Source organism: Chromobacterium sp. (assembly GCF_041912965.1).
Taxonomy (GTDB): domain Bacteria; phylum Pseudomonadota; class Gammaproteobacteria; order Burkholderiales; family Chromobacteriaceae; genus Chromobacterium; species Chromobacterium aquaticum.
The window spans coordinates 167,406-220,687 of the sequence record NZ_JAYSGF010000001.1; the positions used below are offsets into that span (position 1 = coordinate 167,406).

Annotated in this window: 46 protein-coding genes and 1 pseudogene (1 of these 47 only partly in view); 14 read left to right on the forward strand and 33 right to left on the reverse strand. The window is 63.5% G+C overall.

All coding sequences use genetic code 11. The features are described 5' to 3' along the window. Together ACE3QM_RS00830 and ACE3QM_RS00835 are read right to left on the reverse strand one after the other, a co-directional pair. Window positions 1–557 carry the start of a YbdK family carboxylate-amine ligase gene (locus tag ACE3QM_RS00830; protein WP_374419546.1) on the reverse strand. 577 nt of this gene lie to the left of the window's left edge, so the window shows 557 of its 1,134 coding nt (coding positions 1–557); its start codon is at window positions 555–557; its stop codon lies off the left edge, out of view. A 4-nt stretch (window positions 558–561) separates the two neighbouring features. Beyond that, window positions 562–1,758, reverse strand: coding sequence for a cation:proton antiporter (locus tag ACE3QM_RS00835; RefSeq protein WP_374419548.1), 1,197 nt, complete (start codon window positions 1,756–1,758; stop codon window positions 562–564). Window positions 1,759–1,894: 136 nt separating this feature from the next. Here ACE3QM_RS00835 and ACE3QM_RS00840 point away from each other — a divergent pair, with 136 nt between their 5' ends. After that, complete coding sequence (locus tag ACE3QM_RS00840) at window positions 1,895–2,719, forward strand: zinc-dependent peptidase (protein WP_374419550.1); 825 nt, start codon at window positions 1,895–1,897, stop codon at window positions 2,717–2,719. Here ACE3QM_RS00840 and hpaR read toward each other — a convergent pair whose 3' ends face one another. Beyond that, entirely contained in the window at window positions 2,720–3,169 is a 450-nt protein-coding gene (gene hpaR, locus ACE3QM_RS00845; RefSeq protein WP_048411708.1) for a homoprotocatechuate degradation operon regulator HpaR, read from the reverse strand. Window positions 3,170–3,586: 417 nt separating this feature from the next. Here hpaR and ACE3QM_RS00850 point away from each other — a divergent pair, with 417 nt between their 5' ends. Next, entirely contained in the window at window positions 3,587–3,898 is a 312-nt protein-coding gene (locus ACE3QM_RS00850) for a hypothetical protein (protein ID WP_156183981.1), read from the forward strand. Window positions 3,899–4,236: 338 nt separating this feature from the next. Here the strand turns inward: ACE3QM_RS00850 and ACE3QM_RS00855 are convergent. From ACE3QM_RS00855 to ACE3QM_RS00880, 6 genes and pseudogenes are all read right to left on the reverse strand, one after another. Further along, window positions 4,237–4,588: pseudogene (locus ACE3QM_RS00855) on the reverse strand (transposase); the annotation flags it as partial. 164 nt (window positions 4,589–4,752) lie between these two features. Next, window positions 4,753–5,664, reverse strand: coding sequence for an alpha/beta fold hydrolase (locus ACE3QM_RS00860; RefSeq protein WP_374419552.1), 912 nt, complete (start codon window positions 5,662–5,664; stop codon window positions 4,753–4,755). A 154-nt stretch (window positions 5,665–5,818) separates the two neighbouring features. Further along, complete coding sequence (locus tag ACE3QM_RS00865; RefSeq protein WP_374419554.1) at window positions 5,819–6,451, reverse strand: DUF2239 family protein; 633 nt, start codon at window positions 6,449–6,451, stop codon at window positions 5,819–5,821. A 188-nt stretch (window positions 6,452–6,639) separates the two neighbouring features. Further along, complete coding sequence (locus tag ACE3QM_RS00870; RefSeq protein ID WP_374419556.1) at window positions 6,640–8,406, reverse strand: putative bifunctional diguanylate cyclase/phosphodiesterase; 1,767 nt, start codon at window positions 8,404–8,406, stop codon at window positions 6,640–6,642. A 5-nt stretch (window positions 8,407–8,411) separates the two neighbouring features. After that, complete coding sequence (locus ACE3QM_RS00875; RefSeq protein WP_374419558.1) at window positions 8,412–8,855, reverse strand: response regulator; 444 nt, start codon at window positions 8,853–8,855, stop codon at window positions 8,412–8,414. Continuing rightward, entirely contained in the window at window positions 8,852–10,330 is a 1,479-nt protein-coding gene (locus ACE3QM_RS00880; protein WP_374419560.1) for a PAS domain S-box protein, read from the reverse strand. The genes ACE3QM_RS00875 and ACE3QM_RS00880 overlap by 4 nt, the downstream gene beginning before the upstream one ends. Before the next feature lie 371 nt (window positions 10,331–10,701). Between ACE3QM_RS00880 and ACE3QM_RS00885 the strand changes: the two genes are divergently transcribed. Further along, window positions 10,702–13,125 (forward strand): hypothetical protein, encoded by a 2,424-nt coding sequence (locus ACE3QM_RS00885; RefSeq protein WP_374419562.1) that lies wholly within the window; start codon window positions 10,702–10,704, stop codon window positions 13,123–13,125. A gap of 93 nt (window positions 13,126–13,218) precedes the next feature. Here ACE3QM_RS00885 and ACE3QM_RS00890 read toward each other — a convergent pair whose 3' ends face one another. Beyond that, window positions 13,219–14,028 carry an IclR family transcriptional regulator C-terminal domain-containing protein gene (locus ACE3QM_RS00890; protein ID WP_374419564.1) on the reverse strand — a complete coding sequence of 270 codons (810 nt, stop codon included), beginning with the start codon at window positions 14,026–14,028 and terminating at the stop codon, window positions 13,219–13,221. Between the two features lie 170 nt (window positions 14,029–14,198). Between ACE3QM_RS00890 and ACE3QM_RS00895 the strand changes: the two genes are divergently transcribed. The 4 genes from ACE3QM_RS00895 to pcaD all read left to right on the forward strand — a co-directional run bounded on the left by ACE3QM_RS00895 (window position 14,199) and on the right by pcaD (window position 17,772). Then, window positions 14,199–14,888 carry a 3-oxoacid CoA-transferase subunit A gene (locus ACE3QM_RS00895; protein ID WP_374419566.1) on the forward strand — a complete coding sequence of 230 codons (690 nt, stop codon included), beginning with the start codon at window positions 14,199–14,201 and terminating at the stop codon, window positions 14,886–14,888. Next, window positions 14,881–15,549 carry a 3-oxoacid CoA-transferase subunit B gene (locus tag ACE3QM_RS00900; protein ID WP_374419568.1) on the forward strand — a complete coding sequence of 223 codons (669 nt, stop codon included), beginning with the start codon at window positions 14,881–14,883 and terminating at the stop codon, window positions 15,547–15,549. The genes ACE3QM_RS00895 and ACE3QM_RS00900 overlap by 8 nt, the downstream gene beginning before the upstream one ends. Next, window positions 15,546–16,748: a 3-oxoadipyl-CoA thiolase gene (pcaF, locus tag ACE3QM_RS00905; protein ID WP_374419570.1), complete on the forward strand. Its 1,203-nt coding sequence runs from the start codon at window positions 15,546–15,548 to the stop codon at window positions 16,746–16,748. Before ACE3QM_RS00900 ends, pcaF begins: the two co-directional genes overlap by 4 nt. Window positions 16,749–16,992: 244 nt before the next feature. After that, window positions 16,993–17,772 (forward strand): 3-oxoadipate enol-lactonase, encoded by a 780-nt coding sequence (pcaD, locus tag ACE3QM_RS00910; protein ID WP_374419572.1) that lies wholly within the window; start codon window positions 16,993–16,995, stop codon window positions 17,770–17,772. 21 nt (window positions 17,773–17,793) lie between these two features. On the opposite strand, the gene ACE3QM_RS00915 is transcribed toward pcaD, so the two are convergent. Beyond that, the gene (locus ACE3QM_RS00915; protein WP_374419575.1) at window positions 17,794–18,399 is read right to left on the reverse strand and encodes a TetR/AcrR family transcriptional regulator; all 606 of its coding nucleotides are present in this window, start codon (window positions 18,397–18,399) and stop codon (window positions 17,794–17,796) included. A gap of 135 nt (window positions 18,400–18,534) precedes the next feature. Here ACE3QM_RS00915 and ACE3QM_RS00920 point away from each other — a divergent pair, with 135 nt between their 5' ends. Further along, a complete protein-coding gene (locus ACE3QM_RS00920) occupies window positions 18,535–19,731 on the forward strand; it encodes an MFS transporter (RefSeq protein ID WP_374419577.1) in 1,197 nt (398 codons plus the stop codon). A 29-nt stretch (window positions 19,732–19,760) separates the two neighbouring features. Here ACE3QM_RS00920 and ACE3QM_RS00925 read toward each other — a convergent pair whose 3' ends face one another. Both ACE3QM_RS00925 and ACE3QM_RS00930 read right to left on the reverse strand, forming a co-directional pair. After that, window positions 19,761–20,456, reverse strand: coding sequence for an NAD(P)-dependent oxidoreductase (locus tag ACE3QM_RS00925; protein WP_374419578.1), 696 nt, complete (start codon window positions 20,454–20,456; stop codon window positions 19,761–19,763). A 103-nt stretch (window positions 20,457–20,559) separates the two neighbouring features. Beyond that, window positions 20,560–21,462 (reverse strand): LysR family transcriptional regulator, encoded by a 903-nt coding sequence (locus tag ACE3QM_RS00930; RefSeq protein WP_374419580.1) that lies wholly within the window; start codon window positions 21,460–21,462, stop codon window positions 20,560–20,562. A gap of 95 nt (window positions 21,463–21,557) precedes the next feature. Between ACE3QM_RS00930 and ACE3QM_RS00935 the strand changes: the two genes are divergently transcribed. The 6 genes from ACE3QM_RS00935 to antC all read left to right on the forward strand — a co-directional run bounded on the left by ACE3QM_RS00935 (window position 21,558) and on the right by antC (window position 27,001). After that, a complete protein-coding gene (locus tag ACE3QM_RS00935; RefSeq protein WP_374419582.1) occupies window positions 21,558–22,709 on the forward strand; it encodes a muconate/chloromuconate family cycloisomerase in 1,152 nt (383 codons plus the stop codon). Between the two features lie 16 nt (window positions 22,710–22,725). Continuing rightward, a complete protein-coding gene (gene catC / locus ACE3QM_RS00940) occupies window positions 22,726–23,016 on the forward strand; it encodes a muconolactone Delta-isomerase (protein ID WP_048411609.1) in 291 nt (96 codons plus the stop codon). Window positions 23,017–23,081: 65 nt separating this feature from the next. Further along, window positions 23,082–23,993, forward strand: a complete 912-nt coding sequence (gene catA / locus ACE3QM_RS00945) for a catechol 1,2-dioxygenase (RefSeq protein ID WP_374419585.1) — start codon at window positions 23,082–23,084, stop codon at window positions 23,991–23,993. A gap of 84 nt (window positions 23,994–24,077) precedes the next feature. Beyond that, on the forward strand, window positions 24,078–25,475 hold the full coding sequence (gene antA, locus ACE3QM_RS00950) for an anthranilate 1,2-dioxygenase large subunit (protein WP_374419587.1): 1,398 nt from the start codon (window positions 24,078–24,080) through the stop codon (window positions 25,473–25,475). Beyond that, the gene (gene antB, locus ACE3QM_RS00955; RefSeq protein WP_374419589.1) at window positions 25,472–25,963 is read left to right on the forward strand and encodes an anthranilate 1,2-dioxygenase small subunit; all 492 of its coding nucleotides are present in this window, start codon (window positions 25,472–25,474) and stop codon (window positions 25,961–25,963) included. The genes antA and antB overlap by 4 nt, the downstream gene beginning before the upstream one ends. 15 nt (window positions 25,964–25,978) lie before the next feature. After that, entirely contained in the window at window positions 25,979–27,001 is a 1,023-nt protein-coding gene (gene antC, locus ACE3QM_RS00960) for an anthranilate 1,2-dioxygenase electron transfer component AntC (RefSeq protein WP_374419590.1), read from the forward strand. A 55-nt stretch (window positions 27,002–27,056) separates the two neighbouring features. Here antC and ACE3QM_RS00965 read toward each other — a convergent pair whose 3' ends face one another. The 20 genes from ACE3QM_RS00965 to ACE3QM_RS01060 all read right to left on the reverse strand — a co-directional run. Then, a complete protein-coding gene (locus ACE3QM_RS00965) occupies window positions 27,057–27,434 on the reverse strand; it encodes a DUF6277 family protein (protein ID WP_197081551.1) in 378 nt (125 codons plus the stop codon). Between the two features lie 63 nt (window positions 27,435–27,497). After that, on the reverse strand, window positions 27,498–30,941 hold the full coding sequence (gene tssM / locus ACE3QM_RS00970; protein WP_374419593.1) for a type VI secretion system membrane subunit TssM: 3,444 nt from the start codon (window positions 30,939–30,941) through the stop codon (window positions 27,498–27,500). Next, a complete protein-coding gene (gene icmH / locus ACE3QM_RS00975) occupies window positions 30,938–32,455 on the reverse strand; it encodes a type IVB secretion system protein IcmH/DotU (protein ID WP_374419595.1) in 1,518 nt (505 codons plus the stop codon). Before icmH ends, tssM begins: the two co-directional genes overlap by 4 nt. A gap of 108 nt (window positions 32,456–32,563) precedes the next feature. Next, on the reverse strand, window positions 32,564–33,925 hold the full coding sequence (tssK, locus tag ACE3QM_RS00980) for a type VI secretion system baseplate subunit TssK (protein WP_374419597.1): 1,362 nt from the start codon (window positions 33,923–33,925) through the stop codon (window positions 32,564–32,566). Beyond that, window positions 33,922–34,572, reverse strand: coding sequence for a type VI secretion lipoprotein TssJ (locus ACE3QM_RS00985; RefSeq protein ID WP_374419599.1), 651 nt, complete (start codon window positions 34,570–34,572; stop codon window positions 33,922–33,924). The genes tssK and ACE3QM_RS00985 overlap by 4 nt, the downstream gene beginning before the upstream one ends. Before the next feature lie 8 nt (window positions 34,573–34,580). Beyond that, window positions 34,581–34,970: a PAAR-like domain-containing protein gene (locus tag ACE3QM_RS00990; RefSeq protein WP_048411602.1), complete on the reverse strand. Its 390-nt coding sequence runs from the start codon at window positions 34,968–34,970 to the stop codon at window positions 34,581–34,583. A gap of 11 nt (window positions 34,971–34,981) precedes the next feature. After that, complete coding sequence (locus ACE3QM_RS00995) at window positions 34,982–35,581, reverse strand: DUF3540 domain-containing protein (RefSeq protein WP_374419601.1); 600 nt, start codon at window positions 35,579–35,581, stop codon at window positions 34,982–34,984. Then, window positions 35,581–36,636, reverse strand: a complete 1,056-nt coding sequence (locus tag ACE3QM_RS01000) for a pentapeptide repeat-containing protein (RefSeq protein ID WP_374419603.1) — start codon at window positions 36,634–36,636, stop codon at window positions 35,581–35,583. The genes ACE3QM_RS00995 and ACE3QM_RS01000 overlap by 1 nt, the downstream gene beginning before the upstream one ends. Next, window positions 36,633–38,858 carry a pentapeptide repeat-containing protein gene (locus ACE3QM_RS01005; protein WP_374419605.1) on the reverse strand — a complete coding sequence of 742 codons (2,226 nt, stop codon included), beginning with the start codon at window positions 38,856–38,858 and terminating at the stop codon, window positions 36,633–36,635. Before ACE3QM_RS01005 ends, ACE3QM_RS01000 begins: the two co-directional genes overlap by 4 nt. Window positions 38,859–38,907: 49 nt before the next feature. Next, entirely contained in the window at window positions 38,908–41,319 is a 2,412-nt protein-coding gene (locus ACE3QM_RS01010; protein ID WP_374419607.1) for a type VI secretion system Vgr family protein, read from the reverse strand. Beyond that, a complete protein-coding gene (gene tssH, locus ACE3QM_RS01015; RefSeq protein ID WP_374419609.1) occupies window positions 41,310–43,931 on the reverse strand; it encodes a type VI secretion system ATPase TssH in 2,622 nt (873 codons plus the stop codon). Before tssH ends, ACE3QM_RS01010 begins: the two co-directional genes overlap by 10 nt. Then, complete coding sequence (locus ACE3QM_RS01020; RefSeq protein ID WP_374419611.1) at window positions 43,928–44,911, reverse strand: type VI secretion system baseplate subunit TssG; 984 nt, start codon at window positions 44,909–44,911, stop codon at window positions 43,928–43,930. Before ACE3QM_RS01020 ends, tssH begins: the two co-directional genes overlap by 4 nt. After that, entirely contained in the window at window positions 44,908–46,773 is a 1,866-nt protein-coding gene (gene tssF, locus ACE3QM_RS01025) for a type VI secretion system baseplate subunit TssF (protein ID WP_374419613.1), read from the reverse strand. Before tssF ends, ACE3QM_RS01020 begins: the two co-directional genes overlap by 4 nt. Next, window positions 46,770–47,216, reverse strand: a complete 447-nt coding sequence (locus ACE3QM_RS01030; protein WP_374419615.1) for a GPW/gp25 family protein — start codon at window positions 47,214–47,216, stop codon at window positions 46,770–46,772. The genes tssF and ACE3QM_RS01030 overlap by 4 nt, the downstream gene beginning before the upstream one ends. Before the next feature lie 62 nt (window positions 47,217–47,278). Then, entirely contained in the window at window positions 47,279–47,806 is a 528-nt protein-coding gene (locus ACE3QM_RS01035; RefSeq protein WP_048411595.1) for a type VI secretion system tube protein Hcp, read from the reverse strand. 131 nt (window positions 47,807–47,937) lie between these two features. Then, window positions 47,938–49,458: a type VI secretion system contractile sheath large subunit gene (gene tssC / locus ACE3QM_RS01040; protein ID WP_048411594.1), complete on the reverse strand. Its 1,521-nt coding sequence runs from the start codon at window positions 49,456–49,458 to the stop codon at window positions 47,938–47,940. Next, entirely contained in the window at window positions 49,455–49,976 is a 522-nt protein-coding gene (gene tssB / locus ACE3QM_RS01045) for a type VI secretion system contractile sheath small subunit (RefSeq protein ID WP_374419618.1), read from the reverse strand. Before tssB ends, tssC begins: the two co-directional genes overlap by 4 nt. A 29-nt stretch (window positions 49,977–50,005) precedes the next feature. Beyond that, a complete protein-coding gene (locus ACE3QM_RS01050; RefSeq protein WP_374419620.1) occupies window positions 50,006–50,914 on the reverse strand; it encodes an ImpA family type VI secretion system protein in 909 nt (302 codons plus the stop codon). 875 nt (window positions 50,915–51,789) lie between these two features. Continuing rightward, a complete protein-coding gene (locus tag ACE3QM_RS01055) occupies window positions 51,790–52,932 on the reverse strand; it encodes a DUF4158 domain-containing protein (RefSeq protein ID WP_374419622.1) in 1,143 nt (380 codons plus the stop codon). Window positions 52,933–52,934: 2 nt separating this feature from the next. Then, on the reverse strand, window positions 52,935–53,282 hold a 348-nt coding region (locus ACE3QM_RS01060), incomplete at its 5' end, for a hypothetical protein (RefSeq protein WP_374419624.1).

Here is a 53,282-nt window from a genome sequence, read left to right on the forward strand (position 1 = left end):
GCGTTGACGCTGGTCAGGCGCGAGGTTTGGAACAAGGTGTCCACGCCCTGGTAAAACGGCGAGGAGGCGGACAGCGCGATGAAGTGCGGGATATAGCGTGCCAGATAATGAGTCAGCCGCACCGCGCTGTCACCGTCCGGGCAGCCGATGTGGATGTGCTGACCGTAGACGGTGAATTGCTTGGCCAGATAGCCATATAGCTCGGACACCAAGTGGTAGCGCTCCTTGGGATAGATGCGCTGTTCGTCCCAGTGCTGGAACGGATGCGAACCGCCACCGGCCAGGCCCAGGTTCAGTTTGCGCGCGCTACTGACCAGCAGCGCGCGGATGGCCAGGATTTCTTCCAGCATGGCGTTGACGTCACTATGCACCGCGGTGCCTATCTCTATCATGCCCTGGGTGATTTCCGGCTTGATGTCGAAGCCATGTTGTTGGCGGTTCACCTGCAGCAGCAGATCGTCCGAGCCGCGGGTCAGGTTGTAGTCGCGGCGGTTGAGGATCATCAGCTCCAGTTCCACCCCCAAGGTCAGCGGCTGGCTGTTCGTGAATTCCAGCATATTCTCACTCCTGCGGCCGGGTTTCGCCGGCCAGCTTCAGGGCCAGCCGGGTCAGTACCGGCGCGCACAATTCGTTGATCACTAGGATGGACATCATCGCGCCGCTGAAACTGGAAGCGGCCGCGCCCAGGGACACCGCGCCCAGGCTCATCAGCAGCGCGGTGCCGCCGGACCAGGAATTGAGCGCCAGGCCCAGGCAAGCACCATGGCGCTTGGGCAAGCCATTGGCGCCGGCGGCCAGCCACCAGATCAGCATCGCCAACGCGGTGCGCAGCGCCAGGCAGGCCAGTGCCAGCGGCCAGAACTCGGCCAACGATTGCGGCGCCAGCTGAGCGCCGGCGGCAACGAAGAAGGCCACGGTGAAAATCTGCGCCGACGACATCACGCCGCGCTCGGTCACGGTGTGGCCGTGCTTGAGATTGCGAGTGGCGAGGCCGGCCACCAGCAAGGCCAGCGAGGGCAACACCTGCAGCATGTCGGCCACGCCGACCACCAGCGCGATCAGGCCCAGCAGCATGACTTTCTGCGATTCACGCTGTCGCCCCCCCAGCCAACGGTTGAGCTGTATCGCCGCCAGGCCGGCCACCAAGCCCAGGCCACAGGATGCCAGCGTCAGCCAGCCGGGGAGCAGGATGCCGCTTTCCACTCCGCTATTGCCGGACAAATGCCCATATGACAGGGCCAGCGCGAAGCAGGGCAGGGCCACCAGATTGGACAGCGCGGTGGCCACCAACAGGCGCTCGCTGACCTGGCCGTCGGCATTGGACTCCCTGACGATTTCCAGCGTCATCACCGGCGATGTGGCCACGCCCAGCGCCGCCAGCATCAGGCTGGCGGCCAGGCCGAAACCAAACAGCTGCAGAACGGCGAACAGGCCCAGCAAGGTCAGCAGGCAATAGAGCAGGGTGGTCAGCAGCAGGGTGCGCTCCACTCGCAGCCAGCGCAAGTCCACGCGGCGGCCGGCCTCGAACAATGCGATGCCCAGGGCGAGATGCACGAAAATGGAGGCTTGCTGCAAAAGCTGCTCGTTCAGCAGCCTCAAGCTGTGCGGGCCTATCAGCAGACCAGTCAGCACATAGCCGACGATGGCGGGCAGGCGCGCCACCCGCACTGCGATCTGGCCGCCAATCACCCCTAGCGCCAGCAAGATGCCGAATGCCGCCAAAGGATTGAGCGCCAGCGTTGGCCAAGGCAGGCTCATGATTTGTTTCCCCCGTTTGTTTTATGAATTCTGACTGAGGCGCCAGCCCTTGGCGGCGCGGCGAAAGCGGAACGTTGACGTCTTGCGACGGAGCAGACGGGGCGCGCATTGAAATGCGTGGAATCGCCCTCAAAATATGAGAGACGACAAAACGGAACGAGAGTTCATGGTGATCGACTGGATTCGCCGCGTGCTGGCCGGCAAGACCGCACCGGAAACCGAGGCCGCGTTGCGCGAGCAACTGGCGCGGATGCCGCTGCTGGCGGGATTGGATCAGGAGGAAGGGCGGCGGCTGAGCGAGCTGGCCGGCTGGGTGTTGCGCGGCAAGAATTTCTCCGGCCAGGACGGGGCGCGGCTCAGTCCGCGCGCCTGCGCCAGCGTGGCGTTGCAGATGGCGCTGCCGGCGATGAACCTGGGCAAGGAGGCGTTGGAAGGCTGGAGCGATGTGGTGCTTTATCCATCGCCGTTTGTCGCGCGGGATATCTGGATGGACGGCATAGGCTTGCAGCACGAGAGCGAGAGCGTGTTGATAGGCCAGGCGCGCCAGGACGGTCCGGTGATTCTGTCCTTGCCGGACGCGCGCGCATCGGAGCAACTGGACGGCTGGAACGTGGTGATCCACGAAATCGCCCACAAGCTGGACATGCTCAACGGCATTGCCAATGGTTCGCCGCCGCTGCACAAGGGCATGAACCAGACGCAGTGGAGCCGCGTCTGGTCGCAAGGATATCGGCAGCTCTGCCGCATGCTGGACCGCGGCGTAGATCCCGGCTGGCTGGATCCGTATGCGGCGGAAAACCCCGCCGAATATTTCGCCGTGCTCAGCGAGGCCTTTTTCGAGTTGCCTCATCATCTGCGGCTGGATCTGCCCGAGATCTACGAGCAACTCAAGCTATTTTACCGCCAGGATCCCGCCGGGCGCTTGCCGGAGCCAGCATGGGAACCGGCTCCCGAGGCTTGATCAGCCCGCGCGCGGCGCCGGCAGTTTTTCCAGATCACCGAGCAGCGCCAGCAGCTGGTTCAGCTTGTCCTGACCGAGGTGGTTCTCAATCTGCTGATAACAGTCCTCCGCCAGCGGAGAAATCTGCTGAATCAACTCACGCCCGTCGCGGGAAATGGAAATGATCAGCCGCCGGCTGTCGACATGATCGCGCTGGCGGTGGATCAGGCTGGCTTTCTCCATGCGCACCAAGATACCAGTCAGACTGGGCGGCAGAATGCAGGCCCGCTCGGCGATGACGCCGGCTTCTTGGTCGCCAAAATCCTCTAGCACCCGCAGGATGCGCCACTGCTGCTCTGTCACCCCGTAACGGTTGAGAATCGGGCGGAAGTAGGCCATGACCGATTCTCTGGCCCGCAGCAGGTGCTGGGGCAGCCGTTGATTGTGTAGTTTTATGTTTTTGTTGGTCATTTAGATCGTTGCTTCCGGCTGTGGACAGCCAGTGTTGCTAAGGTTATCGCCCAGCAGGGCGAGCTCGACAAATAATGCCATGCAAATACCTGTCACATGTTTACTTTATTCTAAATTTTAATCCAAAAACAAAAAATTTAGCATCCCTTTGCCATATTAATTCCATGGCGCGCACGCCAGTTGGGTTGGTTCGCATGCGGGAATTTATTGTCACGGTGACAAAAATTTGAATTTCCGTCACCGTGACGCATAATGGGAGAACGTGACCGACACAAGCTTAAGAGCCTGTTTACGGTTTCGCGAACTAAGGCGGGACAAGGCGGAAACGAGAGAAAAAGCGGAATGTACTCGTGGTCCATGAGCATTTTGAGCTCGGTTTCAACGCCGTCCCGCGATTTCATATAGGGAAGGATAGATATGGATGGCAAGACAGAACCGGTGCCAAGCGCCACCAGCAGAAAACGCGGACGTCCGCCAAGCCCCCACGCAATGAGCGGCGCCGAGCGCCAGCGCAAGTACCGCGCAAATACCGTCACCGTAACGTTAAATGACAAGGAGTGGGCTTGCTTGACCAGCATGCTGGAGCAAGCGCTGAAAGCGGACCCGGAGCGTTATGGCGAACCCGACTTTGAGCTGGCGAGAAAAATCTACAGTGCGGCGATCAAGGGCAATCCGCCGCCGGAATGCTTTTTCATGCCAGGTGGCTCTGGCTTGGACGAAAGGCAGTAACTTGATTCGCCAAATTTTCGTTACGGTGACAATAAATTATCTCAGAGTATGGCAGAAGCAGCTTGAGTCGTTCTCTGAACATGCCTGCGTGCGTGTCCGGAGCAGGATGTTTCTACGGCACAAGCAGCGGGATGGTTGAAGAGGTAGAGGGCTGTCTTAGGTTCATTCTTGATTTGACATAATATACATTATGCGAAGTTATGGTTGGTCTTTGGGTATCGCACAATTCTTGGGTTTCCTGTGATTTGTACTGCAACACTTAACTCAGCATTTGGTAGTTTTTCTTGGTAGTTTTTCTTCGTGCCTGCGCGGGATCACTCTGCCGGGCCATCGCCCTAGGTCGTGATTGCCTCCGTGTGCGGCAGACCTTGCGTGTCCACAACTAACTATATGGTGCTTGATGCCTGATATCTTTTTACCCACGTCGTAGCCTTTTAACCCTGCTGTATCAGCGTTCTTCACGCTCTGCGCGTCCACGATCAAGAACCTGCTGCAGCGGCTAACTCCACATGGTGAAGTACGATACGAATGGACGGTACGCCATTTGGGAAATGCTTCAGAAAGCATGCGCCAAAACACCTCATGCAAGTCCACTCGCCGGCGACTTGTTCTCTTACGCTCGCTTTCCAGAAGTGGTCTGATCACTTCAAATTGTTCGCGACTGATATCGCTTGGGTGGCTTTTTCTCACCCCTGGAGTTTCTCACTCCCGCTCCTTCCGGAGACTTTGAACAGGTTTTTAAGCCATGCCCTTCCCTTTGTTGGCAGAGGAAGATCGGCATGCTAGTGAGGTTAGGTCTTTGACGGATTTGTGCAACAACACCTTCTCAACCATACGCCTGGCTCTTTTAATCTTCAGGCCCGCTCAATAATCGTTGTGGCTTGTCTAGCCTTTTGGTCTATCGCCTCAACAATCACCTGGTAGAGCGCGGGCGGCAAGTCGTGCCCCATCCCGTCGAGCAGCATGAGGTCTGCATTCGGGATCGCAGTGGCGGTGTCCTCGCCGCAAGCCGGAAGAAAAAGTGGGTCTTCTGCTCCATGCACGATGAGCACAGGAATCCTAATAGTAGCCAGTCGTGAACGTCGATCTCCAGTGACGGCGATTGCCGCGATCTGTCGCAAGGTTCCACTAGGGTTGTATGCGCGCTGGGTTTCTTCCAAAGCAAGAAGACAGTAAGCTTGTTTATCCAACGGGTATCTGGAACCGGCGATGCGTTGAGCAAAGGCGAAGGTGTGCGCCAGAAATTCCGATTCGTCGGAGAAAGGATTGGGCGTGGGGCGCGTCAACATTGCCATAATGTCAGGCTCGGCTTGCGGAAGCGCAGGATTGCCCGAGCTCGACATAATCGAGGTCATGGATAGCACTCGGCCAGAATAGTCGCTTGCCATAATCTGCGCGATCATGCCGCCCATGGACCGACCAACGACATGTGCCCGATCAATGGAGAGAGCATCAAGCAGACTGATTGCATCCGCGGCCATGTCCTCGAGAGTATAAGGAATGTCCGGTCGCTGCCCTGCCATTAGCGCAGCCGCCAACACGCCGAAATCCAGTGGAGGATATTGGCTGAAATGGGTCGAACAACCGGTGTCGCGGTTATCGAAACGAATCACGCGGTAGCCGCGGCCGGCTAGTTCTTCGCAGAATGGGCCCGTCCATCGAATCATCTGCGTTCCCAACCCGGCAATCAGCAGGATCGTGGGGTTGGCTTCGTCGCCAAAGCTTTCGTAAGCCAGCTTAATGCCGTTTGCTTGTATGGTTTTCATAGTCATGATTCAGATCAAGTTGGGAGCTGGAGCTAACTCAAGGGAAGAAAACGCCTCTGCGAGGTGTTCGAGGCCTGCAAGATAGGGGCCCGTAAAAATGGGAGCTTCGGTTGCCGGGGAGGCTTCCAGCCACTACGAATCCAATCTTCCTCCCTCAAAGCGCCGAGGTAATAGATGGTGTGCTAGGCCAGCCAAGTGCTACTGCGTGGTCGCGCACATCTTCAGGCCAATTCGCGGTAATTTCGTTAAATCGCATGTGGTCATCGGCAAATAGCGCACGTGCCGATTCTTCAAACCCAGGGAGATCACCAGCGATCGCAGATATGAAGTGATACGCTCGTTCGTGCGCAGCGCGGCGATTGTCCTGCTGCTTATTCACACGTCTGGCGTCCTCGACGAGCTTCCGCAATGCCACAGAAGCCCCTCCTGGCTGCGCTGAGAGCCAATCCCAATGCCGTGGCAACAGCGTGATCTCACGCGCAACGACTCCCAGTTTTGGACGCCCCCTGCTGCGAGGCACACCATGTTCTGACTCTCTGCTAGATCCATTAATGCAGTTGGAGTCTGTCGCTGTCTGTGTGACACGTGAAATAATTTCATCGTCTGTACCACGGAGATCGACATCGGTTGTGCGGCCCGTCGCGTTGTCGAAGATCAAAATTGGTTCCGTAGAGCCATTCTCCATAGCGCGCTTTACAACAAGTGCGACTGATGCGAGCGGACCGGATGCGATATGTCGGTGCCCATTAAACGCGGCATAGGACGACAATGTGGTAGCTGAGTCCATGTGGCTGTCACCAGAGTTAAGATGCAGCCAATTTACACCCGGGTAAAATTTTCGTCTATATTACCCGGGTAAATATCGCTCACGACTAGCCAAGAAAAGGGATGGACTCGTTTTGAATCAAACGGTTAGGCAGAATTGAATGGAGGCATCGCTCATGTCAAGTTTGCGAAGTAATGGTTGCGGGGCTTTTAGGCCTGCGGCCCGTTTGGTTCCCATGCCTCCAACCAAGGCAGTACTTTGGTTGCCGGCATCGGTTTGGCAATGCTGTAGCCCTGGCCCAAATAGCAGCCAAGCTGCATCAAAAGCGGCCAATGCTTTTTGCGCTCAACGCCTTCCACGATAAAGTCGATGGCGCGGGTCTGGCAAAACACCGCCATGCATTGTATCAGCGCGGCATTGAAGGAACCGGGCTCCAGCTCCTGCGCAAACGCCTTGTCCAGCTTGATCTCGGTGATTGGACAGCTTTTCAGGTAGGTAAAGGATGTGAAACCCGCACCAAAATCGTCGATGGACAAGGACACCCCATGAGCGTGCAATTGTTCGATCACCTTCTTGGCTTTGACCGGGTTGATGACCAGAGCGGTTTCCGTCAACTCCAGCACCAACAGGCTTGATGGCACCTGGTAGTCCGCCAATCTCACCACCACCTGTTCGACAAACCCCTCGTCTTCCAGCATCCGCGCGGAGATGTTCACTGCCACCTTGAATGGTTTTCGCAGCTGGCCTATCCAGCGCTGTTGCTGCGACAGCACCAGTTCCAGAGTCAGATAAGTGAAGCGGCTCAGCAGATTGCAAGACTCCAAGGTGGGCATGAATTCATCCGGATTCACCTGCCCTTGCAGCGGCTTGTTCCATCTGACCAAGGCTTCGAAGCCAAGCACCTCCTTGCTGTCCAGCCTGACCTTGGGCTGATAATGCATCTCCAGCTCCTCGTACTGGATGGCGCGGGTTAACTGAGTGATCAGCGCTTGGGTGGTTTGCCCTGCCTTGGGCCATGGCTTGTCGTTCTCTCCCGCGTACAGGGCAACGGCGCCAAGACGGCTCTTGGCCTGGTACATCGCGATATCGGCGCAGGACAATAGCTGGGCCGGGTCGCGGCCATGTTGTGGACACATCGCCACCCCGAAAGAGGCGCCTATCGACAAGGCGTGCTCGCCCACCAAAATCGGCGTGTCCAACGTGTGACCCACCTTCTCCGCCAGCGACAACGCGCATTCCGCGCTATCCACTTCCAGCAGCAAGGCGGCGAATTCATCCCCACCCAAGCGCGCGATGGTATCTGAACCGCGCAGCAAGCTGGAGAAACGCACGCCAACTTCCCGCAATACCAGATCGCCGGCCTGGTGGCCCAGTTTGTCGTTTACCTCTTTGAAGCGGTCCAGATCTATCATCAACACGGCAAACGGCAGCTGGTTGCGAGCATGCAATGCGCACAGCTGATCCAGGCGATCGAGAAACAGATTGCGGTTGGGCAAGTCGGTCAGGGAGTCGTACAGGCTGCGGTGCTGCAACAACTGTTCGGTTTCGCGCAACTTGGCCTGTATCGCCGCTACCCTGACCCCATCGCTGATGGTTTGACGCAGGCGGTCCTCGGTCAACTCGAACTTGGGCAGGTATTCGTAAACGCCCAATTTGATCGCCTCGGCGGCGATGCGCTCATTGCCGGTGCCGGTGACCGCCACGATCAGACAGGACTGATTTCGCTGCTGGATCGAGGGCACCAGCTCACGGCCATCACCGTCGTCCAGCTTGAAGTCCAGAAACACGAAATCGAACAATTCCCGCCCCAACAGCCTCAGCGCGCTGGCCTTGGAGTCGGCTTCGAGAATCTGCGAACACTGGGCATTGCGATGCAACAGGCGGATGATGCGCTCGCGATCGACATCATCGTCGTCGACCACCAGCACACTCACCTGGGGCAGCGTTTCCAGCAGGCATTCGACATCATCGATCATTGCACTTACCGGGTGGGCAAGACCACGGATTGGGCATAGGAATGCAGTAACGCCATCAGTTTCACGAACTGTGGACCCACCGCGGATTTCATCATATAGCCAGCCACATTTTCCTCATAAGCGCGCATGCGGTCGGCATCACGCGCCGAGGTGGTCAGCACGAAGATCACCGAGTTGCGCAATTGATTGTCGGCGCGGACGGCTTCAAGGAATTGAAAGCCATCCATGCGCGGCATATTGAGATCCAGCAGGATCAGGAATGGGCTGGTAATGCTCTTGTTTTCATGCGTGCCGCGCAGGATTTGCAAGGCCTCCAGGCCATCGCAAGCGGTTTCCATCTTGCACTCCAGGCCCTGGCGCCGCACGCCACGCAATACACCTTCGATGGCCACATCATCATCATCCACCAGCAAAACCGTGATATCACTCGACAAAATTGCACTTGTCATGATTCCACCTCCTTGAGCGGAAACCGTGGCCAGCGGATACGGAAACAGGCGCCGCCCAAGCTGCCGTTTCGATCCAGAACCACCGTGCCGCCGTTACTGTTGACCATGCGCCGGGTCACTGCCAGCCCGACGCCATGCCCTGCCGCCTGACTGCTGGCGCGATGGAACAGTTTGAAAATGCGCTCTTCCGAACCTGGCGGCACGCCAACGCCGTCGTCTTCCACCGTGAACAGATTGAAGCGCCCTTCTTCCTCCACCGAGATGCGGATCACGCCCTTGCTGCCGCCGTGATGTTTACAGGCATTGGACAGTAGGTTGCGGATCGCCAGCGATAATGGTGTGCGCGTGGCGGGAAACGGACGGGCCGTGATCTCGACTTCCACGCGGAAGTCAGCGGGAATATTGATAAGGTCCAGAGTCTCGCGCACCAGTTGCTTGGGGTCGACCTCTTCCACGCGCTCCTCCTGACGCCCTGCCCGCGCGTATTCCAGCAGATCGTCTATCATGCGCTCGGCGCGGGCGATGCGCTCCTCGGCGCGGACAAAGTTCCTTTCTATGTCGGGACTAAGCTGGGACGCATCCAGATCTTCGCGTATCCACGAGATCAAGTCGGCAATGCCGCGCAAAGGCGAGCGCAAATCATGCGAGGCCACATAAGTGAACTCCTCCAGCTGCGCGTTGGCCTGCTGTAGCGTTTCCTCGAATTTCTTGCGTTGGGAAATGTCGGTGATGGCGGCCAGCACTTGCCGCCCTGCTTCGGTTTCCAGCGGGGTCAGGCCCACTTCCACCGGAAACTCGCTGCCATCTCTATGCTGAGCCAGCAAATCGCGGCCGGACCCCATCGCCCTCACCTCCGGAGTCTTGGCGAAGGCGGCCCGCAACGCCGGATGCCCCTCGCGTATGCGCTGCGGCAGCAAAACCTCCACTGCTTGCCCGGCCAGCGTGCCTTGCGGGTAACCGAACATCGCGTCCAGCGCCGGGTTGGTCATGGAAATCTTGCCATCCGCTCCCGCCATCAGCAGGCCGATGGGCAACGAAGACACCATCTTGGAGAAACGATGCTCCAGCCGGCGCCGCTGAGTGATATCACTGACAAAGGCCACGGCGCAGACTTCGTTGTTGTGCGGCATGGAGCCCAGGCCGATCTCAATCGGAAACTGGCGTCCATCCGCATGCTGGGCGAACAACTCGCGGCCGCTGCCCATGGTTCTTGGCGTGGGCTGGGCAAAAAACAATTGGCGGAAGTCGAGATGGCGTTCGCGAATCTCCGCCGGCAATAGCATCTCCACCTTCTGCCCCAGCAGTTGGGCCTTGCTGTAGCCAAACATGCTTTCCAGCGCGCTGTTGACATAAAGCATGCGGCCATCGGCCGCCACCACCAGCACCCCCACCGGGGCGGCCTCGACCACGGCGGCCAGGCCAGCGTCGTCGGAGGCGCCTGCGGTCGGCATTCTTTCCGGGAATTTGAATGACATGACTCTCCTGCTTTCGCCTATGCCTTGCTGCTTAGGTTTAGCATAGGGTTTTCCCTCTCGCTGCTAATTCTGCCCCCCATCCAGCTGACCTTAACCGGACAACAAGGCCAGTTCCTCCTCTTCGTGGAAAGTGTGTGCTGTAGCCTGCAAACCAGAAGGGATAGCTTGCTGCAATAGCTTGATTTTGGCGAATGAGAGACTCGTTTCGATCCACGAGGTTTTGACACTCTATTTAGCATTGTCGATGAGCCGACACAGACCCCCTAAGATCGTCACCGAGCCATCGCGAACAACACTCGTCGGCTTCGCACAAGCCGGCTGTGCCCTCGTGCTTTGCTCCGCCATTATTTTCAACCTTCTTGGCAATCTATATGAGACATCCCGCCGATATCACGCGTTCCGCATTTAAATTAAAGCTTCTAGTCTGCATTCTGCTGTCTGCCGCGGTACTGCCCCAGGTGAATGCTAGACCAGTCCTCCCTGAGCAAACGAAAGAAGGCGATGCTGTACAGCACGGAGCCCGACAATCCTTGCTGCAAGCTGGTCGTGGTGCCCGGTCTGGGCCTTATGCTGCCGAAACCACGATAGGCACCCCGGGGGTGACATCGCTCACACCATACTTTTCCACCATAAAGCTACCACCACAGGCTTATATCGAGGTGTCCGATCCTGCACGAGAAGAGGTGTACTTGTATGGACAGAAAGATTTTGGCCATATGGCAGCGGGTGAGTTATTCGCCCCATTATCCATTAGCGGGGACTCTGCTCGCATTCGTGTGGTGTATCCGGAGGGCACGGCATTAAGACAACAGGATGCCGTGGTACTGGAGTATTGGGAGAGCCCTCCTGTTGCCGCCAAGAAAAGCCTTTCCTCCTTTTCCCTAGTTGGAGACAAGGACGACCGTGAACTTTCAGCTTGCGCCACTGCAAAAAAACCTGCCTGGCATCATGGAAGTTTAGCCTCCGCTCAATTTACGGCCCCTGGGTGTGCGGGAACTGCCTGGTCACTGGGTAATGAAAATTTTATCGTGACTAATTTCAGCAAAAGCCAAACTCAACAGAGTCTGGCCAATGGTGAAGTTAATTTCAACTATATTACTTCCACCTGTCAGGCTGTTCCCCCAAAACAAGTGCTTAAAATAAAGCCAAGTAAACTTCTAATAACTGGAGGGGCGGATACAGTAAATAGGTATAGTATGTTTTCCCTCGATGATTTTGACTATCAGCATGCCAAGGTAAAATACCTATTTGGAGGTCTGGAGCTGGCAAATAATCGACCGGCTGTCGATACGCCGCTGTACATTCCTCAGCATGGTCGAGTTGAGGGCTCTGAGGGGCGGCGGCACTACTATCAAACCATTGCCTCCTCCAAGGGAAATGAAAATTGCAAGGTTGTTCGCAACGACGGTTTCATTAGATATAACTGCGACACATCTATTAGATCGATCGGTGCGCCGATTTTGTCACAAGATGGCAGTCAAGTTTTTGGCATGCACTATGGCGGTGATTCAAGCGTGAATACCGGCATGACTTCGGAGAATTTGTGGAAAGCTCTGAATGGCCAGGTCAGCGCGCAGCAAAACCAGGCCGTTGTCGGTCAGGGAAAACTGGAACTGGCACAGCTTAATATTAGTCAGCAGCAGGCGTTCGCAACGGGTCAGCGTTTCTCTGACACTCTGTCTTTTACTGCCCTGTCAGGCCGCTGGTTGGCGCATGAAAAAACCTATTCAACCATAGCCGCCGCATCACAAGACATCCAGACAGGAAAAACCTATGAAATTGTTTACCGCGTCAGCCAAAATATTAATGGTCAGCCTTATAATCTGCAGCAGGCGGTAGCCGGCAGCAAAACGCTGAACGTGGAGTATGTTGCCAGTGATAACCCCAATTTATCCTCCAAAGGACCACATAAGTCCTGGATCGGTCTAACGGCCAATACGGTTGATGGTCAACTGGCGAACAACTACCTAATTAAAATCAACAATACCATTCCGGGTGACAGCAATGGCGGCAGCGAGTCCTTGACCTCACCCAAAGCCAGCATATCCGGCCCGGCGGAAGTTGAGCGCGGCCCACAAGGCGGACTATTAAGCGCGGAAAAGTCTACCGGTGATAAACTGGCTTATTCTTGGCAGAGCAACAGCAAGTTAATGCTCAAACCAAGGGGAGACAAAGTGATTGTTACTGCCGGCATGGAGGTTCCGTTAGGTGCTCACCAGGTCGATCTCACAGTTACCGATAGCCAGGGGCGTTCCGCAACGGCTAGCCATACGCTACAGATTAAAGCGCCTCCCTCCACTACCAATCCCACCGCGCCGGTTGCCCGAATTAGCGGTGGCCAAGCCAGCTATGTCGATGGGCAAACGATTCGTTTGGACGGCAGTGGATCAAGTCAATACAATGGTTCACTGAATTATCAGTGGGCAGCATCTCCAGCGCTGAATATGGGGCAAACCAACTCCAGCATCATCAGTTTTACCGCACCATCTGTGCAAAAAGATACACGCTATCAGGTGACATTAACGGTAAAAGATCCGGCAAACGGCAAAGACCATCGTACCAGCCACACACTGATGGTGAAGCCCAAAGAAAGCGATGGAAGCAGCACCGCGTCGGCTTTTCAGCGTGATGTTGCATACAAGGCGAAAGATCGCGTCAGTCATGCTGGAGGAGTATTTGAATGCAAACCTGCCCCGTATGCTGGTTGGTGCACGGTGAGAACGGATATCCAGATGCGACATTATGAACCCGGCAAAGGCATCAACTGGTCGCAAGCTTGGATTAAGGTGAAGTAAAAACGAGCCGCGTCATCCATTCGACGGCGATATTCCCCAGCGCCGTCGAATGGATAGATAAGCGATCACCATAGAGGTGATCGCGCGCACCCTTCACCCCGCCAGCAAGGCTAGTTCCTCCGCAGCTTCGCGCAACACCGGCAGCACGCGCAGCAGTAGGTCCTCGCGGCTGACGCGCGCGGCCTGTACGCCGACATTGATCGCGGCCGCGGCACGGCCATCGGCGGCGATGATGGGCACGGCAATGGAGCGCAGGCCGATTTCCAGTTCCTGGTCGATGATGGCATAGCCCTGCTCCGCCACCCGCGCCAATTCCGCTTCCAATGCGGTCCGCTCCACGATGGTGTGCGGCGTATGCTGGACCAGCCGCGCCCGATCCAGCAACTGGCTCTGTTCCGCCGCCGGCAACCGGCTTAGCATCGCCCGTCCCATCGAGGTGCATACCGCGGGCAAGCGGCTGCCGATGTCCAGATCCACCGTCATGATGCGCGAGGTGAAGGCGCGCGCGATATAGAGAATCTCGTCCCCGTCCAGGATGGCGATGGAGCTGGATTCATTGACGCTGCTGCTGACGTGGCGCAGCACCGGCTGTCCGGCGCGCGCCAGCGGCGTGGAACCCAGATACGCGTGCCCCAATGCCAGGATGCGCGGGCGCAAGGCGAAATTGCGGCCATCCTCGCTATCGACAAAGCCCAGCTTGTTCAATGTGTAAAGGCAGCGCCGCACCGCCGCGCGCGGAATGCCGGTGCGCTGGCTGATCTGAGAGGTGGACAATAAACGCCGCTGCGCAGAAAACGCCTGAATCACCGCCAGCCCACGCGCCAGCGAGGCCATATAGTTGGGGTCGCCGCTGAAGCTGTCCTCGACGTCTTGCTCTGTCTCGCCATCCCGCAGTTGTTGCATATCTCCTCCCGCCATCCATTTTGAGCGATTACCGCACACTATTGCGATCATCGTATTGACCCCCGCTGGCCATGGCAAGCATGCTCAGTTGCGCGATTAAAGAATTATGGTTCGATAATCGCACAACTTTATCCATGCTCCGGCTAGGCACAGCCGGCAAAGGACAGTCGATGATAGATAAAACGGTAAGCACAGCCAGCACCGCCATTGCCGACATCCACGACGATGCCACGGTGATGATCGGCGGTTTCGGTGTCGCCGGGCAGCCGGCGGAACTGATAGACGCGCTGATAGATCACGGCGCGCGCAACCTCACCATCGTCAACAACAACGCCGGCAACGGCGAAACCGGCCTGGCCGCCTTGCTGCGCGCGCGACGGGTGCGCAAGATCATCTGCTCGTTTCCGCGGCAGGCTGATTCCCAGGTTTTCGACGCGCTCTATCACGCTGGCGACATTGAGTTGGAACTGGTGCCGCAGGGGAATCTGGCCGCGCGCATCCAGGCCGCAGGCGCCGGCTTGGGCGCCATCTTCACTCCCACCGGCTACGGCACACAGCTGGCCGCGGGCAAGGAAACCCGCCGCATCGACGGCCGCGACTATGTACTGGAATACCCCATCCACGCGGATTTCGCGCTGATCAAGGCCTGGCGAGGTGATCGCTGGGGCAATCTGCAATACCGCAAGACCGCGCGCAACTTCGGTCCCATCATGGCCACCGCCGCGCGCCAGACCATAGCCCAGATCGGCCAGCTGCTGCCCCTTGGGGAAATGGATCCGGAAAGCGTGGTGACGCCGGGCATCTTCGTCCACAAACTGGTTTGTCTGGCCGGTTCGAGCGCGGGAGGCCGCCATGAATAATCGTTTGAATCGCGAACAGATGGCGGCGCGGGTGGCGCGCGACATCCCGGAAGGCGCTTACGTCAATCTAGGCATAGGGCTGCCCACCCGGGTAGCCGACTACCTGCCGGCGGAACTGGATATCTTTCTGCACAGCGAAAACGGTCTATTGGGCATGGGGCCGGCTCCCGCGCCCGGCCAGGCCGATCCCGACCTGATCAATGCCGGCAAGGAGCCGGTCACGCTTCTGCCCGGCGGCTGTTTCTTCCACCACGGCGATTCCTTCGCGATGATGCGCGGAGGCCACCTGGACATTTGCGTGCTTGGCGCCTTCCAGGTGTCGCGGCATGGCGATCTGGCCAATTGGCACACCGGCGCGCCCGACGCCATCCCGGCGGTGGGCGGCGCGATGGACCTGGCCATAGGCGCCAAGCAGGTATTCGTGATGATGGAGCACCTGAACAAGCAAGGCCTGTGCAAGTTGGTGGAAAGCTGCAGCTATCCGCTGACTGGCATGGCCTGCGTGAACCGGGTGTACACCGATCTGGCGGTGATAGACCTCAGCGACGGCGAACTGCTGGTGCGCGAATGCGTGACCGATCTCAGCTTCGACGAACTACAGCGGCTGACGCCGGTGCCGCTACGGGATGCCCGTGATCAACATCAGGGAGAGACGCGATGAACTCCGCTTATATTTGCGATGCGATCCGCACCCCCTTCGGCCGCTACGGCGGCGGTCTGTCCACGCTGCGCGCCGACGACCTGGCCGCCCTGCCGCTGGCCGCGCTGCAGCGGCGCAATCCTGGCGTGGATTGGACGCAGCTGGACGATGTGCTCTACGGCTGCGCCAACCAGGCCGGGGAGGACAACCGCAACGTCGCGCGCATGGCCGCGCTGCTGGCTGGCCTGCCGCCGTCCACGCCGGCCAGCACCATTAACCGCCTGTGCGGCTCCAGCCTGGACGCCATCGGTCTGGCCGCGCGCGCGATCAAGAGCGGCGAGGCCGAGCTCTTGATCGCCGGCGGCGTGGAAAGCATGAGCCGCGCGCCTTATGTGATGGGCAAGGCCGGCAGCGCCTTCGCCCGCGATCTGCGCATGGAAGACAGCACCATGGGCTGGCGCTTCGTCAACCCGCTGCTGCGCGAGCGTTACGGCGTGGACTCGATGCCGGAAACCGCGGAAAACGTGGCCGAGCAATTCCGCATCTCGCGCGCCGATCAGGACGCCTTCGCGCTGCGCAGCCAGCTGCGCGCCGCCGCCGCGCAGGAAGCCGGCCGGCTGGACAATGAGTTGATGGAAGTGATGCTTCCACAACCCAAGGGCGAGCCGCTGCGCTTTGCCCGCGACGAGCACCCACGCGCCACCTCGCTGGAGGCCTTGGCCCGGCTCAAGGGCGTGGTGCGGCCGGACGGCAGCGTCACCGCCGGCAACGCCTCCGGCATCAACGACGGCGCAGCCGCACTGCTGCTGGCCGGCGAGACGGCGCTGAAACGCCATGGACTGACGCCGCACGCGCGGGTGCTGGCGATGGCTTGCGCCGGCGTGGAACCGCGCATCATGGGCATCGGTCCGGCGCCTGCGATACGCAAGGTCTTGGCGCTGGCCGGGCTGCGCCTGGAACAGATGGACGTGATCGAGCTGAACGAGGCCTTCGCCGCCCAGGCGCTGGCGGTGCTGCGCGAGCTGGGCTTGCCGGATGATGTCGAACACGTCAACCCCAACGGCGGCGCCATCGCGCTTGGCCATCCGCTCGGCGCCAGCGGCGCGCGGCTGGTGGCCACCGCGCTCTACCAGTTGCAACGTGGCGGCGGCCGCTACGCGCTATGCAGCATGTGCATAGGCGTCGGCCAAGGCATCGCGCTGATCATGGAGCGCGTCTGAGAACCTGTTTACGAGCCGAAGTTGCCGAATCGGTGCAAACCTTTTTCGTCTGGGTGGCGATGCCGGTACTGGTCGGCGCCGTGGCCTTGTTTGCGATGACGCGGCCGGCGCCTCGGCCTGCCGTTGCCGGCCCTTGAGCCTGACAACCGATTTGTCCGTGTAAAGTCTCGACAATCAAGCACTCAGCGATTCTTAAAAACCGCGCGATAGCGGACATTCAGTCCAGCGCGCCAAAGGAGGAAGCATGCCGTTGTTGAAACTGGCCAAACATCAGCTGCATTATCAAGTGGACGGTCCTTCGTCCGCTCCGGTGCTGGTGCTTTCCAACTCGCTGGGCACCACGCTGCAGATGTGGCAGCCGCAGCTGGCGGCGCTAAGCCGGCGCTACCGCGTGGTGCGTTACGATAGCCGCGGCCATGGCGCCAGCACGGCCACTGCTCGTTGCCGGCTGGCGGACCTGGGCGGCGATGTGCTGACGCTGCTGGATGCGCTGGATAGTGAGCGCGCCCACTTTTGCGGCCTCTCCATGGGCGGCCTCACCGGGCTGTGGCTGGGCGCTCATGCGCCGGAACGCTTGCTACGACTGGCAGTCTGCAATAGCGCCGCCAAGATAGGCGACAGCGAGGCCTGGCGGCAGCGCGCCGCGCAAGTGCGCAGCGACGGCATGGCCGCGTTGGCGGCCAGCGCGCACCAGCGTTGGTTCAGCGCCGATTTTTGCGCCCAGGCGCCGGATACCGTGGCGCAAGCGCGAGCCTGGCTGGCGCACTCCCCGCCGGACGGCTACGCCGCTTGCTGCGAGGCGCTGGCCGAGGCCGATCTGCGCGCGGACTTGCCGCGCATCGCCACGCCCACGCTGCTGATCGCCGGCGAGTACGATCCGGTCACCACCGTGGCGGAAGCGCAAACCATGGCCGCGGCGATGCCGAACGCCCAATGGCTTGCGCTGCCGGCGTCCCATCTGTCCAATCTGGAAGCGCCGCGCGCTTTCGAACAAAGCTTGCTGGCGTTTCTGGACGCGGACTGACAACGGACGCCGACGTCGCATTCACTTCGTCGAGGCGCTCTTCTGTCTCAAGCCTTCCAGCAGCGGCTCCAGCGCATCCAGCGCTTGAGCCAAGGCCTGCTCCGGCCGCTCGGCGCTGGCGGCCCAGGCCGCGGCCTCCACCAGTGCGCCATTGAGCAAACGCGCCAGCGCCTGCGGTTCCGCCGTCCTGATTTCCCCCGTCGTCATCAAGCCGCGCAGTCGCTCGGCGATGGCGGCCACGCATTGGCGCTGACCAGCCTGCACATAGTCGACGCCCAATACCGCCGGCGCATCGCGCAGCAGGATGCGCTGCGCCTCGGGTTCGGTAACCGCTTGCAGATAGGCGCGGCAGCGGCGCTTGAAGCCCTGCCATGGATCCGGCTCCGCGCTCTCCGCCGCCGCGAGACCGGCCTCGATCTCGGCGTCCAGTTGCCGCGCCACCGCCAACAGCAGCCCCTTCTTGTCGCCGAAGTGATGGTAGAGCGCGCCGCGCGTCACACCGGCCGCGGCGGTCAGCTCGTCCATCACCGTCGCCGCATAGCCGTCGGCGCCGAAGCTGCGCCGCGCTGACAGCAGCAGCCGGCACCGCGTTTCCTCCATGGTTTCGCTGCGTGTCTTGCTTTTCATTTCGCTCCCCTGTTTTCGCCCTGCCGTAGCGCCACAGTTGACATACGTGGCGTATGTCAATTAGTTTAACATACGTCGCGTATATTAAAATAGCGGATCAGGCGGGACTCGCGCTGTCCGCCACAAGGAAACCCGATGGCCAACCCTTATCTAAAGCTATTCTCCCACCCCGGCAGCCTGGCGTTCTCCGCCGCCGCCTGGGTGGCGCGGATGCCGATCTCCATGACCGGCATCGGCATCATCACCATGCTGTCGCAAACTTCCGGCTCCTACTGGTTGGCCGGCGCCGTCGCCGCCACTTTCACCTTCTCGATGGCGCTGCTGGCGCCGCAGGTGTCGCGGGCGGTGGACCGCTACGGCCAGCGCCGGGTATTACCTGCGGCCACCACGCTCAGCGTGACGGCGATGCTGGCGCTGTTGTTCTGCAGCTGGGCGCAATGGCCGGTCTGGACCTTGTTCGTCAGCGCCGCTCTGGCAGGCTGCATGCCCAGCATGTCGGCGATGTCCCGCGCGCGCTGGACCGAGATTTATCGCGGCACGCCGCAATTGCACACCGCGTTTTCACTGGAGTCGGTATTGGATGAAGTCTGCTTCATCGTCGGCCCGCCCATCGCCGTGGGCCTGAGCGTGGCGGCGTTTCCGCAGGCCGGCCCCCTGCTGGCCGCCGTCTTGCTGGCCGTCGGCGTCGCCGCCTTCTGCGCGCAAACCGGCACCGAACCGCCGGTGCACCCCGGAACCCAAGAACGGCGAGGCTCCGTCGCCGCCCTGGCCGGCATGCGGGTGCTGATCCTGGCGCTGGTGGCGCTGGGCGCCATCGCCGGCGCCGTGGACGTGATCAGCGTTGCCTTCGCCCAGCAGCAGGGACAGCCGGCGGCGGCCAGCATTGTGTTGTCGGTGTACGCGATAGGCTCTTGCCTGGCCGGCTTGCTGTTCGGCGCGCGCAAGGCCAGCATGCCGCTGGCGCGGCTCTTTGTCTGGGCGGCCGCCGCCACGGCGCTGGCCACCCTGCCCTTGCTGCTGGTCTCCAATCTATGGATGTTGAGCGTCGGCGTCTTGCTGGCCGGCGTGTTCTTCGCGCCCACCATGATCGTGGCCATGGGCTTGGTGGAGGAGATGGCGCCGCCGGCGCAACTGACCGAGGGCCTGACCTGGCTGATCACCGGCCTCGCCAGCGGCGTGGCGCTGGGCGCGGCGGCGACGGGATGGGTGGTGGACCATGTTGGCGTGCGCGCCGGTTTCGGCGTGACCCTGGCCGCCGGCGCGTTGATGGCCGTGATAGCGCTGGCCGGGCGGCGCCGGATAGCCCGCTCTTTGCAACAGAAAACGGCCTAGGCCGCCGGCATTGAACGGCAACGGCCGCCTCAACCCGCTCTTGCGGCGATGGCGGCCTGCGCCGACGGCGTTTGGCGGCCGACGATGGCCGGCGCCAGGCGAAGCAGGGTCTCATCTTCCAGCGCGGCCACCATGAAAAGGGCGAAGTCTGTGCGGCGGGTGAGATTGCTCTTCAACACGGCATCGCCTACATGCTCGCTCCACACAGGCAGACCCTGGCTAGCGCCCTCTTCCAGATTGCTGCCGCGCACCACGGTCCAGCGGGCGTCGCTGGCGAAGATCAGCCGGCAAGCCCGCACCTGATCCTCGATTTCACCGACGCGGAACAAGCGCAGCAGCCAGCCACCTATCGACACCGTCAGCCTGATGGATAGCGGGTAGACATCCAGGCCATCGCGGCTGATATGCCAACCACAGGAAAATATCAAGCGCGCGCTTGCCGGAGCGAAATCCAGCACCGCCTGGGCGGTAGCGGACGAATATTGCCTCATGCCCCAGGGCACCAGCACGGTCAGCACGCCGTCGCAGCCGGCCACCGCCCGCTGTATCAGTCGACGATCGTCGCTGGCGCCGGGCATGATGGCGATGCGGTCCTTGAAACGCTCCAGCTTGGGCACGCTGACAGCGCGGCAAACTGCGACAACCTGATAACCTCGATCCAGCGCATGTTGAACCATGTATTGGCCCAGCTTGCCCGACGCGCCGATGATGCAGATTTTCTTCATGGTCACCCCTTGTTGAACTGGAAAACCGGCCAGCTAAATGGCGCGCACTCCCGCCGCAGATACCGTTCAGATAAACCCATGGCAGCGTGAGCGGCGTCCTGCCCTACTCCGCCATCGCCTCCTCGCGCGGCAGCAGCTCGCGCAATAAGCGCCGGATCAGGGCCAGCTCCTCGGAGCGGTCCTCGCGCCGCACGCTCATGATCAGCGGCGAGACCAGCCCTTCATCCGCCAGCGGCCGGTACACCACATCGTCGCGACGCAGCCGCAGCACGCTGGCCGGCACCACGCACACGCCCATGCCGGCGGCCACCAGGCCCAGCGCCGCCTGCAATTCGCGCACCTCCAGCAAATAGGCCGGTTCCAGCGCGCGCTGGCGGAAGGCGGCCAGCACTTGGTCGGCGTAGCTGGGCCGCGGCTGGCGCGGGTAGATCAGCACGGTTTCTTCGGCCGCGTCACGCAATAGCAGCGGCTCGGCGCGCTGCGCCAGCGGGTGTTCCAAGGGCAGCGCCAGCCACATCGCCTCCTCGGCCAGGATTTCGCGCTCGACATTGGGGTCGTCGAACAACAAGCGCCCGAAGCCGACGTCGATGCGGCCGGCCTTCAAGGCCTCCACCTGCTCCAAAGACGTCATTTCCAGCAGGGACAGCTGGGTGTCGGCGTGAATGGCGCGAAAACGGCGTATCACCTCCGGCAGCGGCCGGTACAGCGTGGAGCCGACATAGCCGATCACCAGTTGGCGGCGCGCCAGCGCGATCCGGCGCGTCATCGCGCGTATGCCCTGGGCCTGGGTCAGCAGATTGCGCGCCTGGTCGTAGAAAAACCGGCCGGCCTCGGTCAGTTGCAGCGGCCGCTCGCCGCGGTCCAGCAGCCGCAGCCCCAATTCCTCCTCCAATTGCTGAATCTGCCGGCTCAATGGCGGCTGCGCGATATGCAGCCGTTCCGCCGCGCGGGTGAAGTTGCGCTCCTCGGCGACGGCAACGAAATAGCGCAGGTGGCGCAGTTCCATCCTTGATACCTCACAGGTATGAAAACAGACAAAAACGGTGTTGGACCGTCGCTAGCACAGGCTTGCATGATATCCGAAACCACGGGAGCGCAGCCTTGATACCTGAAACCACGATAGAAGCGGTGGAGACCATCCTGGTCGACCTGCCCACCATCCGCCCGCACCAGCTGTCGGTGGCCACCATGCGCAGCCAGACGCTGGCCCTGGTGCGCATTCGTTGCCGCGACGGGCAAGAGGGCTGGGGCGAGGCCACCACCATAGGCGGGCTGCAGTACGGCGAGGAAAGCCCGGAAAGCGTCAAGACCAATATCGATCACCACCTCGCCCCGCTGCTGCGCGGCGAGGACGCCGATGCCTTCGCCAGGCTGTTGCGCACGCTGCGCCGCAGCGCCCGCGGCAACCGCTTCGCCAAGTGCGCGCTGGAAACTGCCCTGCTGGACCTGCGCGCGCGGCGATTGGGCGTGCCCTTGAGCGAACTGCTGGGCGGCCGCGTGCGCGACAGCCTGCCGGTGGCCTGGACCCTGGCCAGCGGCGACACCGGCCGCGATATCGCCGAGGCCGAAGCCATGCTGGAGCTGCGACGCCACCGCGCGTTCAAGCTGAAGATAGGGCTGCGCGCGCCGGAGGACGACGTCGCCCACGTGCTGGCGATCCGCCGCGCGCTGGACGGCCGCGCCGGCGTGCGCGTCGACGTCAACCAGGCCTGGAGCGAGATGCAGGCGGAACGCGCCATCGCCCAATTGCAGGATGGCGGCGTGGAGTTGATCGAACAACCGGTGCCGCGCGAGCACCCGGCCGCGCTGGCGCGGCTGGCGCGGCGTTTCGTCGTTCCCATCATGGCGGACGAAGCCCTGCACGGCCCGGTGGACGCCAACCTATTGGCGCGCCTGGACGCCGCCGATGTGTTCGCCGTCAAGATCGCCCAATCCGGCGGCCTGTTCGCCGCGCGCCAGGTGGCGGACATCGCCGCGGTCAACGGTCTGGGCCTGTACGGCGGCACCATGCTGGAAGGCGGCGTCGGCACCATGGCCTCGGCCCAGTTGTTCTCCACCTTCGACCGGCTGGACTGGGGCTGCGAGCTGTTCGGCCCGCTGCTGCTGACCGAGGAATTGCTGACCGAGCCGCTGCGCTACCTCGATTTCGAACTGCAGCTACCCTCCGGCCCCGGCCTGGGCGTGCGGCCGGACCCGGACAAGCTGGCCGCCTTGCGCCGCGACCGCAGCGCGCCGCGGCTGCACGCGGTCTGAACCCAAGGAGAAAACCATGCTGTTTCATGTGGAAATGCAAGTAAACCTGCCGCACGACCTGGACCCGGAACGGGCGGCGGCCTTGAAACTGGACGAGCGCGAACGCGCGCAGGCGCTGCAGCGCAGCGGCCAGTGGCGGCACCTGTGGCGGCTCAGCGGTCAGTACGCCAACATCAGCGTGTTCGACGTCGCCGACGCCGAAGAACTGCACCAACTGCTGTCCAGCCTGCCGCTCTTTCCCTTCATGCGCATCGCGGTCCGTCCGCTGAACCGGCATCCGTCCAGCATCCACGCGGACGATCGCTGAACCGCTGGCGGCGGCCCACAACCATAACATCCCGCCCCAGCCCCACCACCAAAGGAGAAACGCCAATGGAACGCGCCGACATCGACGCCCTGCTGCAACGCTTTGACCAGGCCGCCATCGCCGATGGCAATCCGCGCACTCGCGCCATCGTCAACCGCCTGCTGCGCGAGTTGTTCTACACGATAGAAGACTTCGACATCCAGCCGTCGGAGTTCTGGAGCGCGGTGGAACTACTGGCCGAAGCCGGCCGCAGCGGCGAACTGGGACTGATCGTGCCCGGCCTGGGGCTGGAACACTATCTGGATTTGCGCGCCGACGAGGCCGAGCGCCGGGCCGGCCTCAGCGGCGGCACCCCGCGCACCATAGAAGGCCCGCTCTACGTGGCCGGCGCGCCGCTGTGCGAATGCGAGGCGCGGCTGGACGACGGCAAGGACGACGGCGAGCCCTTGTTCATGCGCGGCCAGGTGCTGGACAGCGCCGGCCAGCCGGTGCCGCACGCGCTGGTTGAGGTGTGGCACGCCAACAGCCTGGGCAATTACTCCTACTTCGACAAGACCCAGAGCGACTTCAACCTGCGGCGCAGCATCCGCACCGACGCGCAGGGCCGCTACCGCTTCCGCAGCATCATGCCCTGTGGTTACAGCGTGCCGCCGCAGGGCGCCACCGACCGGCTGCTGGAACAGTTGGGCCGCCACGGCCACCGCCCGGCCCATGTGCACTTCTTCGTTTCCGCGCCGGGCTTTCGCAAGCTGACCACCCAGATCAACATCCAGGACGACCCCTATCTGTGGGACGACTTCGCCTTCGGCTCGCGCGAAGGGCTGGTGCCCGATATCGAGCGCGTCAGCGCGCCGGAGGAATTGCGCCACAGCGGCGTGAGCAAGCCCTTCGCCCGCATCGAGTTCAACTTCACCCTGCACCGCGCAGCGGCGCCGGCGCCCTCCTCCGAGGTCAGCCGCGCCCGCGCCCAGGCCTGATGGACTGACTGTAACCGCGGCCCGCCGCCCGGCGCGGCGGGCCCGCCGGTACGCAGAATCTGTTCAAAGTCTAAGGACATTACGATGAGCACAACCTTCCGCAGCACGGAACAATGGCGCAGCTTCGTCGGCGGCTGCCTGGACTTCCGCCCGGCCGACGGCGTTTACCGCATCGCCCGCGAGATGTTCACCGACACCCAGCTGTTTGAGCTGGAGATGGAGCTGATCTTTGAAAAAGTCTGGATCTACGCCTGTCACGAAAGCGAGATCGCCGAACCCAACGACTTCATCACCCTGCAGGCTGGCCGCCAGCCGCTGATCGTCAGCCGCGACGGCAACGGCGTCCTGCACGCGCTGGTCAACGCCTGCCAGCACCGCGGCGCCACCCTCACCCGCTTGTGCAAGGGCAAGCAATCCACCTTCACCTGCCCGTTCCACGCCTGGTGTTACAAGAACGATGGCCGTCTACTCAAGGTCAAGGCGCCGGACGAATATCCGGCGGATTTCGACAAGGCCGGCCGTTCGCTGAAACGGGCGCGCATCGCCAGCTACAAGGGCTTCGTCTTCGTCAGCCTGGATCTGGACGGCGCCGACTCGCTGGAAGACTACCTGGGCGACGCCAAGCTGTTCTTCGACATGATGGTGGCGCAAGCGCCAGACGGCGAGCTGGAAGTGCTTCCGGGCAAGTCCAGCTATACCTATGACGGCAACTGGAAGCTGCAGAACGAAAACGGCCTGGACGGTTATCACGTCAGCACCGTGCATTACAACTACGTGGCCACGGTGCAGCATCGTCAGGAAGTCAACCGCCAGCAAGGCGCGGCCAACGCCGCCACGCTGGACTACAGCAAGCTGGGCGCCGGCGACGCCGCCACCGACGACGGCTGGTTCTCCTTCCCCAACGGCCACAGCGTGCTGTTCAGCGACATGCCCAATCCGGCGGTGCGCCCCGGCTACGCCAGCATCATGCCGCGGCTGGTGGCCGAGCACGGCCAGGCCAAGGCGGAATGGATGATGCACCGGCTGCGCAACCTCAATATCTACCCCAGCCTGTTCTTCATGGATCAGATCAGCTCCCAGCTGCGCATCATCCGTCCGCTGGCCTGGAACAAGACCCTGGTGCAGAGCCAGTGCCTGGGCGTCAAGGGCGAATCCGCCACCGATCGCGAAAACCGCATTCGTCAATTCGAGGACTTCTTCAATGTTTCCGGCATGGGCACGCCGGACGACCTGACCGAATTCCGCGAGGCTCAGCGCGGCTTTCAGGCCAGGCTGGAGCGCTGGAGCGATATCTCGCGCGGCCACCCGCGCTGGCGCGAAGGCGCCACGCCCAATAGCGAGACACTGGGCATCAAGCCCTGCCTGACCGGCACCGAGATCACTCACGAAGGACTGTACGTCAACCAGCACAGCGCCTGGCGGCAATTCCTGCTGCAAGGGCTGGAGCGGCGCGGCGCCGACGGGCAAGGAGTCGAGCGATGAATAGCGAACTGCAATACCGGGTGGAACAGTTTCTCTACCGCCACGCCGAGCTGTGCGACACCCAGGACTGGGACGGCTACCTGGCGCATTACGCGCCGGACTGCGAATACCATGTGCCGCAATGGGACTCCGAGCATGTGCACACCACCGATCCCAAGCGCGAAATGTCGCTGATCTACTACGCCAGCCGCGCCGGCCTGGAGGACAGGGTATTCCGCATCCGCACCGGCAAGTCCGCCGCCTGCACCCCGCTGCCGCGCACCCTGCATCAGGTGAGCAATATCCGCGTGCAGGCGCGCGACGACGGCTTGCTGGAGGCGCGCGTCAACTGGGCCACTTTCTACACCCGCTTCGGCGAGACCAGCTATTTCTACGGCCGCGCCAGCTACCGGCTGGCGGAGCATGGCGACAGCTGGCTGATCCGGCGCCAGCACGTGCTGTTGCTGAACGATACCGTCAACGCGGTGTTGGACTTCTACCACCTCTGAGAGCGGAAAACCGAAATGCATCAAGTGGCTTTGAATTTTCTCGATGGCCATACCCTGTTCCTGGAGGCCAAGCCAGGCGAACTGCTGCTGGATGCCGCGCTGCGCCAGGGCATCAAGATTCCGATGGATTGCCGCGAAGGCGTGTGCGCCACCTGCCGCGGCCGCTGCGACCGCGGCGACTACAGCCAGGACTATGTCGATTCCGAGGCCTTGTCCGCGGCGGAACTGGCGGAACGTCGGATACTCTCCTGCCAGACCCGGGTGTTGTCCGACGCCGCCTTTTCCTTCGACTTCGATTCCAGCCTGTGCCGCAGCGCGCCGCCCTCCCGCATCGCCGCCGTGGTCAGCCGGGTGGAGCCGGTATCGGACAGCAGCGCCATCCTGTGCCTGGACGCGTCCGCCGCCGATGGCGCGCTCTCCTTCCTGCCCGGCCAGTACGCGCGGCTGCGCGTGCCTGGCGGCGAGCAATGGCGCGCCTACTCCTTCGCCCACGCGCCCGGCGCGGACAAGCAGCTGCGCTTTCTGGTGCGGCTGCTGCCGAATGGCGCGATGAGCAATTATCTGCGCGACGGCTGGCGGACCGGCGACCGCATTGAGCTGGAGGCGCCGCTGGGCAGCTTCTATCTGCGCCACATCGACAAGCCGGTGCTGATGCTGGCCGGAGGCACCGGCTTGTCCGCCTTTCTGGGCATGCTGGATCAGTTGGCCGAACAAGGCGGTTGCGGCCAGCCGGTGACTTTGTTCTACGGTGTCAACCGCGAAGGCGATCTGTGCGAACTGCCGCGCTTGCGCGGCCTGGCAGAACGGCTGCCCGGCTTTGTCTGGCATCCGGTGGTGATGAAGCCGGGAGAACACTGGAGCGGCAAGCGCGGGCTGATCCCCGAGCAGCTGGACGCGGACGCGCTGCGCGCTCAGGCCGCCGATATTTATCTATGCGGCCCGCCGCCGATGGTGGACGCGATGCGTGACTGGCTGCGCCAGCACGGCTGCGAACATCTCACACTCTACCTGGAGAAGTTCGCCGACAGCGGCGGCTGAATGGCCGCCAAGGCCTGGACCGTGCATGCGCCCAGGCCTTGCCCGCCCGCCACGCTTACTTCTTCATGAACGGCGCGAAGAAGGCCTCGGGCATTTCGGTGGGAAAACCCTTGGCGTCGCTGGGGCGCAGGTCGGACATATCCGGCTGGAAGTCATAAGTCTTCTGCCGGCGCTGTTGGTCCTGGTGTACCGCCACCTGCTTATCCACCGCGGACTTGATCGCGCTCATCTGGTCCAGCATCTGGCGGCCTACATCCTGCACATTGCCGATCAGGTTGCTGGCATTGCTGCCTGAGGCGATGGACATATCCGGCACCGCGTTCAGAAACGGTTCCGCCATCTTGCTGCCGGCGTTCTGGCCATATTGTTGAGCGGCATTGCACGCCTTGAGGATCTCCGCTGGGTCGATCATGTTTTCTGCGGCCTTGGTCATGGTGTTTCCTTTCAGTGGGTGATGACACGAAACAAACAGCGGCAGAGAGGCTCTGGCCCCTCGTCAGCCGCCTTGCGGACAACGGAAAGACTGGATCAGCCCGGACCATAGCGGCGACGGCGAGGACAGCGACTGCCATTCGATGCGCACCGAGCCCAGGCTGCCCTGGTACAGGCGCTCGCGCCGGTCCGCCGCGCCCCCCACGCCGCGGCCGGCGTCGAAGAAGCGGAATAATGCCCACGGGCCGTCGTATTGCAAGGTATTGACGCGGCCGTCCACCGACTTCATCTGCAACCGTATCGCCAGTTTCTGGCTCTGCCCGTTCCAGTCCACCCGCTGCGGCGTGGTGGCGCCATGGGCGAAGCGCAGCGTCTGGCCGGCCAGGTCCAGCTGCGCCTCGGCCAGCTGCGAGTCCATGTCGAGGAAGCGCAACACCGTGGACACGCGCAGCCGGCCGCTGTCATCCAGCATCGTGTCGCGGATGCGGCTGGCGCTTTCATAGGCGCCGATCAGCGCCGGGCTGAGCAGTGCTTGTTTGCCGCCGTCCACGCTGCGGGCCTTCCACGGCACCGAGGCCGTGTCGACATAGGTGGCCAAGTGGTCGCGGAAATACACCGCCATCGCGCCTTGCAGCGCGAACAGCCGCTCGAAGCCTTCGACGCTGGCGTCCGCGCCGGCGCCGCGGCGGAAGGGATAACGACTGCTCAGACCCTGGTCGCAAACACCGCGGGTGGCGCCGGCCGCGCCCCGGTTCAGCACCGCCTGGGTCTGACTGGAGGTGGCGGCGCTGCCATTGTTGATCAGGTCCAGCATGATGCCGCGCACCGGTTCCGGCTGCAGGCCGGCGTCGCCGCGCAGCTTGGTGAACACGTCGTATTGCGCGGGCAACACCTGGCCGGTCTGCAGGGCGCCGTTGACCAGGCCCAGCTGGCGATACAAGGAATCGAACAAGCGCGCCAGCGGGTTGTTGCCGGCGTTGTCGTTGTTTTCCAATTGCCGGGCTATCTGGCGCAAGGCCTGGAAGTGTTCCTCCACCACCTGTTCCGGCAGCATCGTGGTGCGATAGCGCTCGCCGCTGATTTCGCCTATCAGTGTGCGCCGGCTTTTTTCCAGCCGCGATTTCTGCCTGTCTATCCAGCTATCCATGCCGCCATCGTAGTTGCCGGTCAACATGGTTTCGCGGCCGGCGAAGCGCAGCAGATTGGCCAGTGGCGATTGTGAGTTCATCAGCGCGGCCGCCAATTGCGCGGCATCGCCCAGACCCGTGACGGCGCGCACGCTGACATTGCCCAGAAAGCTTTGCCAGGCGGTGATGTAGTCCTGCAGGTATTGGCTGCGCGCGCTGTCGGCCAGTTTCTGCACCAGGCTGTCTATTTCAAAACCGTTTCCGCGCAGCGGCTCGTTGTGCAGCACCCAGCTCTGCTCTTCCAGCATCGCGCGCGCGCCGGTTTCCAGCCGCGGCAGAAAAGCGTTGCTATAGCCGGCGCGGGTATACCAGCCGGAGATCGCGGCGTCGGTGTCCGGCGTATTGTTGCGCAGCCGCAGGCTGATCGCCGAGCCGAAGCCGGCGGCGCGCGCCAGCGAGATGTCCTGAATCTGCGCCGGCAGGCCTTGCTCGCGGATATGATTGAGCACCCGGGTCACCACCGGGATCTGCGCGGCGCGCGCGCGCGCGGTCTGCACCAGGCTGGCGTCTTCCGGCGTCGCGGGCAGCTCCGGCAGCGTGATCAGCGCGCGCGCGTCGGCGATCAGCAGGCGTTTGTCCTCTTCGTTGTATTGTCCTTCGGACAAGGCTTCCCAACGATTGGCTATCCAGCGCTCCACCGCGTCGGCGGAACGATATTGCGGCCGGCACAGCATCAAATAGACCTTGAGCGTCAGGAAGATATCGCCGGGGCTGCCTTGGTTCTGCGCCTGCAAGGTGCGCTTCAGTTCGTTGTGCAGTTCCGGCATCAGCGTTTTCTGCAGATGGCGCCGATAAGTCGCGGCGGCGGTGTCCGCCACGCGGCGGTGCTCGAAAAACGGCGTGCCCAAGCCGCGCTCGGCGCTTTCCGCCTGCGCCTGGGCGTAGCGCATCTGCGCGGCCACCGCCAGCAGCGGAGAGCCGGCGCCCTGCACGCTGCCAGCCTGCTCGCGCGCCAGCGTCTTGCTCTCGTTGAACTGCGCCCAGAGATAGTCCAGATAATGGCGTTCAGCGGAATAGCCCCAGGCCATCCAGCCCAACAGGATCATGGCCAGCGTCGGCACCGGCGCCCAGCGCAGCGCGTTCAGCGCCCTCCGCTTCCATGACCGCGCCGCCGGCTGCGGCGGCTGCTCCCGAGCCAGCCGCTCGGCGGCGCTGAGGTTTTGCTCCATCAACTGCCGCTCCAAGCCAAGTTGCCGCAGCAATGGCGTCCACAGTTCGCCCAAGGGCCGGGTCGCCGGGTCGGGACCGTCGATCTCGATGTCCGCCACCTCCGCCACCGAGCCCAGCCACAGACCGCGCAAACGGGCGGCATCCTCCTCGCCGTCGCGGGCGAACAAGGGCGGCAGCAAGGCCGACAATGCCAGCCGCAATCGTCCCAGCGTTTCCACGAAACGCAACTGGGCATGATTGACCGCCGCCTCGCCGGCCAGCGGCGCGGCGAACAGCACCTGGCGCTGCACCCGCTGCTCCAGGCGATGCAGGTCGTCGTCCCAGCCGCCTTCCGCCTCCAGCGGCAAGGAAAACCCGATGCCGCGGCTCCAGGATTCCGGCTTCATCAAGCCCAGCAACGCCATCGCGCCATCCAGACGATCCAGCCTGGTCAGCGCCAAGTAGACATTGGGGCAGCGCCCCAGGCCGTCGCGCAGCTTGAGCAGATGCTGCCGCAAAATCGTCGCCACTTGTTGCCGACGCTTGGCCGCCATCGTCAATAGCTCATCGCCGCCAATGCACAGCACCACGCCGCTGACGCAGAGCCGGCCACGCAATGCCAACAAGCCTGCCAGCAGTTTGTTCCAGGCGGCGGAGGCGGCGGCATCGTAGCCGTCGCTCACATTCCACTGGCCCTGGGTGTCGAGCCAGACCGCGTCCGCGCCCAGCCGGAAATCCAGCCCCAAGCCCTGACCTATCGTCATGGCCTGCGGCGCGCCGTCGCGCAGCGACCAGTCCAGCAAGCTGCTTTTGCCGCTGCCGCTCACACCCAGCAAGAGGTAGCATGGCAGTGGCGCGCCGTCGCGACGGCTCAATTGCTGCTGCAACTGCCGCAAGGTATCGTCGATGTAATCGGGTGGAGCGGGCTCCGGCTCGGGCTCCGGCGGTGGCTTGGGCGCGCGCCTGAGCGAGCGCGGCGCGGCCAGCAAGCGGGCCCAGAGCCGGCACAGCAACGGCCAGAAACCCCAGAGCAAGACTGCCGCCACCAGAATCTGCCGCAGCAGCAGCCAACCCAGCGGCCGATAAACCCCGATGGAAATCAAGGGCCCCACCCACCAGATCGTCAGCGCGATCAATACCGCGATCAGAATACGCAGGCTATGCCGGATCATGGCTGTTGCTCCTTGGCGCCGAGACCGAACGGCTCCGGCCCGCCGGCGGTATCGGGCGGCGGAGCGGCGGCGTGGCCGGAACTTGCCGCCGACGAAGCTTGGCCGCCCCCCAGGGAAATGCCGGCCACCTTCCACAGCACATCGACGCGCCGATTACGCGCATAGGCCTCCGGCGTGCGCGCCGCATCCAGCGGCGCGCTTTCGCCAAGGCCTGAGGAATCGATACGGCGCGCCTTGGCGTTGTCGGGCGCTTGCGCGCCGCCGGCGACGGCGGTCTGGCGCAGCATGTCGGCCACCGAGCGGGCGCGCGCTTCCGACAGCCGTTGATTATTGGGAAACGCGCTGGTCTGGATAGGCACGCGGTCGGTATGGCCTATCACTTCCAAATCCCCCGGCCATGGCGCGAAGGCCTGGCCCAACCGCACGATGTTCTTCTGAAACGACGCGCGCACTTCGGCCTTGCCGACATCGAAAGCGCCGTCGCTGCGGAAGATCAGCAGCCAGCCCTGCGGATGTTTATAGGCCACCAGCCAGCCTTCGGACAGCAGTTGCGGCAACGGTGGCGGCAAGGCGGTGGCCAGGTTGATGGCCCGCGCAGGCGGGGTCCAGGCCGCCAGCGCCTCGCGCAGACGCCGGCCCTGCTGGTCCAGGCTGGCCGTGGCCAGGCCATAGGTCAGCGCGGTGGCCGCCAGCGCGATGACCGCCACGCGCCAAGGCGTCAGCCAACGCTGTTTCGGCGGCGGCGGCTCGGGGGCCGGCGTCACCGCCGGCGGCGTGATCAGTCCGGTGCCCAGCGGGGCCGGCTCTTGCTGGCGCCATATCGTCGCGTGCAGTTGTGAACGCAAATCCTGCAGCAGCACCTCGCCGCGCTCCAGCACCCGATAACGCCCCTGCCAGCCCAGCGCCAGCACCAGCTCGTACCAGGCCAGCAGCTGCAAGGGAGGCGGCTCGTGACGCAAGCAGCGCTGCAGATCGGCGAATGCGTCCTCGCCGCCCCAGGCATCGTCGTGGAATTCCACCAGCAAGCTGCGTTCGCCGTCATAAGGCTGCTGGCCGGCGCCGCGCGCCGCGTCGTTGCAGATTTCATCCAGATAAGTGCACAGCAGATAGCTGGCGTCCTGTGCCTGCTGCCATTCGCAGCCGGCGCTGCCCAGGCGTTCGCGAAACAGCTTGAGCTCCAGGCCCAGCTGCGCGCGAATCTGCAGCTGGCTTTCCGCGGCCTCCAGCATGCGCCGCAGTTGCAGCACAGCCGGCATGGCGTGGGAGATAAAGGGATTGTCCCAGTGCGCCAGTTGCTGGCCGGCCTTGAACAGCGCGGCCCGCGCGCCCGCTCGCTGATAGACCAGCATCGCGCCGTCCGCTTCGCTTTCCGCGCCGCTAGTGTCCGCCAGCGATGGCGCGGCGGAAGCCGGCTCCAGCGCGGGCTCCGGAACAGCCGGCTCCTGCTCCGCGTCCTGAATGTCCGCTTGCGATCCGGGCATCAGCAAGGGCAGGTTTTCCAGCTGGCGGCGCATGGCGCTCTCCATCATGGAGCTGTTCAGATGCGCGGAGGAGGCTCGCCGGAAAATCGAAGAAAAATTATGCAGCAGGTTCATCGCGGCTCACTCTTTTGTATTCTTGGATCAGGCGACCTTGCCTTCGCGCAGCCCCCAGGCTTCGAAACGCAGATCCTGGAAGTCGCCGACAATGCGCAAAGCCAGCGCCGAACCCGCGAAGGCCTGCGCCCAGAACGGGTCGCTGGATTCCACTTCGAAATACACGCTTTGCGCGTAATACGGCACCTGGCGCGGCGGATTGGGCACCGGGATCAGCCGCGCGCCCGGCAATTGCAGATCCACCAGCTTCTGGATCTGTTCCACCGCGCCCAGCTTGGCCTGCTGCGGCAACAACTGGCGCAGCTTGTCCGCCGGCATCGCCGCGGAGAAGGCGAACACCATTTTCTGCAGCTGCCACTGGCGGTCCACCACGCAGACATGGACCTGATCGCCACGATCTTCGAATCTAAGCGGCAGCACCGGAGTTTCAATCACACGGGCCAAGGCATAGCGCAGAGTGGCGGCCAAGGGTTCGAAACTGGCCTGCAAATCGTCGTGGCGGTAGGCGAACTGGCGCTCAGCCAGCGTCTCGTCGACGCCGGGCAGCACGCTGAGCCGGCCCAACAGGCCGATCAGCTCTTGGAACAGCAGCGCCGGCGGCAATGGGTCGAAGGCATCCAAGTGCGCCAGCCGCATCCGGTATTCAGCGATCCCTTGGCGCAACATCAGCTCGATCAGGTCGGCCAGGCCGCCGCCGGCGGACAAGACCCGCAGCCCGGCGCTGCCCGCCAGCCGTACTTGCAGCGTGCTTTGCAACTCCTCGATCAGCGCGCGCAGCGTCTGGTGGGCGCGGCTGTCCAGCAAGGGCGGCACAAATCGCGCATCCAACTGCGGCGCCAGCGCGCTGCTGCGGCCATCCACCCTGGCGAAGGGCAAGGCGGTTTCATCGGCGCGCAATTGTGATTGCCAGCACAGGCGCGTCATCATGCGACCGGTTTCCAGCGTCAGCCGGCGCGGCGAACCCGGCGCGTCCAGCCCTATGCTGAGGTCGGACACCTCGGTGGCCACCGCGCGGTAGCGGGCCGGCGCGGCGATGTCGCCGAAGGCCATGTCCGGGCCGCCGCTGCCGGCGGCCGGCAAGGCCAGGCAGGCGATATCGCCCGCCTGGGCTTCCGCGGTGCCCAGCGGCGCCGGCAGCGGATCATGCGCCGGCAGCGCGAACGGGGTGCCGTCCGGCAGCACGCCGGTGGCGGCGCGCAGGCCCAGCCGGCCCAGTCCCAGCCCGTCGCTGTCCACGTCCAGCAATGAAAAGCCCCAGCCATGGCTGGACACTTGGCTCAGTCGCAGCTTGAACAGATGGGCCAGATGGCGCTCCTGCTGCTGAAAATGCTGGGTTTCGATCAACATGCCATCGCTCCAGGCGACTGGCCCTACCGGTAAAACGCTCATAGATTCCTCTCCTCACGGACAGCTGCCGCCTTGCGCGGCCTGCGCGCCGGCTTGCGCTCAGGCAGGGCGGCCGGGGTCTCGGCGATCGGCGGCGCCTTGTCCGCAACCGGCGGTGCGCCATCGGCGAGCGGTGGCGTGACCGGAGGCGTCAACGCATCGACAATGCGGTTGCGTTCCAGCTGCACCGCCAGATGGATCAGCTTGCGGCCGTCGACGCGGATGCGCAGCGGCGCATAGCCGGGCGGTTTCGCCGCGAAGTCGGCATCCACCAACAGCCATACCGGATCCGAGCCAGCGGCCGGCAACAATACTTGCTGCACCTGTCCTGGCGCGATCACTTGGCGCGCTTCGGCCGTGATCTCCTGGCCGCGCTGGACGCATAGGCTGTCATCCAGCCCAGTCGACGGCGTCCAGCTGGCCTCGCGCGCCACATATAGGCAGACTTGAACCGGCCGCGGGCCGCCGCCGCTGTTGTTGAGCTGCGCGCCGCCCACCAGGGTGACGTGCAACTGGCGCGGCCCCTCCTCGCTCCGAACCGGGCTCAGCGGCGGCAGCAAGGAAGGCAGCAGCGCTGGCAGCAGGGAGGAGCAGCCGGCCAGCAGGCCCGGCAGCACCCAGAGCGCCATCAGGCAAGCGCTCTTGCGCATGGCATTCACTAAGAAATCCTTACCTTGGTTTGCGATGGGCTGACCACCAAGCCCGTGGTATTGCGGGTATTCTGGCTGGTCGTGTCATCGGCATGGGTCGGCGTGGGAGCCGCGCAGGTCATGACCTTCGGCTTGGCGGTGAGATATTCCATGGTTCCCTTGATCGCGCCACTTCCGCACCCACCCCAACTGCCTTCGTTTCCGGAGGAGGTCGCCACCTGTGTTGCCTGGTTATGCTCCGGCGCCCCTTCGATTAAAAGCTTGTGGCAGGGATTAACCGCATCGCTCAGTTTGGCCGTGTTGACATAGCAGCCCGGCACGCACACCACAGGTATCTTGCACATATCACAAGGCGCCACGGCCTGGCCGCTTGCGCCAGAGGTGTTTTCAAACCCCATGCCCGTTCTCCTTAGCCCAGGTGGATTTGGCCGGCATCCAGCTTCAGCAGCGAGGACGAGGTCAGCGTGGCGCTGGCGGCATGCAGGCCGAGATGCCGCTCCACATGCAGCAACTGGCTGCCGCATTGCGTCAGGTCCGAACCGCCGATATGGGTCTGCCGCTCCTGAGCGCGGGTGCCGATCTGCTCGGCACGGCTGTTCAACTGGCGGCCATGGAGGCTTAATTCGCCATCGGCGTGCAAGCGCAGTTCGCCGGCCTGCACTTGCACGCTGGCGACGCCGAAGTCCAGCACGCAATGCGCCATCGCATCGTCGCGCTCCAGGATCGCCAACACCCAGCACGCCTCGTCGGAGAGCGCCAGCTGGACCAGATCGCCGCGTTGCGGCCTGGGCTGGCAGCCAAACGCGACCCTCGCATCCAACGCCGCGCCCGAGGCCAGCCGCACCCGGCAGGCGCCGGACTCCGCCGCGTCCACCCTGCCCTGGCGCAAGCCGTTGGCCTTGTCCTCGATCTTGGCGCGGGGCGCCGACACCCGCAGCCATTGCAATACCGCATCGCTTTCGCTCTCGGTTTGCGGCGGCGCCACGCTAGGCTCTGCTAGTGGTTTCATCACGTTTCTCCTCTGGGGCCGGGCTGAACGCGCGCGCGCCAAGCCTGGGTTTGCTCAAACTTTTGATCGCTGAAAACGGCGCTGGCGGTATCGGCGGCCTGCCACGCGTCGCGGGGCTGGCCTATCAGCCGGCCATGGCGGCAACTGCCGCCGGACAGCCTGACTTGCCGCAATTCCGCGCCGCAGGCATCCAGTCCGTCCAGCTCGGCGCCGCTGAGGTCCACCCGCTCCAGCCGCGCCCGCCGCAGCCAGATGCGCGGCGCGTGCAGGTGGCTGAGCTGGCAATCCTCCAGACGGGCGCCATCGAAAAGCGCCTGCTCCAAGTCGCAGCCGGTGAACTCCAGCTGGCAGAGCCGGCTCTGCTCGAAATTGGCGCCAGCCAACCGGCTGTCCTGCAGCCGTCCACCGCGCCATGCGCTGCCGGACCAGGCGGCCTGGCGCAAGCGGCAGGACTCCAAGCTCATGTCTTCCAGCTCGCAGTAGAGCCAGCGGGTATTGATGCCCTGACAATCCAGCAAGGCCATCCGCTGTGCTTGGCTCAAGCCGACGATGAAGTTGTCAAGTTCCGCGCGTTGAATGCGCACATCGGCGAGCCGGTTCTTGATCCAGGCGCTGGCCTGCCAGGTGCCGCCGGATAGCAGGCAGCGCCGCAGCAGGCTATTGACGAAGGAAACATGGGCGCCGCGCAGTTCCAGCATCCGCCATTCCTCCGCCTCCAGCGCCACGCAGATGAAGTTTTTCCACGCGCATTGCCGCCAGTCGCTGTCGCGCGCGCTCACGTTTTGCCAGAACACTTTTTCGAACACGCAGTCTTGCCATGCGCAGCGCTGGAAGCGGCATTGCTCGCAATGGACTTGGCGCCAGACATTGCCTTCAAAGCGGTTGTCGTCGAAACGGCAATCGCGGAAGCGGACATCGCTCAAATGATGTTCCCGCCAATGCGCGCGCTCGAAATGGCAGTCGATGTACAGCATGCCGCTGAGCGCCTGCCCCGGGGCCTGCTCGCTGAAGTGCTGGCCGCGCACTTCCCGCGGCAGCGCCGAGGGCGCGCTCACGCGCTTCTCCGTGGCAAATCCTGCAAGCCGGCATCCAGATTGCCCTGCCAGCCGCCGGCCGCTGCAGGCAAAATCCAGGCGGTATTGGCGTCGATCAGATTGCAGTCCTCGAGCCGGCTCTCGCTCAGATCGGCGCCTTGCAGCGCGACGTCGCGCAGCGAGCAAGCCTGAAAAACCGCGCCGGCCAGATTGGCGTTCACCGCCTTGGCGCCATCCAGCACGCAGCCGTTCCAGCGCGAGCCGGGCGCTTGCAGCTTGCCGATGCAGAAATGGAGGCAGGTGCAATATTCGAGGTGCACGCCATCGGCCTGCAGCGCCTGCCAGCAACACTTGGTCAACTCGCAGTCCTCCAGCAGCGCCTGCTTGAGGCTGCTGTGATAGGAGATCACCGCCAGGGTCAGGCCACAGCGTTGCCAAAGACTGGCGGACAAATCGCTTTCCAGCGCGCTGAACTTCAATAGTTGGCAGTGGCGCCAATGCGCGCCGCGCAACGCGCTGCGCACCAGGTCCAAGCCATCGGCCCGTACCTCCTCGACGCGCCAGTTCTCGCCGGTGACTTGGTAGAAACTGACCCGATCCCAACGCATCTGCGCTACCCGGCCCTGGTCTCCGCCCTGCCCTTGCACGGTCACCGCCTGCCAGCTGCCGCCGATGAAAACCACCCCGTCCAGCCGGCAGTCTTCCAGATTGACGCGCTGTAAGACGGCCTCATGCCAAGCGCTCCGCTCCAGCTTGCAACGTTGGGCGCCCCCATCGGTCCAGCTCACTTGCTCCAGCCGCGCGCCGGTAAAGGAGCAGTCAACGAAGCTGACTTGCTCGAAACGGCACTGGCGCCAGCTACAAAGATCAAAACGGCATTGTTCGAAGCGCATCTGCCGCCAATGACGCTGTTCGAAGTCCAGTCCGCTCAGGTCTACGCCACTCAGCGTTTGCTCGCACAGCTCGCCGGCTTCGTCCTGCTCCAGGCGCTGACGCCAGTCAATACGGGAGGAAGCCGCCGTGGGTGTTGTTGCCAAGCACTTTTCGCTGTCGCGCGCAAAGGCTCGCAACTTGATCTGGTCTCGCTGCGCCTGTTCAAACGCTTGCCATTGCTGCCGCATGCGGTCACCGATTTGCTCGTGGCTGAGTGGCGCGGGCGCCTGGCCGGGATGGTCTTCCACCGCCAGAATCTGCTCCCATACCCAGCCGCGCCCCGGATCCGGCATCAGCGGGTGATCTGACAACAGCATCGGGTCTTGATCGGCCACATCGGCCCGGCGCCACGCAAAAGCCTTCAGCCCAGCCAGGTCCAGCGGTTCGGCGCAGTCCTTCAAGGCCACCAGCAACTGGCTGATGTCTTCCTGCAAGGGGTAGTCCAAGGGCAGGAAACCGTTCCACCACATTACGCCCAGGTCCCAATCCGGCAAGAACCAGACCGTCTGCAGCGCCAGCTCCGCTTGCTCGGACAAGGCGCCCGCGTGCCGGCCGGCCAGCGCCACGGCGGTCAGCGCCGGCAGCTTGCCGGCAAAGCCTTGCCCGGCCGGTCCCATGCCCCGCAATGCAAAACACTCGCCGCTGCGCCAAACCCGCTCCCGCGACCACTGATCCGGCGCGGCCTGCTGGAATATCCGCAAGTCGGTTGCCGCCGGCCAGCCCAGATGAGTGCCATCTTCCGCCATCGCCGCGATCGAGCGCGGCCTGGCCGGTTGCCACTGCCGCCGTTCCGGCCAGTCCAAGCCCAGCGGCCCCAAGGCCGCCAGCGCCGCCGGCTTGGCGCCCAGGCCGCACAGCAATTGCAATGGCGGGGTATGCGACGGCAGGCCGCAAGGATTGGCGCCGTCATGGCCGGCGGCGGCTTGGCGATGGTCTAGTTCCAGGCTGGCGCGCAAGCAGCCGTCGGCGCCGAGCTGGCCCGCCGCGTGGCAAGACAATCTCTTGCCAACCTTGCCCAGTTCCGCGCTCGCGCTCCAATTCACCGAGCCTTCCGGCTCGCGTCCGCCGCGATAATGCGCGTGGCCCAGCAGCAGCCACTCCGCATGCTGCTTGGGCATGCCGGGCTCGAACAAGGGCACCGACGGCGCCGCCGCCTTGATCGCCTCCCAAACCGACGCCTCATGCGCCAGCACCCGGGGATCGCTGAGCCGGAACCCTATGCCGACGCCGAGCCGCAGTTGCGCCTGGCTGCCGATCTGGGTGCGCGATGTGGAAATCAACGCGGCCTGCGGCTTGATGTGTGTGGTCATGCGCTTTCCCTTCTCTCTGTGTGGACAAATCCACCCGTGGCGTGATGCCTCAGTTTTTTATCTGCATGCCCAGCTGCTTCAGATCCACTCCGGTATCCGAGTAAGAGGCACCGACATAGGAGAAGCTGGCTCCGGTAGTCGTCATCGAGGTGCCGGTACTGGCGACATGGGAACCGACGCAACTGACCGAGGAACCTGTGGTCGACATCGAGGAGCCAGTGACGTTGGTGGCTGAACCGACGGTCGACATTGAGGTACCGACGACGTTGGTGGCTGAGCCGGTGGTCGACATCAGCTTGCCAGTGACGTTGGTGGCTGAGCCGACGGTCGACATTGAGGTGCCGATAAAGTGGGTGGCTGAGCCGACGGTCGACATTGAGGTGCCGGTAACGCTGATGGCCGAACCGACATCCGATATAGCGGTGCCGATCACGACCTTGTTCGTGCCGGTAATCCCGATATGCTTGCCGGTCACAGAGCAAGAGGTGCCGGTGTACGACGATGAAACGCCGGTCATGGTTTGCGACTTCCCCGTGGCCGCGACATGGACGCCGGTCAACGCGGTGGAGAGCCCGATCAGGCTTTGCGAGGCGCCGGTCACCGAGGTGCTGGTGCCGGTCAAGGAGGTGACAACGCCGGAAAAGGTGGTGTTCACTCCGATGAATTGGGTAATAACGCCAAAGAAATTATTCAATGAACCCGTGAAGTTGTTTGTCACCCCGGAAAAAGCGGTATTGATGCCGGTGAAGCCGGTGGCTACCCCGGTGAAGGTGGTGGATAGTCCGGTAAAACTGGTGGATACCCCGGTGAAGCTGGCCGACAGGCCGGTAAAGGACACCGATACGCCGGTATAGCTGACCGAGGCGCCGGTGACCGTGGTGGCGGTGCCATTTACCGAGGTATTCATGTCCTGGCCCACCGCTTCCGAACTATTGCGTTCCGTGGTCCGCTGCATATCGCGTTCGGCGTGGATCATCACCCGCTCGGCGCCGCGTTGGTCGTCGAAGGTGATCTGGCTGGCGTGGTTGTAACGGCCATGCTTCAAGGAGCGCGTGACCAAGCCGGTGTAGCGGATGTCCTTGGGCAAGTCATACGGCGTCGGATTGTCACCGTTGTAGACAATGCCGGTCACCATCGGCCGGTCCAGATCGCCGTCGACATAAGTCACCAGTACCTCCTGGCCGACGCGCGGCATCGCCAGCACGCCCCAGCCCTTGCCCGCCCAGGCTTGCGACACCCGGATCCAGCACGAGGCATCTTCTTCCTGGGTCTTGTAGCGGTCCCAGTGGAAGTGCACGCGGATGCGGCCCAGCGCATCGGTGTGCACCTCCGCGTTCACCGGCCCCACCACCGTCGCGCTCTGGATGCCGGGCAGCATCGGTTTCGGCGTCTGCCGCAGCGGTCGGAACGGCCGGTCGTCCGCCATCGCCCGGAACAGGCACTGCACATTGCGTCCCTGGCCGCTGCTGTCCGGACCATCCTGCAAAAAAATCAGTTGGCTGGCCGATACATAGTAACGGCGGTTGCGCGCCGCATCCGGATGCCCATCCAGCGTGAACGCGCCACCGGTGGCCAGGCCACGCGCATTGGCCATGCCGGTGAACTGGTGGGAATCCGCCTGCAATGCCTCCAGGCGCAACCGCGCCAGCCGGTCGCCGCCGGCCTGATGGTTGTAACCGGCGCCGTAGTCGTAATGCTCCAGCCGGATGCCCTCCAGACCGGGGTGGTTTTCCCGGGCGTCGCTGTCCAGGCGGTTGGACGGCGCGTGGTAGTCGAAGTCGCGCAGCGCGACATTGGTTGGCCGCACCCGCCGTCCGCGCTGCAGCCGCTGCACGCCCTCCCTCCCCGGCAGCGGACGAAACTCGTCTCCATCCGGCAGAAAACTCAGCCAGTCGTAGCCGGCGGCCAGATCGTCGAAGCGCTGGGTGTCGGACAGCACCACCACATGGCGCTCCAATTGATGCTCTATCCAGAAATAGATGCCCTCGTCTTCCAGCAGACGCTTGACGAAATTGAGATCGGACTCAAGGAACTGCACGCAGTATTCGCGCGCCTCATAAGCGTGCTCCAGTTCGAAGCGGAAGTCCGGCCGCTGATGCTCGCCGAACACCTGCTCGACGATCTGCGGCACCGTCAACTGCTGGAACACCCGGCAGTTCTGATTCTCCGCCAGAAAGGACAGCCAGCTGCCCAGCTCCAGCGCATAGGTGTAGCGGTCCTGGGTCTGGCCGGTGTCGTGGCCGCCCAGCACCTGGCAGTGGAATGGACGCGTGCCGGCGGCGCCCAGGTCTATCTCCAGCCCCAGCCGCGTGCCCAATAGGCCGTCCAGATCCAATGCCGGGTCGGCGCAGCTGATTTCCAATTGATAGCTGGGCTCCTGCGACAGACGCTCATCCGTCTTGAAGCTTAGCGCGATGCTGTCCGCGTCCAGTATTGGGCTGTGCAGTTCGATCAGGCGCATGTGATTTCTCCAGAAAGGTCGGATTCTGATGGCGCGTCCGGCGGTAGTTGCAGGACGGCCTCCTCGTCGAAAACCAACTCCAGCCGTTCGGCTGCGCTCAGCCGCACGCTGCGCAAGGCGCGGTCGGCCGCATGCGCCTCCAGCACGCCGCGGGCGATGCCCGGCATCACGCGTTGCCGCAGCAGGTCGCCCACCGCGCGGCCGCTGGCCGGGTGACGCGCCACCGCGCGGGCGATCCAGTCGGCGCTGGCCGCGTCCGCGCGCCAATCCAGGCCATTGGCGTTCAAGCGTAGGCCGATCTCCTGCAAGGCCTGGCGCGCAATGCCTGCCAGGGCCGGCTCGTCCAGCGGCCGGAATGCCACCACCTGCATCCGCGCCAGCAAAGCGGGGGCGAAGCGGCGCTGCAGCCGTTCGCGCGCCAGCGCGTCCAGGCGCGCCTGGCTGCAATCCGGGTCGGTGGCGCAGGCGGCTTCGATACCGGCGTCGCCCAGATTGCTGGTCAGCAGAATCAGGCAATTGCGGAAATTGACGTGCCGCCCCTCGCCGTCTTCCATCCAGCCCTGGTCGAACACCTGATAGAACATCTCGTGCACGTCCGGGTGGGCGCGGTCGAACTCGTCCAGCAGCAGCACGCTGTAGGGCTTCTTGCGCACCGCCTCGGTCAAGCGGCCGCCGCGGCCGTAGCCGACATAGCCTGGCGGCGCGCCCTTCAGCGTGGACACGGTGTGGGCTTCCTGGAATTCATTCATATTGAAGCGCAGCAGATTGCGCTCGCCGCCGAACAAGGCCTGCGCCAGCGCGACCGCGGTCTGGCTCTTGCCGCTGCCGGTGGGGCCGGTCAGCATCATCACCGCCAACGGCCGCCGCGGGTCGCCCAAGCCGGAGTGCGCCACTTGCAGCGCTTCGACAATGGCGTCCAACGCCTGCTGCTGGCCCTGGATGCGCAGGTTCAGTTCCTGCCGCAAGGCCATCAGCCGCCGCGCCTCGTCCTGGGCCATTTGCGTGACCGGGATCCGGGTCCATTCCGACAGCACCTCGGCAATGGCGTGCGCGTCCACCCAGGGCCGCACCAGCCGCTCCGATCCGCTCAGCGCATCGGCCCGGGCCGGGTCGCCGTCACCTGTTTTCAAGCCCTCCAGCCAGGCATCCACCTCGGCGCGCTGCGCGTGCAACGCCGTTTCCATCTCGTCGGCGCGCGCGGCGGCCTCGGCGCCGGCGCGCTCCAGCTCCGTTGCGTCATCCGACGCGGCCAGGCCCAGCTGCGCATCGCTGGCACGCCAACGCAGCGCCAGCTCCGTGATCAGCTCCTGATGGCGCAGCCGGTCCAGCGCCGCGGGCCGGCAGCTCTGGCTCATAGCCACCCGCGCGCAGGCGGTATCGAGCAGGCCTATCGCCTTGTCCGGCAACTGCCGTGTCGGCAGATAGCGCCGCGACAAGGCCACCGCGGCGCGCAAGGCGGCATCGGCGATGCGCACATCGTGATGATCGGAAAAACGTGGCGCGATCATGCGCAGCATGTCCACCGCGGTATCGTCGTCCGGCTCGTCCACCGCCACCGCCTGGAAGCGGCGCACCAGCGCGGCGTCCGGTTCGATGAACTGCTTGTATTCCGACCAAGTGGTGGCGGCCAGCATCCGCAGCTGGCCGCGCGCCAGCATGGGCTTGATCAGATTGGCGGCGTCGCCGGTGCCGGCATTGCCGCCGGCGCCGATCAAGGTATGGGTTTCATCGCAAAACAGGATGATGGGCGCCGGCGAGGCGATCACCGCGTCTATCACCGCGCGCAGCCGCTGCTCGAATTCGCCGCGCAGGCCGGCGCCAGCCTGCAGCCTGGCCACGTCGAGCGCCCAGATCTGCGCGCCGCGCAGGCCGGGCGGCACTTCGCCGCGCTGAATGCGCTGCGCCAGCGCCTCGGCCACCGCGGTTTTGCCGACACCGGCCTCGCCCACCAGAATGGGATTGTTCTGTCGCCGCCGCGACAGCACGTCGATCACCGCGCGCAATTCGGCGTCGCGGCCTATCACCGGGTCCAACTCACCGGCCGCCGCCTGCTCGCTCAAGCTGACCGCCCATTGCCGCAGCACCGCGGCGGGGTCAGCGGCGGCCTCGCCGGCCAGCGCCGCGGACGGCGCGTCGGCGGCTTCCGGCCAAGCACCGGCCAACGCCTCGTAACGCGCGACGATGTCGTCCAGCGCTAGCTTCGCCAGCGCCTGGCCCGCCCTATGCTGCAGCCAGCGCCGTGTCGGCTCCTCGTCCAGCCAGGCCAGCAGCAAATGACCGCTGCGCACCTTGGCCGCGGGTGCGGCGATCTGACTCCAGCTGATGGCAGGGGCCGCGCTGCGCTCCAGCGCCGGCGAAATGTCGCGCAACGCCTCGCCGCCGGTTTCAGCGGCATCCAACGCCTTGCCTATGCGTTGCAGCGCAGTGGCTGGGTCGCACTCGAGCGCCTCCAGCAGCAGCGCGACATCGCTGTTGGCGTGGCGCAGCAGGCAGTACAGCCAATGATCCAGGTCGACCAGCGCGTGCCGGCGCGATCGTCCCAGCGCGGTGGCCTCGACCAGCGCCTGGTATGCGGTAGGGCCTAGACGGCCGAATATGCGTTCTCGGTTCACAGTCTTGGATCCTGGAAAGAGTCATACACGGTGAGCGTCCGAAGCGCGTTGCCGGGGCGGGACCATGCGTCCACCCCCAGGCGCATGCGCCCCACTTTGCCGGCCAGTTCCGGCCGGGTGCGGACCTGAATCTGGATGACCGGAGCCGCCTGGCCAGCGGCGAAATCGGCGGCGATGGCGCGCATCGCCAACATGGCGGCGGCACCGCGCTGCCAGCGGCAAAACTCGGCGGCGTCGATGGGGCCAACCCGGATCTCCAATGCCTGCTGCGCGTCCCAAATCCGCCCGCCAACGCGCCAGCGTCCAAGTCGGCGCGGCCCGCCGGCGCCGCGCAGCGGCACCCAGCGTCCCCGGCGCGGCATCAGCCGCACCGGCACGCCGAAATAGCCGGCCAGGATTTTGCGCAAATCCGTCAAGGAGCGACTGGGCGCGTGATAGGCCCCCGGCGTGCCAAAGCGGCAAGACGCGGCATCATGGTTCCGCTCTTCCGCGCCGGATGGCGGCATGCCGGCCAGCGCGGCGACGCGCTCGGCGAAGGGGTGGCGGCCGCGTTCATAGCCCAAGACCGGATGCATCGCCGCGCGGGCGGCATAGTGCAGCCAGGCCAGATCGCCGCAGGCCAGGTTGACGAAGCGTTCGAAGGCGGCGTTGCGCTCCAGCCGCCGCTCATGCAGGGCATGCTCGGTGACATGCAGCGGCAAGGGGCCGTAAGGGGCGAACAAGCCGAAATGGCGGCAGGTGACGTTGACGTGTGGCGTGCCGCCCTCTTCTGCCGCCGCGTCCAGTTGCACCGCGCTGATTTCGGCGCTGGCGAAGCGCATGTCGGCGGCCTGCTCCAGGCTCAGCCAATCCGGCCGCCGCCGCAGCCGGAACGGTGCGCCGGCTGTCGGCTGCCGCCACTGCCAGGCTTCCACCCGACGCATCAGCTCGAAAAAAGTGCGTTGCGGGCTCAGCTCCCGCTGTAGCGGCTGTCGCTTCATTGCAGTTCTCCATCGTCGCGCGAGGTATTGCCGTGCTGACTGGCTGGCTCGCCATCCAGCAGCACGCGGACCTCGATGCCGTCGTTCAAGCTGACGGCCTGAGCCAGCGCCTGGGCCAACAGCCGACCGAATAGCCAGCCGCCGCGGTCAGCGTGCATGACGGCGGCGATATCCAGCTCCACCCGGGTCGCTCGCACCAACGCCTGCGGCGAGGCGCGGCCAGCGGCGAGAAAGCAGATTTGCGCGTGAGCGGCCCTCAGGCTGTCGATGCGCTGGCGGTCCAGCTGACATTCCGGCTGCGCGGCCAGCCGCAGCTGCTCCGCCAGCCGCGCGCCTATGTCCTGGCGCGCCGTGTCGCGCAGGCTCAGCGGGTTCAGGCCGATCTGAGCCACCGCCGACCAGCAGCGCTCCAAGGCCGGAATCGGCCGCGGGGCGCTGGCCGGCCACAAGCACTCCAGCCGTTGCACCGCTCCGCCCCCCTCCATCCTCAACTCGGCGCCCGGCAAGTCTTCCGGCCGCCAGCCCCGGTCCGCCACCAGCGCGCGGCCGGTCAGCGTCGCGATGTCGTCCAGGCCGATATCGCCGGCGCAGGCGGAAATGGTGATCAAGTCATGGCTGCCCAGAGCGTCCGGATAGCCATGACGTGGCCCCAGGCTCTGCAAGGCCGGCTCACGCCGCAGCGAATAACGCGCCGCCGCCGGCCCGCTCTGATAGCCGCCGGCGTCCAAGGCCGGCCGCGCCTCGCGCGAACGGCCGTTGCTGTCGCAGACATTGACTTCCAGCAAACGCCACAGGTGGTGCTCGGCCGGCCGCATCCGGTCCACCGGCATCCATTGCTCGGTCTGGTTCGGGTCGTAAGGCACCGGGTCCAACCGCTTGGGATAAAGATTGATCGCCGGGGTGGCGAACAGGCGGAACTGTCCGGTGTCGACTTCACCGATCAAGTCCGCCGGCGGATGGCGCAATGCCAGGATCAAGTCAAAACCGCGCGCCGATGGCGCCCGCGCCGCCAGCGGACCCAGCACGTCCAATTCCACGCTGAGCAGCCGCGCCGGCTGGGCGAAGTATTCGCGCAGGATGCGCAAGCCGGGCAGCCCACCCGCATCGGCGGGCAGCAATGCCTCGTCCTCGTCGGTGGCGGACAGGCGCAGGCAGCCTGCGGGCAGCTCCAGCATGGTCTCGCCACCCTGGTCATCGTCGGCTGTCGCATAGCAGGCGCCAACATCGGCCAGCAGCGCGCGGTGCAAGGCATAAGCGCGCGGCAAGTCGCCGGCCAGGCTCAATTGCAGCGGCTTGGCCCTGCCGTCCGCGGCCAGCAGTTCACGCAAGGCGGCATTGCCTTCCAGCCGGAAACTCAGGCGCAAGGCCGCTTGCGAGGATGCCAAGCGCCGCGCCAGCGCGGCGGACACGCCACCCAGGCTGCGGCTGCATTCCGCCCGCTCCAGGCGCAAAGGCAGCAACGTCACTTCGCGCGCGGTGGCGAACGTCACCGGCCGCGCGCGGCCGGGCAAGCTGGCATGGATCAGAGCGCCGCGAGGCACGCTGTGGCCGCGGAAAGCTTCCGGCGAGCCGAAATCCGGGTGCAAGGCGAAGCTGGTGATGGCGGGGGTGGCGCTCAAATAGAGCGGGCAAAGCTGGGTCAGGGCCTGGCGCGCGAATTCGGCGCCCTCCAGATCCAGCCGGGTCTGCACTCGGGCCGACAAAAAGGCCACGCCTTCCAGCAGCCGCTCGACAAAGGGATCGGCCACCGAGTTTGGTTTTAGACCCAGCGCCGGCGCGATCTGCGGATGCTCTTGGGAGAAACGCGCGCCGGCCTCGCGCAGGTGGCGCAATTCATTATTGTAGTGATCGAGGAAGTTCATCCGTCCGCTCCCGTCTCCGCCGCGCGCGGCAAGCTGAAATAAGCGTCCAGATAATCCAGGGTCAGGCTAAAGCGCAGCGCAGCGCCGCCGTCGCGAGCGATGGCGGCGATATCGAAATACAGCCGCTGACGTTCCAGCGCTCCAGTGCCGGAGCGCGCGCTCACCTCGATGCTGGCGGGGTCCAGGCGCGGCTCGAAGCCGCGGATCACCGCGCGGATGTGCGTGCTGACCCGTGCTGGATCGATCTGGCTCGACCGCCCCTCGGCCAACGGCGGCTGACCATAGTTCCACACCGAGTTCATCAGCTCGCCGCCCGCCGCCAGCGGCAGTCGGGCCCCGCGCAACGCGGCGTTCATCAAATGCGTCAGTTCGCGCGCCAGGCTGGCGGCGAGCGCATCGCGCCCGGAGCGCGCGGAGAGTTGGTCGTACAAGCGTGGCGTCATGGCTGTCCGGCGCCGCCTGCGCGGCGCCGTCCTGTGAAGAAGTAAGGGAACCCTGCGCGGGCCTACACCGCCGCGTTCAGCTTCAGGTCATAACCCGCCTTGATCACCGCGCCCATGGTGCCGTCGTTGCGCTGTTCGCGGTATTCGAACTCGATCTTGGCGAAGTTGATCTTGATCTCGTCGGTGGGCAGCACGCTGTCCACGTCGCCGCTGCCATGCCCCATGCTGGCGTAAGGCATATTGCCCAGGGTGCGGAAGGAGGACACCAAGCCGCTGGCGAAGGTGATGATCATGAAGTCCTGCTGGCCCTTGCCTGACTTGCGGCAGATCAGCTTGGCGCGCGGAATATGCTCGCCGGTGGCGCACATCAGGAACAGCTTGGGCGAGGCCTTGTTCGAGACCATGCGGAATTCGAAGTCCTTCATTTCCACCTTGCCAGCGCCGCCGCCGCTGCCAAAACCCCATTTGCCCGAGTTCTCCTCCGCCCATTGCCAACTCTGGATCTGGATCAGGCCCGAATATTGCTGGTCCGTCGATTCGCCCTCGACGCCTTCAATCTGCAAAAAGTAGTCAACCAGTGCATTTGCCATGTTGCGATACTCCGAATGAAAGATGATGGTTATGCCGGACCTGAGACTGAGTGCAGACGCCGGAGGAGCCAGGTCGTTTCCTCCCCCGCGCCGGCCGGACCGCCCAAGAGGCGGTCCGACGTCGATAAGCGCTAAGCGCTGCCGGATGCGGTTTCCGCCCTTGCCGACGGCAACTTGGAAACCAAGCGCAGCGACACCGTCAGCCCTTCCAGCTGGAAATGCGGCCGCAGGAAAAACTGGGCGCGGTAGTAACCGGGGTTTTCCGGCAATTCGTCCACCTGCACCTCGGCCGCGGACAGCGGGCGCTTGGACTTGGTGAGCTCGCTGGAGATGCTCGGGTCGCCGTCCACATAGTTCATCAGCCAGTCGTTGAGCCAGCGCTGAGTGTCCTCGCGTGATTTGAAGGAGCCGATCTTGTCGCGCACGATGCACTTGAGGTAATGAGCGAAACGGCAAGTGGCGAAGATATAGGGCAGCCGCGACGACAGATTGGCGTTGGCGGTGGCGTCGTCGTCCTCATACACCGCGGGCCGGTGCACGGTCTTGGCGCCGATGAAGGCCGCCATGTCGGAGTTCTTGCGATAAACCAGCGGCATCAGGCCGGATTCGGACAGTTCATGCTCACGGCGGTCGGAGATGGCGATCTCGGTGGGGCAATGCAATTCCACCTCATTGTCCTGCGATGGCAAGACGAATTTGGGCAGCACCTCCACCGCGCCGCCGGATTCCACGCCGCGGATTTTGGTGCACCAGCCATAGGTGCTGAACGCATGCGTGATATTCGCCGCCATCGCATAGGCGGAGTTGGCCCAGCAAAAATCGCTGGCGCGATTCGGGTCCACCTTCTCTTCGAAGCCGAACGCCTCGATGGGCTGAGTCTTGGGACCATAAGGCACCCGCGCCAGGAAACGCGGCAGCGTCAGCGCCAAGTAGCGCGAATCGTTGCTTTCCCGCAGCCGGCGCCAGAACGCGTATTCGGTGGCGGTGAATATCTTGGACACATCGCGCGGGTTGGACAGCTCGCTCCAGTCATCCATCTGCAGCAGGCTGGGCGCGGCGGCGGCGATGAACGGCGCGTGCGCGGCGGCGGCGATCTTGGACATCTCGGTCAACAGCGCCACATCCTGGGCGCCGTGGTCGAAGTGATAGTCGCCGATCAGGCAGCCGAAGGGCTCGCCGCCGAACTGGCCGTATTCCTGCTCGTAGATCATCTTGAAGATCGGGCTCTGGTCCCACACCACGCCCTTGTAGCGGCGCAGCGTCTTGCCCAGTTCCTTCTTGGAGATGTTCAGATAACGTATCTTCAGGTTCTCGGTGGTGTCGGTGTTGGACACCAGATAGTGCAAGCCGCGCCAAGCGCCCTCCAAGCGCTGGAAGCGCTCGTTGTGCAGCACCAGGGTCAGCTGTTCCGATATCTTCCGGTCCAGTTCGGCCACCAGTTGTTCCACCGTTTGCGCCACATCCTCGCGCACCACGACCCGGCTGCGGCGCGCATAGCTCAGCAAGGTCTGCACCGCGCTTTGCACCGCCTCGGCGGCCTCGCTGGTGCGCGGGCGGAAGGAGCGGCGCAGGATATCCTTCAGGCCATCGTCCAGCGGCGCTTCGCTAAGCCCTGGCGCCGACGGCGCCAGCATTTCGGCTTGTGTGCTCATTTCGCCTCCTCGCCGCCGGTCCCCTCGGATTCGGCGTCATCGCCTTCCGGCGGATACATCTCTTTCAGCAGCTGCTCGATCAGCTCCTCGGCCGCCACCTTGCCGTCCATATAGGTCAGCAGCTCCTTCAATTGGCTGCGCGCGTCCAGCAGCACCGCCAGTTCCGGAATCTTCTTCACCACCTCGGCCGGCTCGAAGGACTCCATGGAGTCGAAGCTCAGATCAATGGGAATCAGGGTGCCGTCGTTGGTGATCGTGTTTTTCACCTGATAGCTGAGCGCCGGCGCGATCTGCGCCATCCGCGCGTCGAAGTTTTCCGCGTCGATTTCGGTGAAGCGGCGCTCCTCCACCGCGCCCAAGGGCTCGGTATTGTCGCCGGACAAGTCCGCCAGCACCCCGGCCACAAACGGCAGCTCCACCTTTTTCTGGGAACCGTAGACCTCGACGTCGTACTCGATCTGCACCCGGGGCGCGCGGCTCTCCCCGATGAATTTCTGCGCATCCTTTTGTCGCGCCATGGCGATCTCCCTTCCCTAATGTGGATTAACTAGCCCTGCGTCGGCCGGGGGCGATCCAGTCTCGCCACCAGCGCATCCGATTCGGCGAACAGCTCCGCCATCAACTCCTCGAAGCCCGCGCCCAGCATGCGCTTGGCGCGCGCTAGAAAAATCGGCGCCGGATGGCCGGGCTCGTATTCGTGGAAATAAGCGATGACTCGATCCAGCGCCGCCGCCACCTCCTCCCTGGAACTCAAGCTCTCTGGCAGCGCCGCGCCTGGCGCCGCCTCCAGCGCGGACTTGGCCGACAGGGCCGCCCGGCTCGGCGTCAGCGCGGTGTCGAGCTCTTCCAGTACCGCATTCAGGCCGGCGCAATCGAATTGCTCGGCAAAGTTTTCCAACACGCTCAAGTCAAGCAAGCGGGCCAGTCCTGCCCGCATGCGCGACACGTCGCAACGCACCCGCTCCCGTTCCGCCAGCGGTAAATCGCCGTGGCCCTTGATCAGTTGCCGCACGCTGATCCCGCAATCCAGGCTCAGACGGCTGTGCGTGAGCTGATGCAAGAAAGCCGGACCGGACAGCCAAGCCAAGTGCAGCGCATGAAGTTCCCCCGCCGGCGCATCCGGCAGGCCGGCCGGGCGAATATTCGCCAACGGCCGCGCGGCGATTGCGCCCAATGCCTCCAGGCCATCGGCCGCTCCGGCCAAGCCGCGTTGCGCCAAGGCCGCTCGCAGCAGCCAGACCCCGACACGCAAATCCGCCGCCTTGCCCAGTAATATGCGGCTGGCGCTTTCCACCGTTCCCCAGTGAAAAGGCTCGCCGCCCTTGCGCACCGGCGCCAAACCCACCGCGTCGTATTCGCAGATCGCGGCGTCGATGCGAATGAAGTCGACATCGAAGTCCAGCTCCTGCGACGCCGGCTGTTCCGGCAAGACAATATCGGCAGTGGCATCCTTCATATTCGGCACCATGAATCCAATAATTGATTTAGGAACACGCTTTAAATCTTATTTGCCACTAAACGCGCCGCGATTTTGCCGCGCACGTACTTTACTAAACAGGCAAACCCCAGTTCCGCGGCAAATCAAGCACCAATGTCACGAGCACAATTTACAAACAGACAACGACAAGGTCCAAACAAATCGCTCAAGCGCAGCACCACCATTGCCCAACAGGGAATTGACGCCAATCAGCACTGCAACACAAATACATACAAAACATCCAAACCAATATCGCAAAACGTTTAACGCTTCATATTGGAGAAAACAAAGCACCCCCACATTGCACGGAAACCCTATTCGCGCCTGAAAAACAAGTGACATTCGAATAGAACTTGATGCTGATTCGAGCTAGATGGCAAGCTCAGCTAGCGTTTTCGATGCGCACTCTTTTATGTAAGGATGGAAAGCCGTGAGAATAATTAGGAGAAAAAAATGGAAAGTCATTCAGGGTGGCGCTTGGCCGAGAACAAAAGAGAAGCCATGGTTTTGTTGCTGTCAATTTAATTGTAATTTAAATATTTTCAATAAAACCATTAATATTAATTTAAAGTTTCAGCTTGGGCTTAGTCGATAAGCCAGAAAATCAAGCCTAGCAAGGCGTAATGTCCTTTAAGTTTTGTTGTATTCGAGAGACAAAATCGCCAAATAAGGAAAACATCTTTCTGCGCACGCTAGCGCATTTAAACTTCATGGCAATCTTGACGGCAAAGCCAGCCAACTCATAGCCGCCAATGCGAATGAGCAAACGCAGCTTAAACTAGAGACCCAGTAAAAAGCCCTCGTGCGTTGACGAGGGCTTGCCATCCGGCACCTGCCGACATGCCGATATCCATTCAACCGAATCTTCTTCCTTCCCAGGACTCGCCCACCAAACGTTCCCGCATTTCCAGAATGTCCTTGACCAGGACCCCGCGCAGCTCCAGCACCTGGACCAACAGCGTGGCCATGCGTCGTCTGGGTTCCAGCTTGGCCAAATCCTTGGGCGTCATATGCCGCCCCTCCGCCGCCAGCTTGTCCATGCGCCCAGGGGATATCAGTTGCCGCAATCCACCTGGCAGGCACAGGGCGTCGATCGCCTTCAGCTTTTCCAGGTTTTGCAACATGCGGATCAGCGCGGCGCGCGCTTGCAGCACAATGGCCACCAATATGGCCATGCGTCGCAATGGGTCCAATTCCGTCAAATCGTGACAACTCATTCTGTCCCCCGCATCGGTCCATTCCCGCATTCGCTCCGCTCCCGCCAGTCGGCTCAGATGCGCAGGCAGCGCCAAGGCCTCGACCACACGCAAGCGCGCCATGTGCGGCGCCGCGCCGCGGTCGTGGGCGCGTTCCGGCACGCTGCGCAACCAGGCCAGCGTGGTCAGCCGGCAGCCTTCCCGACGTTCCAGCAAAGCGTCCAGACGCTGACGTTGGCCGGTGTCCAAGGCGTCATTGAGCCGCGCATAGACCTGCCGAGCTCCCAGTGTCAGCGCCACCGCGCACAGTCGCTCGATCACATTGATGGAGGGCAAGAGCACATGTTGTTGGCGCAGCCAGGCCACCAAGGCCTCGGCCAGCGTCATCGCCTGATCGGTCTGAATCGCCAGCCGGGTCAGATAAGGCAACACTGTCTGGCCATCCTCGGCGCGGTAAGGTCTCAAACCCAGATAGGCATACAGTTTGACCAGATGCTCGCGCCGGGTCTGGTCGCGGACGGCATAGCCCTCCCATGCCGCCTCCTCCAGCCCTAGCACCGCGGCTACTCGCCGCAGCAAGCGCGGGCTTGGCCGGCAGCCCGCCTCCAGCGCAATGCCAGGATGCCGCAGATAACACAGCAGTACCGCGACTCCCAGGCGATTGGCCGTGCCGCGATGCTGTTGGATCAAGACAACATCTTGCTCGCTAAAGCGGGTCAACTGCTCAAGTTCGTATTCGCAGCTGGGAGGTGCCAGCAGATAAGCGCGTTGCTGCAATGTAAGCAAGCTGCGTTTGGACATGGTCAACTTCCCCGGCCTAGGCCGATGAGTGGAATGCCGGACATGCAGCTACCGGCCGTTTTGAGAGGGCACCGCGCTTGCGGCAGCATCGGGGCCATTGTGGGCGGCGCGGCCAGATGACGCGGACTGGACTCATTGCAAAATTTTGAAGCCATACTGGCTTCTATGGTAAGCAAATGCTTTTCATTGAGCCATGTTATGCCGAGTCCCCGGCGCGATGCCAGTTTCCAAGGACCGCGGGCTGTGGCGGTTGAGCAAGCCTGAATCGGCGCTCCGCGCAATACCCGCTGAGCGATAAGAACCTGTTTACGATCTTTTTGTAAGCGATAATGGGCTAGTGAAGAGAAAAT

What these genes read in the sequence shown, in the direction of transcription:
- ACE3QM_RS00930 (WP_374419580.1), bottom strand. Translation starts at nt 21,462, where the DNA reads ATGGAACTGCGCCACCTGCGCTATTTCGTTGCCGTCGCCGAGGAGCGC.
- antB (WP_374419589.1), top strand. Translation starts at nt 25,472, where the DNA reads ATGAATAGCGAACTGCAATACCGGGTGGAACAGTTTCTCTACCGCCAC.
- ACE3QM_RS01010 (WP_374419607.1), bottom strand. Translation starts at nt 41,319, where the DNA reads ATGCGCCTGATCGAACTGCACAGCCCAATACTGGACGCGGACAGCATC.
- tssC (WP_048411594.1), bottom strand. Translation starts at nt 49,458, where the DNA reads ATGAGCACACAAGCCGAAATGCTGGCGCCGTCGGCGCCAGGGCTTAGC.
- ACE3QM_RS00995 (WP_374419601.1), bottom strand. Translation starts at nt 35,581, where the DNA reads ATGAAACCACTAGCAGAGCCTAGCGTGGCGCCGCCGCAAACCGAGAGC.
- ACE3QM_RS00925 (WP_374419578.1), bottom strand. Translation starts at nt 20,456, where the DNA reads ATGAAGAAAATCTGCATCATCGGCGCGTCGGGCAAGCTGGGCCAATAC.
- ACE3QM_RS00965 (WP_197081551.1), bottom strand. Translation starts at nt 27,434, where the DNA reads ATGACCAAGGCCGCAGAAAACATGATCGACCCAGCGGAGATCCTCAAG.
- tssF (WP_374419613.1), bottom strand. Translation starts at nt 46,773, where the DNA reads ATGAACTTCCTCGATCACTACAATAATGAATTGCGCCACCTGCGCGAG.
- ACE3QM_RS00870 (WP_374419556.1), bottom strand. Translation starts at nt 8,406, where the DNA reads ATGATCGATGATGTCGAATGCCTGCTGGAAACGCTGCCCCAGGTGAGT.
- ACE3QM_RS01005 (WP_374419605.1), bottom strand. Translation starts at nt 38,858, where the DNA reads ATGACCACACACATCAAGCCGCAGGCCGCGTTGATTTCCACATCGCGC.
- catC (WP_048411609.1), top strand. Translation starts at nt 22,726, where the DNA reads ATGCTGTTTCATGTGGAAATGCAAGTAAACCTGCCGCACGACCTGGAC.
- ACE3QM_RS01020 (WP_374419611.1), bottom strand. Translation starts at nt 44,911, where the DNA reads ATGAAGCGACAGCCGCTACAGCGGGAGCTGAGCCCGCAACGCACTTTT.
- ACE3QM_RS00850 (WP_156183981.1), top strand. Translation starts at nt 3,587, where the DNA reads ATGGATGGCAAGACAGAACCGGTGCCAAGCGCCACCAGCAGAAAACGC.
- ACE3QM_RS00985 (WP_374419599.1), bottom strand. Translation starts at nt 34,572, where the DNA reads ATGCGCAAGAGCGCTTGCCTGATGGCGCTCTGGGTGCTGCCGGGCCTG.
- ACE3QM_RS00915 (WP_374419575.1), bottom strand. Translation starts at nt 18,399, where the DNA reads ATGAAAAGCAAGACACGCAGCGAAACCATGGAGGAAACGCGGTGCCGG.
- ACE3QM_RS00875 (WP_374419558.1), bottom strand. Translation starts at nt 8,855, where the DNA reads ATGACAAGTGCAATTTTGTCGAGTGATATCACGGTTTTGCTGGTGGAT.
- ACE3QM_RS00885 (WP_374419562.1), top strand. Translation starts at nt 10,702, where the DNA reads ATGAGACATCCCGCCGATATCACGCGTTCCGCATTTAAATTAAAGCTT.
- ACE3QM_RS00900 (WP_374419568.1), top strand. Translation starts at nt 14,881, where the DNA reads ATGAATAATCGTTTGAATCGCGAACAGATGGCGGCGCGGGTGGCGCGC.
- ACE3QM_RS00880 (WP_374419560.1), bottom strand. Translation starts at nt 10,330, where the DNA reads ATGTCATTCAAATTCCCGGAAAGAATGCCGACCGCAGGCGCCTCCGAC.
- tssB (WP_374419618.1), bottom strand. Translation starts at nt 49,976, where the DNA reads ATGGCGCGACAAAAGGATGCGCAGAAATTCATCGGGGAGAGCCGCGCG.
- ACE3QM_RS00865 (WP_374419554.1), bottom strand. Translation starts at nt 6,451, where the DNA reads ATGGACTCAGCTACCACATTGTCGTCCTATGCCGCGTTTAATGGGCAC.
- ACE3QM_RS01030 (WP_374419615.1), bottom strand. Translation starts at nt 47,216, where the DNA reads ATGACGCCACGCTTGTACGACCAACTCTCCGCGCGCTCCGGGCGCGAT.
- ACE3QM_RS00860 (WP_374419552.1), bottom strand. Translation starts at nt 5,664, where the DNA reads ATGAAAACCATACAAGCAAACGGCATTAAGCTGGCTTACGAAAGCTTT.
- catA (WP_374419585.1), top strand. Translation starts at nt 23,082, where the DNA reads ATGGAACGCGCCGACATCGACGCCCTGCTGCAACGCTTTGACCAGGCC.
- ACE3QM_RS01035 (WP_048411595.1), bottom strand. Translation starts at nt 47,806, where the DNA reads ATGGCAAATGCACTGGTTGACTACTTTTTGCAGATTGAAGGCGTCGAG.
- ACE3QM_RS00895 (WP_374419566.1), top strand. Translation starts at nt 14,199, where the DNA reads ATGATAGATAAAACGGTAAGCACAGCCAGCACCGCCATTGCCGACATC.
- ACE3QM_RS00920 (WP_374419577.1), top strand. Translation starts at nt 18,535, where the DNA reads ATGGCCAACCCTTATCTAAAGCTATTCTCCCACCCCGGCAGCCTGGCG.
- hpaR (WP_048411708.1), bottom strand. Translation starts at nt 3,169, where the DNA reads ATGACCAACAAAAACATAAAACTACACAATCAACGGCTGCCCCAGCAC.
- tssK (WP_374419597.1), bottom strand. Translation starts at nt 33,925, where the DNA reads ATGAGCGTTTTACCGGTAGGGCCAGTCGCCTGGAGCGATGGCATGTTG.
- ACE3QM_RS00890 (WP_374419564.1), bottom strand. Translation starts at nt 14,028, where the DNA reads ATGCAACAACTGCGGGATGGCGAGACAGAGCAAGACGTCGAGGACAGC.
- antA (WP_374419587.1), top strand. Translation starts at nt 24,078, where the DNA reads ATGAGCACAACCTTCCGCAGCACGGAACAATGGCGCAGCTTCGTCGGC.
- pcaF (WP_374419570.1), top strand. Translation starts at nt 15,546, where the DNA reads ATGAACTCCGCTTATATTTGCGATGCGATCCGCACCCCCTTCGGCCGC.
- ACE3QM_RS00840 (WP_374419550.1), top strand. Translation starts at nt 1,895, where the DNA reads ATGAGAGACGACAAAACGGAACGAGAGTTCATGGTGATCGACTGGATT.
- tssM (WP_374419593.1), bottom strand. Translation starts at nt 30,941, where the DNA reads ATGATCCGGCATAGCCTGCGTATTCTGATCGCGGTATTGATCGCGCTG.
- ACE3QM_RS00835 (WP_374419548.1), bottom strand. Translation starts at nt 1,758, where the DNA reads ATGAGCCTGCCTTGGCCAACGCTGGCGCTCAATCCTTTGGCGGCATTC.
- ACE3QM_RS01055 (WP_374419622.1), bottom strand. Translation starts at nt 52,932, where the DNA reads ATGTCCAAACGCAGCTTGCTTACATTGCAGCAACGCGCTTATCTGCTG.
- icmH (WP_374419595.1), bottom strand. Translation starts at nt 32,455, where the DNA reads ATGCGCCGCCAGCTGGAAAACCTGCCCTTGCTGATGCCCGGATCGCAA.
- antC (WP_374419590.1), top strand. Translation starts at nt 25,979, where the DNA reads ATGCATCAAGTGGCTTTGAATTTTCTCGATGGCCATACCCTGTTCCTG.
- pcaD (WP_374419572.1), top strand. Translation starts at nt 16,993, where the DNA reads ATGCCGTTGTTGAAACTGGCCAAACATCAGCTGCATTATCAAGTGGAC.
- ACE3QM_RS01050 (WP_374419620.1), bottom strand. Translation starts at nt 50,914, where the DNA reads ATGAAGGATGCCACTGCCGATATTGTCTTGCCGGAACAGCCGGCGTCG.
- ACE3QM_RS00990 (WP_048411602.1), bottom strand. Translation starts at nt 34,970, where the DNA reads ATGGGGTTTGAAAACACCTCTGGCGCAAGCGGCCAGGCCGTGGCGCCT.